57 protein-coding genes (1 of these 57 cut by a window edge) are annotated in these 57169 nt (G+C 47.9%); 29 read left to right on the top strand and 28 right to left on the bottom strand.

The genetic code is table 11. The annotated features are described in order from the left end of the window. Positions 1-132: 132 nt before the first annotated feature. The 6 genes from DCM90_RS04660 (at position 133) to DCM90_RS04635 (ending at position 6980) form a co-directional block, all read left to right on the top strand. The gene (locus tag DCM90_RS04660; protein WP_109250177.1) at positions 133-1770 is read left to right on the top strand and encodes a glycoside hydrolase family 13 protein; all 1638 of its coding nucleotides are present in this window, start codon (positions 133-135) and stop codon (positions 1768-1770) included. A 49-nt stretch (positions 1771-1819) separates the two neighbouring features. After that, positions 1820-2215, top strand: a complete 396-nt coding sequence (locus DCM90_RS04655) for a PH domain-containing protein (RefSeq protein ID WP_225365966.1) — start codon at positions 1820-1822, stop codon at positions 2213-2215. Positions 2216-2504: 289 nt separating this feature from the next. Beyond that, positions 2505-3422 carry a magnesium transporter CorA family protein gene (locus DCM90_RS04650; RefSeq protein ID WP_109250175.1) on the top strand — a complete coding sequence of 306 codons (918 nt, stop codon included), beginning with the start codon at positions 2505-2507 and terminating at the stop codon, positions 3420-3422. A gap of 72 nt (positions 3423-3494) precedes the next feature. Continuing rightward, positions 3495-3986 (top strand): C39 family peptidase, encoded by a 492-nt coding sequence (locus tag DCM90_RS04645; protein ID WP_109250174.1) that lies wholly within the window; start codon positions 3495-3497, stop codon positions 3984-3986. Between the two features lie 91 nt (positions 3987-4077). After that, the gene (locus tag DCM90_RS04640) at positions 4078-5547 is read left to right on the top strand and encodes a hypothetical protein (RefSeq protein WP_109250173.1); all 1470 of its coding nucleotides are present in this window, start codon (positions 4078-4080) and stop codon (positions 5545-5547) included. Between the two features lie 2 nt (positions 5548-5549). Next, positions 5550-6980: a PH domain-containing protein gene (locus DCM90_RS04635; RefSeq protein WP_109250172.1), complete on the top strand. Its 1431-nt coding sequence runs from the start codon at positions 5550-5552 to the stop codon at positions 6978-6980. A 347-nt stretch (positions 6981-7327) separates the two neighbouring features. Here DCM90_RS04635 and DCM90_RS04630 read toward each other — a convergent pair whose 3' ends face one another. Beyond that, complete coding sequence (locus tag DCM90_RS04630) at positions 7328-8119, bottom strand: HAD family hydrolase (RefSeq protein WP_109250171.1); 792 nt, start codon at positions 8117-8119, stop codon at positions 7328-7330. A gap of 59 nt (positions 8120-8178) precedes the next feature. Further along, positions 8179-8970: an ATP-binding cassette domain-containing protein gene (locus DCM90_RS04625; protein WP_109250170.1), complete on the bottom strand. Its 792-nt coding sequence runs from the start codon at positions 8968-8970 to the stop codon at positions 8179-8181. A gap of 214 nt (positions 8971-9184) precedes the next feature. On the opposite strand from DCM90_RS04625, the gene DCM90_RS04620 reads away from it, so the two are divergent. Continuing rightward, positions 9185-9505, top strand: a complete 321-nt coding sequence (locus tag DCM90_RS04620) for a thioredoxin family protein (protein WP_109250169.1) — start codon at positions 9185-9187, stop codon at positions 9503-9505. A 56-nt stretch (positions 9506-9561) separates the two neighbouring features. Here the strand turns inward: DCM90_RS04620 and DCM90_RS04615 are convergent, their stop codons facing one another. Continuing rightward, positions 9562-9804, bottom strand: a complete 243-nt coding sequence (locus DCM90_RS04615) for a hypothetical protein (protein ID WP_109250168.1) — start codon at positions 9802-9804, stop codon at positions 9562-9564. 74 nt (positions 9805-9878) lie between these two features. Further along, positions 9879-12578, bottom strand: coding sequence for an HAD-IC family P-type ATPase (locus DCM90_RS04610; protein ID WP_109250167.1), 2700 nt, complete (start codon positions 12576-12578; stop codon positions 9879-9881). 412 nt (positions 12579-12990) lie between these two features. Here DCM90_RS04610 and DCM90_RS04605 point away from each other — a divergent pair, with 412 nt between their 5' ends. Both DCM90_RS04605 and DCM90_RS04600 read left to right on the top strand, forming a co-directional pair. After that, complete coding sequence (locus DCM90_RS04605) at positions 12991-14583, top strand: Nramp family divalent metal transporter (RefSeq protein WP_109250166.1); 1593 nt, start codon at positions 12991-12993, stop codon at positions 14581-14583. 16 nt (positions 14584-14599) lie between these two features. Further along, a complete protein-coding gene (locus DCM90_RS04600; protein WP_109250165.1) occupies positions 14600-15034 on the top strand; it encodes a universal stress protein in 435 nt (144 codons plus the stop codon). Between the two features lie 75 nt (positions 15035-15109). Here the strand turns inward: DCM90_RS04600 and DCM90_RS04595 are convergent, their stop codons facing one another. Then, entirely contained in the window at positions 15110-15757 is a 648-nt protein-coding gene (locus tag DCM90_RS04595) for an NAD(P)H-binding protein (RefSeq protein ID WP_109250164.1), read from the bottom strand. A gap of 109 nt (positions 15758-15866) precedes the next feature. Between DCM90_RS04595 and DCM90_RS04590 the strand changes: the two genes are divergently transcribed. Then, complete coding sequence (locus tag DCM90_RS04590; RefSeq protein WP_165815209.1) at positions 15867-16415, top strand: GNAT family N-acetyltransferase; 549 nt, start codon at positions 15867-15869, stop codon at positions 16413-16415. Positions 16416-16472: 57 nt separating this feature from the next. Here the strand turns inward: DCM90_RS04590 and DCM90_RS04585 are convergent, their stop codons facing one another. Continuing rightward, positions 16473-17159: a GH25 family lysozyme gene (locus tag DCM90_RS04585; protein WP_109250162.1), complete on the bottom strand. Its 687-nt coding sequence runs from the start codon at positions 17157-17159 to the stop codon at positions 16473-16475. 149 nt (positions 17160-17308) lie between these two features. After that, a complete protein-coding gene (locus tag DCM90_RS04580) occupies positions 17309-17947 on the bottom strand; it encodes a TetR/AcrR family transcriptional regulator (RefSeq protein ID WP_109250161.1) in 639 nt (212 codons plus the stop codon). Positions 17948-18079: 132 nt separating this feature from the next. Between DCM90_RS04580 and DCM90_RS04575 the strand changes: the two genes are divergently transcribed. From DCM90_RS04575 to DCM90_RS04565, 4 genes are all read left to right on the top strand, one after another. After that, complete coding sequence (locus DCM90_RS04575; RefSeq protein ID WP_109250160.1) at positions 18080-18784, top strand: ABC transporter ATP-binding protein; 705 nt, start codon at positions 18080-18082, stop codon at positions 18782-18784. 9 nt (positions 18785-18793) lie between these two features. Then, the gene (locus tag DCM90_RS04570) at positions 18794-21385 is read left to right on the top strand and encodes an ABC transporter permease (protein WP_109250535.1); all 2592 of its coding nucleotides are present in this window, start codon (positions 18794-18796) and stop codon (positions 21383-21385) included. 95 nt (positions 21386-21480) lie between these two features. Next, complete coding sequence (locus DCM90_RS09980; protein WP_165815208.1) at positions 21481-21657, top strand: hypothetical protein; 177 nt, start codon at positions 21481-21483, stop codon at positions 21655-21657. A 119-nt stretch (positions 21658-21776) separates the two neighbouring features. Continuing rightward, the gene (locus DCM90_RS04565; protein ID WP_165815207.1) at positions 21777-22331 is read left to right on the top strand and encodes a hypothetical protein; all 555 of its coding nucleotides are present in this window, start codon (positions 21777-21779) and stop codon (positions 22329-22331) included. A gap of 56 nt (positions 22332-22387) precedes the next feature. Here DCM90_RS04565 and DCM90_RS04560 read toward each other — a convergent pair whose 3' ends face one another. Together DCM90_RS04560 and DCM90_RS04555 are read right to left on the bottom strand one after the other, a co-directional pair. After that, a complete protein-coding gene (locus tag DCM90_RS04560) occupies positions 22388-23383 on the bottom strand; it encodes an aldo/keto reductase (RefSeq protein WP_109250158.1) in 996 nt (331 codons plus the stop codon). A 73-nt stretch (positions 23384-23456) separates the two neighbouring features. Next, positions 23457-23960 (bottom strand): VOC family protein, encoded by a 504-nt coding sequence (locus DCM90_RS04555; RefSeq protein ID WP_109250157.1) that lies wholly within the window; start codon positions 23958-23960, stop codon positions 23457-23459. Between the two features lie 329 nt (positions 23961-24289). Between DCM90_RS04555 and DCM90_RS04550 the strand changes: the two genes are divergently transcribed. The 3 genes from DCM90_RS04550 to DCM90_RS04540 all read left to right on the top strand — a co-directional run bounded on the left by DCM90_RS04550 (position 24290) and on the right by DCM90_RS04540 (position 26025). After that, positions 24290-24670 carry a hypothetical protein gene (locus DCM90_RS04550; RefSeq protein ID WP_109250156.1) on the top strand — a complete coding sequence of 127 codons (381 nt, stop codon included), beginning with the start codon at positions 24290-24292 and terminating at the stop codon, positions 24668-24670. 69 nt (positions 24671-24739) lie between these two features. Continuing rightward, positions 24740-25489 (top strand): glucose 1-dehydrogenase, encoded by a 750-nt coding sequence (locus DCM90_RS04545; RefSeq protein WP_109250155.1) that lies wholly within the window; start codon positions 24740-24742, stop codon positions 25487-25489. Next, entirely contained in the window at positions 25489-26025 is a 537-nt protein-coding gene (locus DCM90_RS04540; protein WP_109250154.1) for a GNAT family N-acetyltransferase, read from the top strand. The genes DCM90_RS04545 and DCM90_RS04540 overlap by 1 nt, the downstream gene beginning before the upstream one ends. 145 nt (positions 26026-26170) lie before the next feature. Here DCM90_RS04540 and DCM90_RS04535 read toward each other — a convergent pair whose 3' ends face one another. The 3 genes from DCM90_RS04535 to DCM90_RS04525 all read right to left on the bottom strand — a co-directional run bounded on the left by DCM90_RS04535 (position 26171) and on the right by DCM90_RS04525 (position 29546). Then, on the bottom strand, positions 26171-26638 hold the full coding sequence (locus DCM90_RS04535) for a GNAT family N-acetyltransferase (protein ID WP_109250153.1): 468 nt from the start codon (positions 26636-26638) through the stop codon (positions 26171-26173). A gap of 414 nt (positions 26639-27052) precedes the next feature. After that, complete coding sequence (locus DCM90_RS04530; RefSeq protein WP_109250152.1) at positions 27053-28819, bottom strand: ABC1 kinase family protein; 1767 nt, start codon at positions 28817-28819, stop codon at positions 27053-27055. A 16-nt stretch (positions 28820-28835) separates the two neighbouring features. Beyond that, the gene (locus DCM90_RS04525) at positions 28836-29546 is read right to left on the bottom strand and encodes a glycosyltransferase family 2 protein (protein WP_109250151.1); all 711 of its coding nucleotides are present in this window, start codon (positions 29544-29546) and stop codon (positions 28836-28838) included. Positions 29547-29715: 169 nt separating this feature from the next. Here DCM90_RS04525 and lepB point away from each other — a divergent pair, with 169 nt between their 5' ends. From lepB to DCM90_RS04505, 4 genes are all read left to right on the top strand, one after another. Further along, a complete protein-coding gene (gene lepB, locus DCM90_RS04520; RefSeq protein WP_109250150.1) occupies positions 29716-30318 on the top strand; it encodes a signal peptidase I in 603 nt (200 codons plus the stop codon). Between the two features lie 333 nt (positions 30319-30651). After that, positions 30652-31191, top strand: coding sequence for a DUF1836 domain-containing protein (locus tag DCM90_RS04515; RefSeq protein ID WP_109250149.1), 540 nt, complete (start codon positions 30652-30654; stop codon positions 31189-31191). After that, on the top strand, positions 31175-32053 hold the full coding sequence (locus DCM90_RS04510; protein WP_109250148.1) for a DegV family protein: 879 nt from the start codon (positions 31175-31177) through the stop codon (positions 32051-32053). Before DCM90_RS04515 ends, DCM90_RS04510 begins: the two co-directional genes overlap by 17 nt. Positions 32054-32057: 4 nt before the next feature. Then, the gene (locus DCM90_RS04505; protein ID WP_109250147.1) at positions 32058-32993 is read left to right on the top strand and encodes an alpha/beta hydrolase; all 936 of its coding nucleotides are present in this window, start codon (positions 32058-32060) and stop codon (positions 32991-32993) included. Between the two features lie 19 nt (positions 32994-33012). On the opposite strand, the gene DCM90_RS04500 is transcribed toward DCM90_RS04505, so the two are convergent. Together DCM90_RS04500 and DCM90_RS04495 are read right to left on the bottom strand one after the other, a co-directional pair. Next, positions 33013-33843, bottom strand: a complete 831-nt coding sequence (locus DCM90_RS04500) for a methylenetetrahydrofolate reductase (RefSeq protein ID WP_109250146.1) — start codon at positions 33841-33843, stop codon at positions 33013-33015. Between the two features lie 16 nt (positions 33844-33859). Next, positions 33860-34048: a hypothetical protein gene (locus tag DCM90_RS04495; RefSeq protein ID WP_109250145.1), complete on the bottom strand. Its 189-nt coding sequence runs from the start codon at positions 34046-34048 to the stop codon at positions 33860-33862. A gap of 151 nt (positions 34049-34199) precedes the next feature. Here DCM90_RS04495 and DCM90_RS04490 point away from each other — a divergent pair, with 151 nt between their 5' ends. The 3 genes from DCM90_RS04490 to DCM90_RS04480 all read left to right on the top strand — a co-directional run bounded on the left by DCM90_RS04490 (position 34200) and on the right by DCM90_RS04480 (position 37189). After that, positions 34200-35537, top strand: coding sequence for a TrkH family potassium uptake protein (locus DCM90_RS04490; protein WP_109250144.1), 1338 nt, complete (start codon positions 34200-34202; stop codon positions 35535-35537). Further along, positions 35530-36216 (top strand): potassium channel family protein, encoded by a 687-nt coding sequence (locus tag DCM90_RS04485; RefSeq protein ID WP_109250143.1) that lies wholly within the window; start codon positions 35530-35532, stop codon positions 36214-36216. Before DCM90_RS04490 ends, DCM90_RS04485 begins: the two co-directional genes overlap by 8 nt. Before the next feature lie 64 nt (positions 36217-36280). Further along, positions 36281-37189 carry an alpha/beta hydrolase gene (locus DCM90_RS04480; RefSeq protein ID WP_165815206.1) on the top strand — a complete coding sequence of 303 codons (909 nt, stop codon included), beginning with the start codon at positions 36281-36283 and terminating at the stop codon, positions 37187-37189. Positions 37190-37451: 262 nt separating this feature from the next. On the opposite strand, the gene DCM90_RS04475 is transcribed toward DCM90_RS04480, so the two are convergent. Continuing rightward, positions 37452-38489, bottom strand: coding sequence for a YeiH family protein (locus DCM90_RS04475; protein ID WP_109250141.1), 1038 nt, complete (start codon positions 38487-38489; stop codon positions 37452-37454). Positions 38490-38602: 113 nt separating this feature from the next. Between DCM90_RS04475 and DCM90_RS04470 the strand changes: the two genes are divergently transcribed. Both DCM90_RS04470 and trxA read left to right on the top strand, forming a co-directional pair. Beyond that, positions 38603-39487, top strand: coding sequence for a LysR family transcriptional regulator (locus DCM90_RS04470; RefSeq protein WP_109250140.1), 885 nt, complete (start codon positions 38603-38605; stop codon positions 39485-39487). A gap of 63 nt (positions 39488-39550) precedes the next feature. Continuing rightward, positions 39551-39898 carry a thioredoxin gene (trxA, locus tag DCM90_RS04465; RefSeq protein ID WP_109250139.1) on the top strand — a complete coding sequence of 116 codons (348 nt, stop codon included), beginning with the start codon at positions 39551-39553 and terminating at the stop codon, positions 39896-39898. 98 nt (positions 39899-39996) lie between these two features. Here trxA and DCM90_RS04460 read toward each other — a convergent pair whose 3' ends face one another. The 7 genes from DCM90_RS04460 to DCM90_RS04430 form a co-directional block, all read right to left on the bottom strand. Continuing rightward, positions 39997-40887, bottom strand: coding sequence for a LysR family transcriptional regulator (locus tag DCM90_RS04460; RefSeq protein ID WP_109250138.1), 891 nt, complete (start codon positions 40885-40887; stop codon positions 39997-39999). 275 nt (positions 40888-41162) lie between these two features. Then, positions 41163-41225: a type I toxin-antitoxin system Fst family toxin gene (locus DCM90_RS10215; protein WP_109250534.1), complete on the bottom strand. Its 63-nt coding sequence runs from the start codon at positions 41223-41225 to the stop codon at positions 41163-41165. A gap of 242 nt (positions 41226-41467) precedes the next feature. Next, the gene (locus DCM90_RS04450) at positions 41468-42886 is read right to left on the bottom strand and encodes an anion permease (RefSeq protein ID WP_109250137.1); all 1419 of its coding nucleotides are present in this window, start codon (positions 42884-42886) and stop codon (positions 41468-41470) included. Between the two features lie 8 nt (positions 42887-42894). Continuing rightward, positions 42895-44286, bottom strand: coding sequence for a flavocytochrome c (locus tag DCM90_RS04445; RefSeq protein ID WP_109250136.1), 1392 nt, complete (start codon positions 44284-44286; stop codon positions 42895-42897). Then, complete coding sequence (locus DCM90_RS04440; protein ID WP_109250135.1) at positions 44279-44854, bottom strand: NADPH-dependent FMN reductase; 576 nt, start codon at positions 44852-44854, stop codon at positions 44279-44281. The genes DCM90_RS04445 and DCM90_RS04440 overlap by 8 nt, the downstream gene beginning before the upstream one ends. A gap of 15 nt (positions 44855-44869) precedes the next feature. Continuing rightward, the gene (locus tag DCM90_RS04435) at positions 44870-46267 is read right to left on the bottom strand and encodes a class II fumarate hydratase (RefSeq protein WP_109250134.1); all 1398 of its coding nucleotides are present in this window, start codon (positions 46265-46267) and stop codon (positions 44870-44872) included. A gap of 278 nt (positions 46268-46545) precedes the next feature. Continuing rightward, positions 46546-47565, bottom strand: coding sequence for an aldo/keto reductase (locus DCM90_RS04430; RefSeq protein WP_109250133.1), 1020 nt, complete (start codon positions 47563-47565; stop codon positions 46546-46548). 120 nt (positions 47566-47685) lie between these two features. On the opposite strand from DCM90_RS04430, the gene rfbB reads away from it, so the two are divergent. The 3 genes from rfbB (at position 47686) to DCM90_RS04415 (ending at position 51755) form a co-directional block, all read left to right on the top strand. Further along, a complete protein-coding gene (gene rfbB, locus DCM90_RS04425; protein WP_109250132.1) occupies positions 47686-48672 on the top strand; it encodes a dTDP-glucose 4,6-dehydratase in 987 nt (328 codons plus the stop codon). A gap of 235 nt (positions 48673-48907) precedes the next feature. Continuing rightward, positions 48908-49810, top strand: coding sequence for a phosphogluconate dehydrogenase (NAD(+)-dependent, decarboxylating) (gene gnd / locus DCM90_RS04420; protein WP_109250131.1), 903 nt, complete (start codon positions 48908-48910; stop codon positions 49808-49810). Positions 49811-50126: 316 nt separating this feature from the next. Continuing rightward, positions 50127-51755, top strand: coding sequence for a mannitol dehydrogenase family protein (locus DCM90_RS04415; protein ID WP_109250130.1), 1629 nt, complete (start codon positions 50127-50129; stop codon positions 51753-51755). A gap of 117 nt (positions 51756-51872) precedes the next feature. Here the strand turns inward: DCM90_RS04415 and DCM90_RS04410 are convergent, their stop codons facing one another. From DCM90_RS04410 to DCM90_RS04385, 6 genes are all read right to left on the bottom strand, one after another. After that, positions 51873-52538, bottom strand: a complete 666-nt coding sequence (locus tag DCM90_RS04410; RefSeq protein WP_109250129.1) for a histidine phosphatase family protein — start codon at positions 52536-52538, stop codon at positions 51873-51875. Between the two features lie 121 nt (positions 52539-52659). Then, entirely contained in the window at positions 52660-53229 is a 570-nt protein-coding gene (gene hxlB, locus DCM90_RS04405) for a 6-phospho-3-hexuloisomerase (RefSeq protein WP_109250128.1), read from the bottom strand. Next, positions 53229-53852 (bottom strand): orotidine 5'-phosphate decarboxylase / HUMPS family protein, encoded by a 624-nt coding sequence (locus tag DCM90_RS04400; protein WP_109250127.1) that lies wholly within the window; start codon positions 53850-53852, stop codon positions 53229-53231. Before DCM90_RS04400 ends, hxlB begins: the two co-directional genes overlap by 1 nt. A gap of 16 nt (positions 53853-53868) precedes the next feature. Next, positions 53869-54822 (bottom strand): sugar kinase, encoded by a 954-nt coding sequence (locus tag DCM90_RS04395; protein WP_109250126.1) that lies wholly within the window; start codon positions 54820-54822, stop codon positions 53869-53871. 39 nt (positions 54823-54861) lie between these two features. Continuing rightward, complete coding sequence (locus DCM90_RS04390; RefSeq protein WP_109250125.1) at positions 54862-56160, bottom strand: gluconate:proton symporter; 1299 nt, start codon at positions 56158-56160, stop codon at positions 54862-54864. Between the two features lie 157 nt (positions 56161-56317). Further along, positions 56318-57169 carry the 3' portion of a LacI family DNA-binding transcriptional regulator gene (locus DCM90_RS04385; protein ID WP_109250124.1) on the bottom strand. The gene runs 132 nt beyond the window's last position, so 852 of the gene's 984 nt are visible here — the last part of the coding sequence; its start codon lies beyond the right edge, outside the window — the gene reads right to left on this strand; the stop codon is at positions 56318-56320.

Below are 57169 nucleotides of genomic sequence, written 5' to 3'. Positions count from 1 at the left end.
GTGCGGTTGAAACCGGCTTTTTTAAAATTTTTTTAGTAAATTTCACAAGTTTTGCTTGTTATGAGTTGTAATCGCTGTCAGATTCTAAGATAATGAACTCAATTATGTGAAAATTAAGGAGGTGCGACCCGGATGCCAACGGAAAATTGGTGGAAAAATGCCATTGGCTACCAAATCTATCCCAAAAGTTTTTTAGATACGAACGGGGACGGCATTGGCGATTTACGGGGGATTCAAGCGAAGATTCCCTACTTGCAGAAGATGGGCATTGACTTTGTCTGGTTGTCATCCATTTTTCAGTCGCCTCAGATTGATAACGGTTATGATGTTGTGAATTTTACCGCCGTGGATCCAGCTTATGGAACGCTGGCGGATTTTGAAGCCCTGCTTACGGCCCTCCACGAGGCCGATATTCGGCTAGTATTAGACGTTTCCTTTAACGATACCTCAAGCCAACACCCGTGGTTTGAACAGGCGCGGACTTCTAAGTCGAGCCCCTTCCACGATTACTACATTTGGCGCGACCCGGTTAACAGTCACGAGCCTAATAACTGGGAGTCGGAGTTTGGCGGCTCAGCGTGGGCGTTTAATGAGTTAACGGGGGAGTATTACTACCACCTGTTTACGGACGCCCAACCCGATTTGAACTGGGAGAATCAGCGTGTTCGGAAGGAAATCTATGAGGTTATCCGATTTTGGGCGGCCAAGGGAATTGATGGCCTGCGACTAGATAATATTTTTAACATTAAAAAATTAACCACGTTTGAAAATGTGATGGAACCGAACCAGGCGTACCAAAACGTTTCAGGGATTGAACGGTACTTTGATGAACTAAAGGCCGTGTTTGATGAAACGGGACTAATGACTATTGCGGAGGCGAGTTCGGTCCCGATGGAGTCGGCCGCTAAGCAAATTGACGGCCAAAACGGAATTTTTGATATGCTGTACCAGTTTGACCACCTAGGTTCCTGGCACAGTTTTGACATGAGGGAATTAGGGCCGAAACGGTTGAAGTCAGCACTAAGCAACTGGCAAAATCACCTGGGTCAGGACAGTTGGAACGCTCTGTTTATTGAGGACCATGATTTACCCCGGGCGGTTTCTTCGTTTGGTAACGATGGGGTGTACCGGCGTCGGAGTGCGAAGGCGATTGGCCTCATGTACTTTATGATGAAGGGAACCCCATTTCTTTATCAGGGGCAGGAATTGGGAATGACGAACGCTAAGTTTCAGTCGATTACCGATTACCGGGACTTTGATTCGCTGCGCTACTATGACGTGGAGCGGGCCGCTGGCGTGGATGAGGAACAAATCCTGACCGTGCTTGCCAAACGCAGCCGGGACAACGCCCGAACCCCCATGCAGTGGAATAACGAAAAAAACGGGGGCTTTTCAAAAGCGCAGCCGTGGCTTCCGGTAAATACGAATTATCCGACCGTCAACGTCGAGGACGAACAAAACAACCCGTACTCGGTGCTCACTTTTTATGAAACGATGATTCGGTTGAAGAAACAGACGCCGGCCCTCTCCTGGGGGAAATATGACCTCATTCAAGCTGCTGACGATCATCTGTATGTGTACCGCCGCTCCTTAAACGGGGATCAGTGGTTGGTGGTGACGAACCTGAGTAGTCATGAAGTCGAGTACGATGACTTAAAGTTAGCGCCCAGTGAACTGATTTTTACGAACGCGACCCCGGATCCCATTTCGGATGACCCCATCCTATTACCGTGGGAGGCCCGGCTCTATCACTTACGGGCTAAGGGATAGTCGAAAACTTAGGGAAACGTTATGATTTTTACCGAATGACTTGCGTATAATGGGACCAAAAGGGGAGATCGCATTGGGATTGTTTAACAGTATTATTGGGAACGCCTCATCCGCTAACCCAGAAAAGGCGCAGCAAGACTTGGCTCCGCTTCTTATTCCGGGCGAAGAGGTTGAGTTTGCCATGAAAACCATTCGTGATTGGTTTGTGTTAACGAACAAACGTGTGTTGTTGACCAACCGGCAGGGAACGGGAAAAAAAGTGGAGTACCGGAGCATTCCGTACTATGCCGTCACAAAGTTCAGCCTTGAAACGGCGGGCCACTTTGAGTTTGAAGGTGTTCTCCGAATCTGGACATCGGGCCAGACCGAACCCGAAATGATTCAACTTGATAATGGCGGCCCACTAGCCGAATTAGAACGTCGTTTGGCGGGAAAAATTTTGTGAATGAGGGTGTGGAACCGTTCGGGTAGATCTGGAGGATTAACTGAGGCATCGGAAAATGCTGGTCTTGGGCATTATTCGATGACAGAGTTAACCGCTGGGAGTGGAAAGGTGGGACCTAGCTAAATCCACCCCAACATCTAATGAGACCGATGACCAAATCTGGTCATCGGTCTTATTTATCGTGCCCAAAACGGGTGATTCTCCAGTCGCTTCTCTAGGACATTCGTTGGTTTGCCGGTATACTAAAGAAAAGCACCAAGCTTTGAGACCGATAATAGGGGGAACTAGGATGTTACAGATACACCATTTAAGTCAAATTAGCGACCAGGCCGTTTGGGTAGAGGCTCAGACCCCCACGGACGATGAAGTGAAGGAATTGAAGTCCTTTTACGGCCTGTCACAGGAAATTCTTGGTTACGCCCTGGATAAAAATGAACGGACGAACTATGACTATGACTTCTTTAATAAGTCGGAGTTGTTTGTCTACCATGTGCCTTATCAGGTAGATAGCACCCACCTTCGTTATGTGACGCGCCCAATTAGCTTAATCTATCAATCCCCATACTTGTTTACCTTTAATATGCAGGATATTCCATTAGTTAACCGGGATTTAGAAACGCTCTTAAAAAATTCAATGGTCAAAAGCTACCAAAGCTTTATTTTGCTCGCCCTGTTAAAACTGAGTGACGAATTTTTACCCGCCATTGAACAAATTAATGCGACGCGAAACCGATTGGATAGAACACTAAACCAACGACCCACCAATGATAACTTCCAGAGTCTTTCCCATCTTGAACAAAGTTTGGCATACTTTACGAGTGCTACGGCAAATAATGAAACGTTGCTTAAGGCCGTACCTAAAAGCCACTTTGGTAAGGATTTAGACCAACAGGGTCAGGAACATCTGGATGATGTTTTGGTGGAAGCAGGGCAGGTGGCTCAAATGACGGCTACGGAAATGGACGTTATTGATCGGATTTCCAGCACGTTTAATAACGTGTTAAACAATAACCTGAACGGTACCATGAAGTTTATGACGGTTTGGTCGTTAGTTTTAGCGATCCCAACGATTGTTACCGGCTTTTTTGGGATGAACGTCAAACTACCATTTGAAAATTTCAATCTGGCTTGGATCTTGGTGTGTGCGTTATCCGTGTTCTTTATTGTCTGGATGATTTGGGTTTTCCGCCGGCGGAATATGATGTAGCCTCTTTTCACAAACCTCGTCATGAGATACAATAGAGCCATAAAGTCATGAACAAGGGGATTCGATTATCTAATGAAACCAACCACAAAGCTAACTGTCCCGTTAGTTACGCAACGACCTGAATTACCAACGGGAAGCGCTATTACTGCCGTCACGATGATGCTGCAGTATGCGGGAGCAAAGGTGGACAAGATGAATTTGGCAGATGAAATGAATCGGGCAGCTAACCCCAATGATGGGTTTGTCGGGGATCCGGCCAAACCGGACGGACAGGGGATTGATCCGAAGGGACTCTTACCCCTCGTTAGTCAGTATATCGGCGCGGCAGTTGATCTAACGGGTGCTGATTTAACTGAGCTGGAAGCGACCATTGCAACGGGCAAACCGGTGGTGGTCTGGATGGGCAACTTTGACGGGTTTGATTCTCACGCGTTGCTAGTCACGGGTTATGACGATGATTTCATTTACTTCAATGAACCTTGGACAGCACGGCAGGATTCATTGCCAAAGCATAAATTCGAAGCCAGTTGGCAACGGGCCGCACATAAGGCCATGAGCTACTGAGGCATTCGTGGATTGATAGACGATAAAGACGCAAATTTGGGGCTGTGACAAGCATCTGTTGTCACAGTCCTTTATTAACGGAGGAATTAACATGGCAATGATGACAATTGAATCGTTGAACCGGTTTGGGTGGGTCGTAAATCCAGCGGGGGTTACGAGCGAAGGGGGCCGTTACTATCCTGTCCGATCCCGATATCACGTGGCTTCCCGCTTAATTGATCCGGCGGGAAACGATTTTTTCCAGTTAGACAACGGCGACCAGCTGCCATCTAGTGCGATCTACCTTGAAGGTGAGCCCTTTTTTAACCGACCAACGCCGTTATCCTCTGAGTTAGCGGTGGTTCAAGATCCCCATGGCACCACGCTGCTTTCAGATGCGGGCGTGGTCTTAACGGTGGCCGAGTTTGGGGCGAGTTTTCCGGTAACGGATCAAGCCGTTGATATTTTCGGGGACGCCTGGTATAAAACGACGTCGGGATGGTTAAAGGCGAATACGGCCTTTCTGGCTGGGCACCACAAATTTCAGCATCCCGGTAAGTTTGCCATGCCAAAACGGGGGAAAGTTAAGCGGGCCAAGGGGATTACAGGCCAGACTCAAGATGGTCAGGACCACCATTTTTACCCGCTAGGAGCGACCGTAACCCTCGTTGGGACGGCAAAGGATGATGTGGGCCAGATTTATTTACATACTACGGATGACACCTACCTGCCCCTTGATAGTGTCTGGCAGGACGGCCAATCCTTGTTTGAACGGGTTACTGGATCGGGGGATTACATCGGGGTCATTACGGTTGAAGATACCACCCCTATCAATCGCCTGGGCCGCCCACTGCACGCCGTTCGAACGGGAACCGCATTTGATGTTCACCACTGTGCGGTGGATGCTTTTGGCCGCTACTTTATTGACGTTGGGGGCGACCGGTGGCTAGCAATGACCGCCTGTGTTGCCCTGCAAAGGGGCGAGGCCTGGCAGCCGAATAAAAAGGAGATTCTACACCTAGCCAGCCCGGATATTAATCAGCGGTTATGGCAACTCCCCCAAGGATCAGAAGCTGCCGCCCTCTTCTTAGGGTTAAAAACGGTTGGCAGCTTAGCCCACATAAGCTTTACGGAGTGGCTGACCCGCATGCCGATTTCGCCCAATGGGAATCCCAACCGCGGCTTTTCTGGCGATCCTGCCTTACGTCCCGAGATTGAATCCGTTACGATCACTCCTGCAGCGTTAATTGACTGGGGCGATCAGTTTGGCGACCTACGAAATCTCCACGGGGCTACTACTGCCTTCATTCGGCAGCGGGTTCAGCTGGGTCACCCGGTCATTGCGTACGTGACCGCTAACTTACGGTCACCAGAATATGTGACGACACCGTTTGGTACCCAGGTTAAGAACGGACAGGCGGTGTTAGTGGACGGCATTTCAGGATCCTTGCTCCATTTGAATGATCCGCTAAATGGCGCCCGTTGGGTCCCAGAATCCCGGTTTGAGCATGCCTACAATTGCCGGCAGTGGGCCATTGAGGTCCTTCCGCCCCGCATCATTAACGGAGAGGGGGAAAGATAACATTGCCAGAGGAACAAGTTCCACACCGACTAAGTCCGGTTGCCCTCCTGAGTTTTATTCAGGATCAGGTGACGAACTGGACCATTCCCATTATCTTTGGGTTAATTTCATTAATTCCCCTAACGGTTCAGCATTTAATTCCTGCGTGGTTAGCCTGGGTCATAGCTATTGCCGTGGGAATTGTTCTGTTGTTAGGGCCCCTCGAGAAGTACTTCTCGTTGTGGTACCTCTTTAAGCGGGATGCCTTAATGATTAATACGGGGTTGATTTTACAGGATGTGACGGATATTTCGTATGATCGGATCACGGGCTTTTCGACCCGGCAGCCGTGGTACATGCGACCGTTTCACACGGTCATTTTGACGCTGACCATTGAAAGTCAGACGGATGAGGACGATAACTTTACGCTACCAGGGATTCCCGAGGCCCAGCTAGGAGCAGTCGTCAAGCGACTAGCCATTAAATCTCCCGTTACAACTCGGTCAAAGTCCATTAATCAGCCTACCTACTTAATTCACCCCATGGAACTGTGGCGGTACGCCATGACGTCCCCGTCCTTTTTGTTCATTCTTGCAATTATTGCCTTAGTGACTAGTCGGCTCAGCCACCCCGTGCGAGCGTGGATGATGACCTTTTTAAGCCGGTACATGGGGACCATTGGCACAACGTTGGCTCTGCTGATGAGCTTAGGTATCTTCTTGGTGGTTTACGTGGTGGCGACGTTAACCATGGTCAGCCGTTACTACGGGTTTCGGCTCGAAAAGCGGGAGACCATGATGATTACCACCCGGGGGTTCTTTCGGCGTAAATCCGTTCAAATCCCCCTGGATCAGATTGTAGCGATTCGGGTTAAACGTCCACTGATCAGACGAATTCGCCACATGGCTTCCGTGCAGCTAATCGTTGCCGATCAAACGCGGCAAAGAACCCATACCGTTCTCATTATGCCGGTTATTAGCGGACTCGAATTGCCGTTGTTCCTAACAAATTTCTTCCCTGAGATTCCGTTTCAACGGGTCAAACAAATCCCCGTTGACCGGCAAACGTTGGGGTGTAACGTTCGTAACGTGGTCATTGCGGGTATGCTCGTCATGATTCCCTTGGTGATGTTAAATGGACTATGGGGGTTGCTGTCCGCCATTTTATTTGCCTTCTTAGTCCCCTCAGCGATCTTACGGGGGCGGCACACGAACGTTCAATTGTTAAATGACCGGTTGATTGTGACGCAGACTACCCGGTGGCTGACCACGGAACAGGAATTTTACCCCAAAGCCAACATCCACCAGCTAGAAACGATTCATACGGCGTTCTCGAACCGTCAGATGGCAGATTTAGTAATCTACCTTGAAACCAGCGGCCGGCCGGTACGGCGGATATTCCGCTACTTACCTAAGCCGACCGTTGATGACGTTCGACGGTGGTACGAAGAATGATGATAATAGAGCGCAATTAATAAGATGAAATGTGAGCCATTATGCCCATGCAAAATGAGGTCAATGATCAGGTCCGATTCTATTTTGATCGGATTGGTCATTGGCCTTATTTAGTCGGGTTCCGTCACTCAGCTCTCTGCGGATAACCCAAGAAACAAATTATGCTAAAACCCAGCATATTTTGTTTCTTACGTTATTCCTCAAGATCTCCCGAGTGATTCCACACCCTTTTAGTCGGGTTCCACTTCTCAACTTTCTGCGGTTAACCAAGCACCCCAATAATACTAAAACCCAGTATTTTTGGGGTGCCCCGTTAATCCTCGAAAGTAAGCGAGAAGTTCCACACCCTATAGATGAAAATAGTTAAGCAGAAACTTAGCTAGCCCGTTCTCAGTAACGGCGGGGGCAATGAACTTCGCGGCGGCTTTGACTTCTGGTTTGGCGTTGGCAACGGCGACACTGAGATCGGCGGCCTGAAACATCCCCAAATCATTTAACCCATCTCCGAAAGCAAACGTATGCGCAGCGTCAATGCGGGTGGCTTTTTGAATGGCCTTTACGGCGGTGCCTTTGTCGATTCCGTTTGGAATGAGTTCCAGGTTATGATCGCCGGAACTCGATAGGTGCAGGTTCGTTGTCAGTCTTATTTGAGTTGCGAGGGCCTTTAAATCCATGGGGTCGCCCGTAATAACACCGTTCGTAATCCCCGTTTGCATGGCGGGGATCATGTGGGTGACCGGAACCGTGTGCAGCGAAGAAAGGCGGATGATGTTGGCTTGATCAGCGTAGGGTGGTTCCTGACCCGTATAGTAGAGGGTCGTGACGGAGAAGAAAAAGAGTCGGCACCGAGAATTAGGTATGAGTGCCAACACCTGCCGAACGGTTTCGCTGGGAATTTCGTGGGTGATTAGCTGATTACCGAGCTGATAGACTGCTCCGTTGGAACAGAGAACTCGCACGGGGGACTGAAATTGGTCGGCGACATGTTGCGCAAGCGGATAGAAACGTCCGGTCGCCACATAAAACTGGACGTTGCGGCCGTTCAATCGGTCAACCGCGGCCTTCGTGAACGGGGTAACTTCGTGCTGCCGAACGAGTAACGTATCATCAATATCTGAAAAAACCAAGTATGGCGGCATTAACGATCCCTCCTTTGGTAGCTTCAGTGTAGCACGAAAACACCCTAACCAGTTAAGGATTAGGGTGTTTGAAAGGTCACCGTATCGCCGTTCAGAATCGTGGTCAGCCGGTTAGCCAGCTGGGTGACCTTAATCGGGTTTTCCCGGTCAGCCAGTGATAGTCCAGGTTCCTCAAAGAGGACCGTTTGATGAGCAAATAGAACAATTCGATCGGCCACGTGGATGGCCTCGTGTAAATCGTCCGTCATTAAAATTTGGGTGAGAGATTCCTGCCGGCCTAAAAAGCGCAGTCGAATCTGACGTTCGAACCGGTCCTCGCTAGTCAGGCCGGTAAAGGGATGGTCCCACACTAGCAGTTTGGGGGCGGTCACCAAGGCGTGGGCAATTTTAATTTGCAGTTGTTGAGGAACGGTCAACTGGTTAACCGACTGTTGAATAAGCGGTTCCGCGTTGATTTTTGAGAGGGCGGAGAAGGCATCTTCCCGTTTTCGGTGCCCCGTTTTGATTAAAATATTTTTGACGGTGGATGCCCAACCCGACAGTCGGCCGTGGCCGTCAATTAAACTGATTCGGGGATTAGTTTGGGTTAACTCCCGCCCGTCGAACAGAATTCTTCCGAAGTGGGGTTGACACTGACCTAAAAGAAGCTGGTCCAGTGCGTGGCTCATGGCGGGGGTACATCCAATAATTGCAACGGTTTCGCCGCGTCGAACGGATAAATTAACGTCCAAAAAGAGTGGTTCCCCGTGTAAGTTACGGGCAACCCGGTTTAGTTGCAGAATTTCATCAGGCAACGATAGCAAGCAGGCCACTCCCTTCATAACCAAAATGAGGCTAACAGAATCGATCAAGCGGTTTGTCTAGCGCTTTTACGAATTCATTGGTATCTTAATAAGTCTTATCATACGGGGTAAATGTGACCGAAGTTTGCCCAAATTCGTGAAGTTTTTGTGACGAATCATTTTACTGATAAAAAATAAGTAAAATGATTGCAATTCCATTCTGATTTGAGTATACTTACCTCATTAATTAATCGAAGTCAGTAAACCTTCTGGGGGGATATAAATGGAAAAATTACCACAAATGACGGCGGCCGAACTTAAGGACCGAATTAAGGACGGCCACTACATGCTCTTCTTTAGCGCAGATTGGTGCCCAGACTGTAACTTCATTAAACCGGTAATGCCTGAGATTGAAGCGGAGTACCCACAGTACCACTTCCTTTTAGTTGATCGGGATGAAAACATCGATCTAGCGGGTGAATTAGGGGTCATGGGAATTCCAAGCTTTATCGCTTACGATCATGGCAACGAAGTCGGTCGGTTTGTTAACGGTGACCGGAAGACACGGCAAGAAGTTGAAACCTTTATTGATACGGTAGCCTAAATGTAAAAAAGGTGCCCACCAACGAGTTATTCGTTGGTGGGCACCTTTTTTGCCCCTTACTTAGGGTCATCTTCCTCTGGTTTTTCAGTCGTGACCTGACTTTGCTGGGTCGAACTTAACCGGGATGTATCTGCGTTACCAATCCCGAGCGGCTGGTTAAGCATGATGGAGGCACTCAGTGTCATTTTGAGGTAGTCCTCTAGGGTCATACCGTATTCGGCCATTAATTTACTGGCCTGTTTCTTTGTTTTTGGGTCTAAGTGAAGTTTTACTGATTGCACCTTTTTGTGTTTTGTCATATTAATATCTCCCCCTGTGCTTTTCTTCATCATACTCGTTGCGGAAAAAAAGGGGGGTGATAACGCTCGTCAATTTATCGTAGGGCCCGGCGAATGTGGATTAATTTAACGCATTCGGTAACCACTAGAACGACAAATCCGGCTAGCGTAGGAATTCCCCAGCCGTACCAGAAGTTAATGGAGGCCGTGTGGAAGATTTCCTGCATGAACGGCAGGTAGATAATGCCGATTTGCAGGACAATTAGCAACCCAACGATTATGAAGGCCATGCGGTTTTCAAAGAAGTGCTTGGAAACCACGGGATAGGGACTCCGGAGGTTGAACAGGTAAAAAATCTTTCCGAAGATCACAATGTTAAGGGTCATCGTGGACGCCATAACGTTAGAGAGACCAGCGCCCGTGAGCAGGTCGTAGGCTAGAATTCCAAGGCCGGAAATGAGGAGGGAAACGTAAAAGATCTCAATAATGTCGGAGCGCTTTAAAATTCCCTCTTGGACGTTACGGGGTGGTCGCGACATAATTCCGGCTTCTGGCGGCTCAAAGATGAAGGCAAACTGGATAGTTAAAGCTGAAACCATGTTAATCCACAGCAGCTGCGTCGGATATAGTGGTAGTTCCTGTCCCAGAATCATACTAATCACGACAATTAATCCTTCGGCAAAACTGGTTGGGAGTAAGAATCGGATGGTTTTACGGATGTTATCGAACACGTGGCGCCCTTCACGGACGGCCGAAACGATATCGGCAAAGTTATCATCCGCTAGTACCATATTGGCAGATTCCTTAGCCACTTCCGTTCCCTTGATCCCCATGGAGACACCAATATCGGCTTGTTTCAGGGATGGGGCATCATTAACCCCGTCCCCGGTCATTGAAACAACGTGACCGTTAGCCTGTTGGGCTTGAATAATTTGTAGTTTATTAGCTGGAGTTGTCCGGGCAAACACGTTGTAATCATCAACGTGGGCCTTTAGTTCAGCATCTCCCATAGCGTCAATTTCAGGTCCCGTAACGACCTTAATTTCACTCGCTAAGTGGAGCTGTTTGGCAATTGCTCCAGCGGTATCAGGGTTATCCCCGGTAATCATTTTAACTTGAATACCGGCCCGGCGGAGATCATCAATGGCCCGGGATGCTTCTTCACGGGGAGGATCAATAATTCCAACCATTCCAAAGATCGTCAGATTATCCCCGATCATATCGGGTTCAATCGTGTCCGTACCCTCGGGAACGGGCTGGGCAGCCAAGGCAACGATTCGCAGGCCCTGCTTAGCCAGCTTTGAAGTACTTTCGATCCAGTAATCTGAATCAACGGTCATACCGTGTTTTTCCGCAAGGTCCATCAAGGCCATCGGAGCCCCCTTGACCAACAAGCGGGTTTGACCATGGTCGTCCACTAACCGAGCGGAGTACCGGAACGCTGAATCAAACGGCAGGGAGTCGATTTCATGAACCTCGGGGTCCTGGCCTGCCATCTTCCGAAAGAGAGTGGTTAAGGCGCCATCGGTTGGTTCACCCGTCAGAATCCACTTACCGTCTTCTTCGTGTAGTTCAGCGTCTGTGGTTTGACCCGCAATGTTAACAATTTCAGCAATGTCTGGTTCCTTCACCCAGTTAACGGGTTCGCCGTTTAACAACAAGGAACCGTTAAAATCGATTCCGCCGTGACTATCGTAACCAACCCCCGTGACGTCGTAGGTGCCACCGGTTGTTACGATCTTTGTTACGGTCATTTCATTCTTCGTCAAGGTCCCGGTTTTATCGGTATTAACGATGTCAACGGCCCCCAAAGTTTCGACCGCTGGCAGAGACTTGACGATGACGTTTTGTTGCGTCATTCGGCTGGTCCCCATGGCTAGAACGACTGAAGTGCTAGCTGGGAGGCCTTCAGGCATTGACCCCACTACCATGGTAATAATGGCAATGGTTAGAGTGGGCAGGCTGTAGACGTGGGTAAATAGCCCAATAATAAAGAGAAGGACGGCAATGGCCACGATGGCTAAGGAAAGGCCCAACCCTAAGGAATTCAGGTTCTTCATGAGCGGAGTGACGTTTTCCTTAACGTCCTGAACGGATTCTTGGATTTGCCCAATCTCAGTATCCTCCGCGGTGGCCGTGACAATTCCCATCGCCGAACCGCTTGTGGCGGCGGTAGAGGCATACACCATGTTTTGGCGATCGGCTAGCGGAAGGGTGCGCTGGTCAATGGGCTCCTCAATTTTTTCAACGGAGTTGGTTTCCCCGGTCAAGACAGATTCCTGAACGTTGAAGTTATCGGCCGAGATTAACCGCATATCAGCTGGAACGGCATCCCCGGCCTCAAGGTTGACGAGGTCACCCGTCACAATGTCACGGGCATCAAGCTCCAGCTTTTGGCCGCCCCGGATGACAAAGCTGGTCGTGACCAGCATTTCCTTGATGGCATCAAGGGCATTATCAGCCTGGCGTTCCTGAAAGTAGCCGATAAAGGCGTTCGCGATGATGACCAGGAAGATGACAATTGAATCGGAGTAGTGGTGCATAAAGAACGTCAAAATGGCTGCGGCAGCCAGAATGTAAATGATACTGTTGTTGAATTGTTTGAGGAACCGCAGCAGGTTGGATTGCTTCTTAGCCGTCAATTCATTACGGCCGTTTTGAACTAACCGGCGTTGGGCTTCAGCTGGGCTTAATCCAGTAGTTGGGTTAGTTTCGTATCGATTGGCCAGTTCGGATTCGGATAGCTCCCAGAGTGGAACTTTCTGATCAGTTGGGGCCGATGGTTTGTCTGACATTTAGGTGTCGCTCTCCTTTGGATAGTTAGATTAATGTACTTTTGGGTGGTTCCGACGGTGTCGGAGTCGATCGTCCAATTTAATCATAGCCTTTCTGCCGGCTCGTTCCTAATAAAGTTATCCGGAAATTGAGCGGTATAGTAGGAAGAATTCTACAGAAATGTTAATCTGAATTCAACCGATTTGTACATAGGCCACACTATTTAATCCCGCATTTTTGAGTCGGGAAACTAAAAGTTCAGGTGCACCAAAAATATTTTTGAATGAATTTAATTTAGATGAATCACTATTTAACGGTGTTGGCAACGATTCCATATTACAAAAAGGCCGTCTTTGTCCGGCGCCAAGGGGTTTTCAAAGGCCAATAATTGGGCTATAATTCGGTTGTTCAAAAGTAGAAGGAGGTCATTTCATGGCAGATAGAAATGATACGAACAAGCACCGTTCCCATAAGCTGATTTCATATGCGAACGGGCGCTCACTCGAAGAAATTAACGGAACGGTTAAGGTTCCGCAGGGGAAGGGGTTCTGGCGGACATTACTTGCTTACTCTGGCCCCGGGGCATTAGTCGCAGTGGGGTACATGGATCCAGGTAACTGGTCGACTTCCATTACGGGTGGTCAAGATTTTGGCTACCTCCTCATGTCAGTGATCTTAATGTCGAGTTTAATCGCGATGTTGTTACAATACATGGCAGCTAAACTGGGCATTGTGACACAAATGGATTTGGCTCAAGCGATTCGGGCCCGGACGAGTAAGACGTTAGGGATTATTCTCTGGTTGCTGACCGAGCTGGCCATTATGGCAACGGATATTGCTGAAGTTATCGGGGCGGCCATTGCCTTGTACCTGTTATTCGGAATCCCGCTCATGATTGCAGTCTTTATTACCGTGTTAGATGTTTTGGTCTTGCTATTATTAACGAAGATTGGGTTCCGGAAGATTGAAGCCATTGTGGTTTGTTTAATTATTGTGATCCTACTGGTTTTCGTTTACCAGGTTTCCCTATCTAACCCTAACATCTCAGAAATGATGAAGGGCTTTATTCCAACCGCTGGCACGTTTGCTTCTCACCCCGTGGTTGCCGGTGACACCCCATTATCCGGGGCCCTCGGGATCATTGGGGCCACGGTTATGCCGCATAACCTTTACCTGCACTCCGCAATTTCACAAACTCGTGATATTGACCACAACAACGAAGATGAAGTGGCTCAAAACGTTCGCTTTACAACGTGGGATTCAAATATTCAATTATCAGCAGCATTCGTTGTTAATGCGTTGCTTCTGGTTATGGGGGTTGCCGTATTTAAGACGGGATCCGTCGATGATCCGTCGTTCTTTGGGTTGTATAAGGCCCTATCTGACAGCAGTATGCTAAGCAACCCAGTGTTAATTTCGGTAGCTAAATCAGGAGCCCTTTCAACGCTATTTGCCGTTGCCCTATTGGCATCCGGACAAAACTCAACGATTACTGGAACCCTTACCGGGCAGGTAATCATGGAAGGTTTCGTCCACATGAAGATGCCGCTTTGGCTCCGCCGTTTAGTGACCCGGTTAATCTCCGTGGTCCCTGTTCTTATCTGTGTAGCAATGACGAGTGGCCAGAGTACCATTGATGAACACCGAGCTTTAAATGACTTAATGAATAACTCTCAGGTCTTCTTGGCCTTTGCCCTACCCTTTTCAATGCTACCATTACTAATGATGACGGATAGTTCAGTAGAAATGGGGGACCGGTTTAAAAACTCAACTTGGGTTAAGGCGCTTGGGTGGATTTCTGTCATCGGATTAACCTACCTTAATATGATTGGTCTACCAAGATCCATTGAAGGATTTTTTGGCGCTAATCCAACGACGAATGAACTGGCGACTGCGGATCACATTGCGTACGTTTTGATTGTACTTGTCTTGGCCTTGTTAGCTTGGACCATTATCGAACTGTACCGGGGCAATAAACGGCACGAGGCCGAGATTGCTGCTACGTTGGACGAAGACGCTAAGTAGATGAGGAGTGGAGAAGATGGAACCATACTTTAAGAGAGTTTTAGTCGGTGTCGATGATTCAGAAGATGCAATTCTAGCGTTTAAATATGCGATTCATCGGGCAATCCGCGATGATATCGAATTAGTCATTGTATCGGTACTAGAAAACGACGAGATGAATGTGTTTCAGGTTTTGGATGATGACTATATTCATGGTAAACGTGATGATTTAGTTGAACACGTCCAAAGCTACCAAAAACAAGCCGAGGAGGCTGGGGTTAAGAAGGTTAGCACCGTGGTTGCCGAAGGGAACGCAGGCGAAACCATCGTGAAGGAAGTCATTCCCCACATCCAACCCGATCTGCTTGTCATTGGCTCCGAATCAAAAACCGGCATTTCAAAACGGTTGGGAAGTCAAGCCGCTTATATGTCAAAATATGCTCCGATATCCGTCATGGTGATTCGGAAATAGTCGATTAATTAGAAAGGGCCTGCCCAAGATGGAAATTTCCATTTTGGGTAGGCCCCTTTAAGTTACTAATTTCAATTAGATGAGTTCGCTAATTGGAACGTTCCCGTTAGCAAACGTAATGATTTTACCAATTGTGTTAGGATCGTTGAGGGCTGCTGCAGCTACGGAGGCCACGTCGCTTCTCGTGACGTGTTTATCAGCGTCCGGAGCTGGATCCACTTCAATCTTATCCGTTGGGGCGTCGTTGGTTAAAATCCCGGGCCGCAGAATGGTGTATTCCAGGTCGGTACGGTGCATTAACCACTGGTCGGCGTAGTACTTGGCAACGTAGTAGGAACGGATGCCCGATTTTTCCCAGAACTCCCGGTCGTCGGTCCCCATGGCACTAACAATCAGGTAGCGCTTGATGCCGTCAAGTTCTGCTGCTTCCATGCTTCGTACGGCACCGTCTAAGTCAATGTTGAGGGTCGCGTCCCCGTCCGTGCTACCACCGGAACCCGCAGTAAAAATAATCGCCTGGGCGCCGGTCCCAGCAATGGTGGTTGCCATTTGCTGAATGGATCCCATGAGATCAAACTGAACGGGAATGCCGCCTAACTTTTCAATGGTTCCCGCTTCATCAGCCTTTCGAATGCCAGCATAGACGTCATTACCGAGGTGAGCCAGCTTTTGAGTCAGCAGCTGACCGACCTGACCATGTGCGCCAATCACAAATATTTTCATGAAAAAAACCTCCATTCGTCTTATTACCTTAGAATAGTCAATTTTTTTAGAAAACGCACGCAATTTGGTTTCAAACCGGGGTACAATGGAATCAAAGGGGGAGGAAAATATGAAATCACAACCATTAAGAACCACGTTGCTACACTTTACGGAATTAGAAACGGATCGGTTGATTTTACGGCCGGTGACCATTTCGGAACGGGACGTCGCTGATTTTTATCAGTTTGCAAGCGACCCGGAAACCGTGCAATACAGTTTTTTACCGTATCCGTCACAGGAACCAGTCTTACGGATGATCTCAAGCTATTTTGTGGATGATCCAGCGGGGAAGTGGGGAGTCGAGTTAAAGGCGACCCATCAATTGATTGGTTACGTGGAACTTCAAGTTGATGATTACAATGTTTCGGGGGAAATTGGTTATTTAATTAACCGTGATTTTTGGCACCAGGGATACGCGTCGGAGGCGGCCCAGTGTGTGTTAGACTTAGGAATGAATGAACTGAAGCTAGTTCGGGTGCAAGGCCGATACGATGTACGCAATGCTGCATCAGGACGCGTGCTTCAACACGTTGGGATGCAAGAAGAGGGCGTTTTGAGAAATCACCGGTACTTCCAAGGCGATTTCGTCGATGACGTCATTTGGAGTAAGGTCCAATAAAAAAAGGGTCACAATGCTTCCCATGAGGGAACTATTGTGACCTTTTTTATTTTTTGATTACTTGAACCAGCTGTTAACCGTCTTAGTGTTTAGCGTGGTATCCATATCGACGTTACCGTCAATTCCATCAACGGTTCCCTCGCTACTATACTGCCACAGATCAGTCTTGCTGCTGGGCTTTTCGGAGTAGTTTGCGATCCAGTTACCGTTAAAGGCACTCGTATCAATGTTGTTATCCTTGGCAAAGCTTTCGCTGGAGTAGTAGACCAGCGGTTTGTCAGTTAATTTCTTCATTTGAGCGGCCCAGGCCTTAACGAAGTCACGTTCACTTCCGTTATCGGTCGACCGACTTTCGTTATCTAAAACGTAGAATTTTGCATTTTTATCGGCGTGCTGATAGAAACTTTTGGCTTCCTGCTTAGCGTCTTTAACGCTCGTAAATTGTGAGTATTCATATTGACCTAATGGTAGCCCGTTATCGCGGGCACCCTTGGCGTTTTCCTTGGACTTCGTATCATAGTGGTAGTTGGTATCCCCTGGGTTACCAGCTTGAACCCGAGTAATGACAAAATCAAGCTGCTTGGCAGCCTTTTTCCAGTTAATATCCCCCTGGAACTCTGAAACGTCCGCAGACTTTTTATAGGATGCAGCTTCGGCGTTTTCCGTTGTGGTGTTGAAACCAACGGCAGTTAAAGTCAAGGCGGTAGCAAAACCTACGAAGGTGTTACGGATTGATAATTTCATTAAGATAAAAATCCCCCTATTTGATTAATTCATAATATAAATAAGCAACGAGGGATAGTATGCCATGTTTGTGTGGCAAACCGGTAACGACCAATTTACAACATTGTTTCAAAATCCAGTGAAAGATTATGAAAACATGACGGACCCGTTTAACCCTGATTTTTGTGGGGCTTTTGGTTAGCTTGCAAACGGGCCAGAATGCTGGAAGTTGATTGGAACCGGGTGATCAGCAGCATATTAGTGACGGTCGTGACGGGTAAACGGGGGACCGATTGCAACCAGGTTAAAACGATACTCAGGATGCCATCGAGGATGTAGTCCTGAATAAAACTAGCCGGAACACCCTCCGGAGTTTGGGTTTCCATGGGCAGGGCTAAGTGCCGTTGGATCATCGTCTTAATCTCGACCACAAATGCGGGATCGCCCTTAGGCCCGGTGAGAACCCGCGCTAAATCAAAATTTTGCCCCTGATCAATATAGGTGGTCATTTGAAGGATCAGGTGGGTTAGCCGGTCGCTGTTCATTGAATCAAGGACTAAGAGGTTGAGGGGTTCAGTGAGGTAACGATCAAGTGAGTCATTCAGTAGGGTAAGGTAGCCCTGCTCCGTTTTTTCAACGAGATCATATTTATCAATGTAGTGATGATAAAACGTACTTCGGTTGATGTGCGCTAGATGGGTAATTCCTGCCACGGTGAGTTTGTTTAACCCCTGGGTATCGATGATCTGGATGAGGGCGGCTTGAATTGCCGCTTGAGTTTTTTCGACTTTCCGATTATTGGGGGCCATTGTCACCACTCCTTTACTTCATTTTGCCAAATTTATTTTTTAATGCAACACTTTGTTGCTTTTTGATGATTGTTTTTACCCCGCTCCCGGTTTTATCCTAGTGGGTAAAGACTGAGTTAATGAGGTGAAAGAATGAGTGATTTTATTGTAGTTAAGGATTTGACGAAGACTTACGGAAGCGGCGAAAACGCGGTCACGGCTAACAAGGACATCAGTTTCACGATTCCCAAGGGCGAATTGACCATTATTGTGGGGGAATCGGGGGCCGGGAAATCGACGCTCCTGGATATTTTAGGCGGCATGGACACCGCTACAAGCGGTCAGGTAGTCGTAGCTGGCCAAGATTTATCCCACGCTACTAACCGGCAGCTCACGACGTACCGGCGGCATGAAATTGGTTTTGTGTTTCAATTTTATAACTTGGTGCCTAATTTGACTGCCGTTGAAAACGTTCAGTTGGCGTCTGAAATTGCCCCTGATGCTTTGGATCCCGTCACAACATTGCAAAACGTCGGGCTGGGAGAGCGGTTAAATAACTTTCCGGCCCAGCTTTCCGGGGGCGAACAGCAGCGGGTTGCCATTGCGCGGGCAATTGCGAAGAATCCACTCCTGCTGTTATGTGACGAGCCGACTGGGGCTTTGGACTACCAAACGGGGAAGCACGTCTTAAAGTTGATTCAGGACTTTGCCCATCAGTCGGGAAAGAATGCGATCATCGTGACGCACAACGGGTTGATTAAACCGATGGCGGATCACGTCTTAGAAATTGTGGACGGAAAGATCAAGGAAGAGTCCTTCAATGCCCATCCCGTATCCGTTGAAACATTGGAATGGTAGGCGATGAAAATGACGAAAAGATTGCTTTTACTCAATACGTGGCGTGAACTTAAGGGTTCACTGGCCAGGTTTTTTTCCATTGCAATTCTACTTGGGCTGGGGGTTTTCGTGATTGTCGGCCTTAAATCAACTGGGCCCGACATGCGGGAAACGGCCATTTCTGAATACCAAAAGGAGAATCTGGCGGACGCTCAAATAACCTCACCAGTCGGCTTTACAGGGGCCGATCAGAAGGCAATCCGGCAAAGAAGCAGCGTGAAGACGGTGCGATTTGGTCAAATGACGGATGTCCAACTTAAGGGCCGGGCGGTTCGGGTCCTCTCAACCCCTAAAACATTGTCCACGGTAACGGTGGTCTCGGGTCACCTCCCCAAAAAGCAAAATGAAATTGCGCTTGGAACCCAGCTGGAAAAGACTTATCGGGTGGGCCAAACGATTACGCTAGACGGTAAAACGAAGAACAGCAAGCCGGCACGACTAGCACAACGCCGGTTTAAGGTAACGGGATTCGTCAAGTCAAGTGAGTTTACCCGGAAGGAGAACCTGGGGACAACCAGTCTTTCGACGGGGCAGCTCACAACGTTTGCTGTCGTTCCTAAGGGTAGTTTTACGTCCCAAACCCCGAACTTAGCTCGCGTGAACTTTAAGCCCGTCACGGGGCAGGCATACTCTAAGACCTATGAAGACGGTGTTAATCACCAAATTACAGAAATTCAGCCCTTTTTGAACCATCGGGCTAAGCTGCGCCGAAATCAGTTACTGTCTGACGTGAATCAACAGGTTAAACAGGGGCAAACGCAGTTAACTCTGCTGACGCAGCAGCTAACGTTAGCGGGGCAACAACCAGCCAAAAATCAACAGATCAAGCAGCTTCAGAAGGGTCTGAAATCAGCGACATCACAACGCCAAAGCATTCGGGCGATTACCTACCCCATTAAGAGTCGGAATGACTATAATGCGGGATACAGTGCGATGGGGGCCAACGCCCAACGGGTTGACGTTTTATCAGACAGTTTTCCCATCTTCTTCTTTGCGGTAGCCATTCTGGTCTGCTTCACGACCATGCAGCACATGGTTGCCGAGAAACGCACGGAAATGGGCACGTTCCGGGCCCTGGGGTACTCTAAATCAGAATCAGTCTTTTCCTTTTTGACCTACGGAATTTTGAGCGCCGTCCTGGGAACCGTTGTCGGGGCCTACCTAGGGAGCACCTTCTTACCGCGGGCGATTTACCGGGCCTACACGGCGGACTTTAACTACGGTTCGCTCCAATTGCAGACTCACTGGGGCGTCATCGGAGTTGCCGGTCTGTTGGCTCTGGGCTGCATTTTGGCTGCCATTTGGTCGAGTGCTTATCCGGCACTGAAGGAGCAGGCCGCCCAACTCATGCTGCCGAAACCGCCGAAGGGTGGCTCACGAATTTTATTGGAACGGTGGACTTGGTTTTGGCGGCGCCTCTCCTTTTCCCACAAGGTAACCGCTCGGAACCTCTTCCGGTATAAGGGTCGGATGCTGATGACGCTATCCGGGGTGGCGGCCTGCGTTGCTCTATTGATTACGGCCTTTGGGATTCGGGATTCACTCAATAACATTGTGACGGTTCAATACCGTGATATCGTCCATTATGATTTGATTGGGGTCTATAATCCCGATAGCTCGGCTAAGGATCAGTACCTTAAGACGGCTCAAAAATCGAGTCAGGTTAAACGATCGACCGGTCTATATACGGAAACGGTGACCGCTAAAAATTCGACCCTGCTTGATAATCAAAGCATTTCACTTTTAGTTCCCCAAAATGAGCAGCAGTTTAGTCAACAGCTGTCGCTTCGTTCGGCCACCACTCACCGTCAGTTAACCATTCCGCAAAATGGGGTGATTGTGACGCAGAAGCTGGCGAAACTGTTTAACCTCAAACAAGGCGATACCTTCACGTTCAAATCAGCTACGGGGCATGCCTACCACGTTAAGGTCGCTGGGATTGCGGAAATGTACATGGGCCATGATCTCGTGATGGGGCCGCATGAATATCGCCGGATTTTTGACCAGAAATTCGTCCCTAACGCCCAGATGATTCAGCTGAAGAACCGCCGGTCGGCCACAATTAACCAGATGGCCCGACGATTAACCCGCCAGTCGGCTTCCGAAACCGTAGTGGAATCCAACGACGCCAAACAAATGATTGAAACCGTGTTAACGGGCTTAAATCAGGTGGTTTTGATCCTGATTGTGGCGTCATCCGTCTTGGCGTTTGTGGTTCTGTTTACCTTGACCTACGTCAACGTATCGGAACGGATTCGCGAGTTAGCGACGTTAAAGGTCTTAGGCTTTTATCCAAATGAAGTTGACCTGTACATCTTCAGGGAAACGATTATCTTAACCCTAGTCGGGATTTTGATTGGTTACGGTCTAGGGGATTGGTTGCACGCCTACATTATGACGGTGTTACCACCCGAAATGGCCATGGCGCAATTATCCCTCCACCCCGCTAATTTCATGGTGTCAACGGTCATTACCCTGCTGTTTTTAGTTCTGGTGATGGTTGTGATGGCAAAACAAATTCGCCGGATTGATATGCTCGGGGCCTTAAAGTCGGTGGACTAAAACCAAAGTTCTTCTTAAATTCGGTGCATGATTCCAACACCCCATCCCGTTTTCTCGTATACTAAGACTATTGAGAAAATAGGGAGGCCGTAGTTATGAATCGATTTCGGTGGCCGTTAGGAATTGGGGCGGTAGGAATTTTGCTCGGCCTATTAAGCGAACAACTCATGTCGATGGAGGCGCTAAAGGTATCGTCTATCGTCCTTGGTGGCGCCATTGCCTGCATTGTCGTGGGGGCAATTATTGCAGTGGTAGAATTAGTCAGACGGTAAAAATCGAGCCGCTAAACGATGGTGAACAACCAAAGTTTAGCGGCCCGATTTTGTTGTCTAGCGTCAGAAACACAGGAAGTTTGGTAGAATAGGGATGACTACTTTAGGGGGATGAAAGTTTGATGAAGAAGGGAATTCTTTTTGGAATCGCACTGGTGCTTATTATTGGTGGTGCATTTGGGATTCATAATTTTTGGCAACGAACGACACCAACCCGTCAAGAAACGCAGATGACCCCCAAAAGGAACCGGTTTAGAACCGCACAAATGCAATTTAAAAAGTATGGCATCCGATACTTAGACTACTCGAACCAACTCGGGACAAGTACAATTAAGATGAGAAAGCAGCTGAAAAACCACCAACTCATTACCGTTAGCGGGAAGGAGTATCGGACTCTCACAGCCGCTTACCGGGCGGAGAAAATGGCGTTAAAAGCCAACGGTACAACAGATAAGGAGGCCAGGAACCGGGCTCGGTGCGAGGAAGCCATGAAGACAATGAAGGTCAATCTCACCCCCGTTGACCAAAAAACTTACCGGAACGCCCAGAAATTTATGAAGGCAATGAAGACCTATCGGTATCAAGTAGGTGATCCCACGGGAAGTTACGGGCAGTTCATGAAACAGACCGGAAAGAGTTACCATGCAGCAGATGATGCCATTAATCGGATTTAAGGCATCGAAAAAACCGGGTTAGCCGATCGATGATGATGGCAACTCGGTTTCTTTAGTTAGTCGTTAATAATGTGGTTAATTTCCGTTAGTTCGTCTTGGCTCAGGTCGAGGTTATTTACGGCCTTTAAGTCGTCTAACAGGTGGTTGGTGTGTGAAGTTCCTAGGATGATACTGGTAACGGTGTGGCTCTTTAACAACCAGGCCTCAGCAAGTTGCGAAAGGCTTTGGCCCCGGTTCTTAGCTAAGTCGTTTAACTGGTTCAGCTTTTTAACGAGGGCGTCTGACCCGTTTTCAAAGAGCCGTTTATTGGTCCGGTGAACCGGGAAGTCAGATGGGATGCCATCCAAGTAACGGTCGGAAAGCAACCCTTCAGCAAGTGGTCCGTAGGCGATTAAGCCGGCGTCTTCTTGAGCTAGGGTATCTAACAGCCCGGTGGTTTCAGCTTCCTGATTTAGCATGTTGTAAGAGAACTGGTTGAGGACAAAGGGAACCCGACGTTCCTTGAGCAGGTTGACCATGGCCTTCGTTTGATCGGTATCGTAGTTGGAAATTCCGATATAGAGGGCCTTGCCGCTTCGAACGATGTCCGCCAAGGCTTCCGCCGTTTCTTCAAACGCCGTGTCCGGGTCTGGCCGGTGGCTGTAAAAAATATCAACGTAGTCCATATGGAGCCGGGTCAAACTTTGGTCCAGACTGTTCATCAGATATTTCCGGGTGCCACCCCCACTACCGTAAGGACCGGGCCACATAGGGAAACCAGCCTTGGTGGAAACGACGAGTTCATCGCGGTAGGGCCGAAGATCATGGCTCATGATCTGACCGAACGTTTCTTCAGCGGACCCGGGTTTGGGTCCGTAATTATTAGCGAGATCAAAGCTGAAAATCCCGTGGTCAAACGCGGTTAAAACGGTTTGGCGGGAGTTATCGTAATCTGCCTCGCTGCCAAAATTGCGCCAGAGTCCCAGTGAAAAGAGGGGGAGCTGCATGCCAGTGTGGCCAGCCCGCCTTATTGGGAGTTGTTCATAACGATTGTCTGCTGCAACGTATACCATAATAAAAAACCTCCTTCACATACCCTCAGTATACTGAGGGTATGTGAAAAAGGCAAAGCACAATTCGAAAAAATTAGGGTTTATTTTTGGGCCGGCGGTTACTCCCAGCAAACCAATTAAAGGGTGATACCCGGTCGTTACTCATAATCCGCCAGGTAATTCCAAAGGGATCCATCAGGCGGACGATACTACTGGAGTAAGCGGTTGGATAGAGGTCATCAATAATTTGGGTGCGGTCATCCGCCAGAAACTTATTTTCGATATGTAAGACTTCCCGCCGGTTATTGACCTGTAAGTTCAGTTCAACGGCTCCGCTACCATCTTCAAGCCCCTCATCAATAGTTCGGTCAGCAACGATGATGCCATCGCCATTGCCACTGTTGCCATCCGCGGTTAAGACGGCGTAGGCAATTTTATTTCGATCCGCGGGGTTGAGAGGGAAGCTAGGATCGTGAAAGTGGTAGTTCGAGAAGGTTTCAATGAAGACCATCTGAAAGTCGAGGGCACTCATGTAAAAAGAGATGGCGTCACGGGCGTCTCCATCAAAATATATCATGGGCGTTGTGATCCGATTCATACTGTTTCTCCTCTCATTCATTTTATAGAATGGTCTAAATTGTTTATACCTATTCTACATATAATAACCAATAATGCTTTAGACGTAAACAGGAAAAGTAAAATTTAAAAATTAGGGCTAAAAAAGAGACTGGCCCTTAAGATAGCACAGTCTCGTGGATATGGACGTCGATGATGGCGTCCTTAGGAGAGGTTGATGAAGAGTGTAAGTGAAGTGGGGATCACTTATACTCACCCCTTATTCTAATCGGTGTAATTCCAAGACGCAATCATTTATACTCAGTACGAAGAGAAAATTTTAAATGAGAACCTGAAGGGGAGGGGTTAACGATGACTCATTTGGAGTGGCTTACCGGGTTTAAACACCGGCAGGCCCTTGCAATGGACGGTTGGCGGCGGTTGGGTCCTTACGTATCGGGAATGGATTTTAAATCCCACGAGGATCAACCGTATCTGGCCCCCTTAGAAGCCGGGTTTATTGTGGTTTATTTTGATACGCTTTTGGTGGGCGAAACGGTCACGTTATCCGAACTGGCGACCTGGATTGCCGACCAAAAAACCGAACGGCCGGAACTAGCGGATGCGGTGAGCGACCGAATTTTGCCGGTATTGCCACTGGTGTTTGACCGGTTGGAAGCTAATGGGTTGGTGAAGCAAGGAGAAAACGGAAGTGAGGAATACCTGAAACTGGCCGACCTGACTTCACCCTAATTCAATCAATTGAATTGGTGGGGGTTTCATGCTACGCTTGACCCATCAATGGATGAAGGAGTGGATCACATGACAAATCGATTAAAGGATAAAGTTGCGGTAATTACTGGCGGGGTTGCCGGGATTGGACTTGGAATCGCTGAATGTTACGTTGCTGAAGGCGCTAAAGTTGTTTTGACGGCCAACCATAACGTGGAAGGCGGCCAGGATGCCGTTAATAAGTTTGGCGAAGATAACGCCCTATTCGTTCAACAGGACGTCTCAAAGGAAGACGACTGGAAAAAGGTCATGGATGCCACAATCGCTAAATTCGGCAAGTTAGATATTATGGTTAACAATGCCGGAATTGGTGGCCAATCAGGGCCCATTGAAGACCTTTCATTGGAAGACTGGCAAAAGGTTATTGACATTAACTTAACCGGGAACTTCTTAGGCGAAAAATTTGCGATTAAGACCATGAAGGCCCACAACGATAGTAAGGGATCAATCATTAACATCTCTTCGGTTGCGGGATTAATCGGGTTGCCATCCGTACCAGAATACTCGGCTAGCAAGGGGGGGACCCGTTTGTTAACCCATGCGACGGCCTTGAACTTGGCCCAACGTCACATTGACATTCGGGTTAACTCCGTCCACCCCGGCTGGATTGATACCGCAATTATTCCGGACAACATGCGTGAAGCAGTGGTGAAGACCATTCCAGTTGGTCACATGGGCGAACCCAAGGACATTGGTGAAGTCTGTGTCTTCTTGGGCAGCGATGAATCTAAGTTTGCCGATGGCGCAGAATTCACGATTGATGGGGCTCAGCGGGCTTAATGGCATCAATTTACTGTCGGTTAGCCACGTCAGATGATTTACCAACCCAAATGGCTATTATTAATGAAGCGAAGGCACTATTAAAACGTGATGGCAGCCCGCAGTGGCAGGATGGTCATCCAGACCGCCAACAGTTGGAACGGGATCAACAGGCCGGTATCAGCTATGTTTTAGTCGTTGACGGACACGTTGCAGGTACCGCTGCATTAATGCAGCAACCAGACCCCAACTATGAGAATATTGAGGGCCGGTGGCATTCTGACGGACCCTACGCTGTTATCCACCGAATTGCGATTTCGGGGGAGTTCCACGGCCTGCATTTAGCTGATTTCTTCTTTGCGCTACTGGTCTCGGAGGCCGTTCGCCTTGGATTTAAGACGGTGCGGATTGATACACATGAGATGAATCGACGGATGCAGCATATTATTTTAAAAGCGGGATTTACCTACTGTGGGATCGTTCAAATGAATCACCATCCGGATGATCTGCGGCTGGCCTATGATTTAATAGGGCTAGGGTGTGGAAAGCCTCGTTAACTCTCGAGGATTAACGTAAGCAGCAAAAAATACTGGGCTTTAGTATTATTTGCTGCTTGGGTTAACCGGAAAGAGTTGAGGCTTGGAACCTAACTAATAAAAAAGGTGCCCAATCAAGCATATGCTTGATTGGGCACCTTTTTGGCTACCGAGCGTTGACAATTTCTGGGTTGTCAGCCGCGGCAAGGCGCATCGTAACGTGTGGTGTCCCAATGTGTTCGTGAACTCCGCTAATGGCTTCAAAGCCGAAGCTAGCGTAGAGTCGCTGAATGTATTCCTGGGCATCAATCACAATGTCTTTGTCGGGGTAGTCACGGGCAATGACTTGAAGGATGTGTGCAACAAGTTGTTTGCTGAGACCTTTTCCACGAAAATCAGGTGAAACGAGAACCCGGCCGAATGAGACGCCGTGTTCGGTTTCGTAAATACGAGCATAGGTGGCAATTTTACCATCACCATCAATGCCTAAAAGATGTTTGGCTTCTAGATCTACACCATCGAGTTCCGGATATATCCGTTCCTGTTCTACGATGTAGACAGATTCGCGAACTTGCGTTACCGCATACCATTCGCGGGCAGTGAAATCGTCAAAATCCTTTACTTTCCATTCCATACCTGATCACCTCTTCAATAAATTCGTTCGCTGTCTATTGCAGTCGGATTTTCAGTTAAGGGGTCTAATCTTGGCTGGCGGTGTTACAATATCGTCCATCTGCCATGAACTTTGGTTGGTAGTAACGGTGCGGGTTAGATTAGACATCCGCCAGCAATGGCGAACCTAATTCAAAGGTCAACATGAGAGACTATGAAGCATTAACCGGTATGTATTAATAGCGTCAATCACGATCTTCATTTGACCAACAGTAAGTAATATACTCCGTTTTAAACTGATGTCAACCTATTTAACAAGCCAAAATTACTTGTGAAATTTTCCGCTTGAAACCTAAAAAAGCGCGGAACCGCGCTCCATTAAGATTTGCAATCGCTTCACAAAAATTAGAAATTTATTATCCTTTTTATAAACAAATTAACGATCGTGTCGGGTTTTAATCCACCGAATAATTCCGGAAATCAGCATTCCGGCGATGATTAAAAAGGAGATCAAGTAGCCCGCCATACCAATGTCAGTAATAAAGGCGTTTTCGGGGTGACTTTGGACGAGTAGGGAGGACCCAATAATGAGGGCGGCTAAGATAAGCGCTGTCACTAACCGGTTAACCATGGATTCCGCGGATCGCAGCAGCTCCACCCGGTGGGGAAAGTTAACGTTCAGCCGGGTCCCGCCGTTTTCCAAGAGTGACAGGACATTCGACAGCTTTGTGACTACCTTTGGGGCGTTTTCAGCGCTTTTATACCAGGCTAGGGCCGTTTGGCTTAGAACTTGTTTGGGATTGAACTGCTCGTTCATGTAACGCTTAGCGAAGGGTTGGGCAACTTCAATCATCGACAAATCAGGGTCGAGAACCTGAACAATTCCTTCAATTACCCCAAAGGCCCGAATCAGCATGGTGATATCGGAATTAAGTTGAATATTATTGTCCCGGCAAACACGGACGATACTGAAAATGAGATTTTGAAAGTCAATTTCACCTAGTCCAGAGTTATAGTAGGGCTCTAAAAATGGTCCCAGTTCACTGTAAAACTCCTCTTCGTTAACGGGACCCGTCCGCGTGGAGATTGCGAGCAGGTTGCGACCAATTGCCCGGGTATCTTGTGAAGCAACCGCAACAATGACGTTAGCCAGGTTGTTGCGCAGACCCTGACTAATGGTGCCCATCATTCCAAAGTCCAAGTAGACTAACCGGTAATCAGGCAGTTGGTTGTCGGTTTGGAGTGGAACATCATCCCCGACTTGGTAGGTACCGTGGCCCGTCTGGGCTGTTAAATAGCCGTCTTCTCCGGGATCTAACTCATGAACCAGAATGTTTCCGGGGTGCAGATCAGCGTGGAAGAATCCGTCAACGAAGACCTGTTTCATAAAGTTCGTGACAATGGTTTTAGCAATTTTGTGCCGGGCGGGATCAAGTTCGTGATCCGCGACTTGGTTAGCGTGTTCGACCCGGTCTAAGAGATGCTTAATACTTTTGCCGGGCATGAATTCGTTGACTAACACCTTTTCAGCGCAGAGGCCCGGGTACACACGGGGAACGGTAATCAGGTCGTCACCGTTATTCAGGTTATAAAACCGTTCACCGTTAGTCATCTCGTTTTTCGTATTCATTTCGGTAAACATGGAATTTTTTAGTTCGGTGACGAGGTTTTGCAGGTTGACGACGCGCGCCTCCGGGATGAGTTTGAGGAGGGGCAGGGCCTCTTCAAAGAGCGAAATATCGAGGGCGACCTCCTTTTCAATCCCGGGATGCTGGACCTTAACCACGACGTCCTGACCGCTTTTAAGCCGAGCGTGATGGGTCTGACCCATGGAGGCCGAGGCGAACGGGGTTTCATCGAAACTGGCGTACATGGCTGCGATTGGTTTGCCAGTGGCCGTTTCAATGGTTTGCCGAACGGTTAAAAAATTATCCGTTTGAACGTGATCCTGCAGCTTTTTTAGTTCATTAATATAGGCGGGGGAAACGATATCCGGTCGTGACGATAAAATCTGGCCAGCTTTAATGAAGGTCGGTCCGAGCTCTTCGAACGCTTGCCGAACCTGTTCCGGATGCTTTTGTCTGGCGAGGTTGGTTAACACGTTATACCGGCGGAAAATACTGATGATTTGCTTGAACCGGGCCCGCTTCTCACGTCCGGTAATTTCCACCGGGGGCAGCCCGTTAAAATTTAACTCTGTCATAACCGATTACCCCCTCCTAGTATTTTATGCCCTCACTCTTTAACTTTTGGTTAAGTCGTTTGCGGGCCGAAAAGAACTCAAACCCCATGCGCTTCCACTCGGTGTTCGACTGCCACCGGTAGTGATAGGTTTTGTGGTGGTTGTAGTGAGCATTTTTAATGTGGACCGCATACTCGAAGGAGAAAAGCTGATCCTCTAAGAACGTAAATTTCTCGTTAAACCGTAAGTGGTGATCATCAATAATGCGTTTTAAAAAGCACTTATTCCACACGAACCCGCCCACGATTCCGAAGTTAATGGAAGAAAGCAGAGCGTGCTGGTTGTAGTCCCGGTTGCGGCCGGGTACCGATAAATAACCGTAGTGGCCCGAAATGGCCAGTTCCGTTGGTTCGGCCTGGTGAAAGGCGGCTAAGAACTGGCTTAAAAAATCGGGTTCAAGCCAGTCATCACCATCGACAAAGCAGATGTATGTTCCGCGGGCGTTGTCTAGGCCAATGTTTCGGGCAGCGGAGACACCGTGGTTAGTAGACCGCTTTTTCAACGAGAACCGGGGATCCTGGTTAATGCAAGATTCAATGACTGCACAACTTTGATCGGTGGAACAATCGTCGATGATTAAGACCTCGAAGTTTGAAACTGTTTGATGCTGCAAACTGCGCAGGCACTGGGCCAAATGGTCCTCTAGGTTATAGACCGGAATGATCACAGAGAAGATTGGGTTTTCCATGACAAGACCTCCTGTATCCATAGTTACACTTCCTTTAGTATACCCGAAGTCAGCCCAGGATGCTGTCTTGTCGATTAAAACTTAAGGTTGTAGCGCATTGAGCGACATTAGCAAGGGAAAATGCTATACTTTTAGCAGGTGAACAAAATAAACTAACAGGTGATTAATTGTGAATAAACTTAAGTCAATACTTTCCTGGGTCATTCCCATTGTAGTGGGGATACTGTTGGCACTTGCCATTAAAACCTTCTGGGTGACCCCCGTGAACGTGGACGGAACATCCATGCAGCCAAACTTGCAGTCGTCTGAGCATATGTACGTCTTTAAGCAGTCCAAGGTTAAGCGGGGTTCCGTGATTATTTTTAATGCCCACGATGTGGCGCCAAACCAAGGAACCAACACGCAATTCGTTAAGCGGGTCATTGCCTTACCTGGCGATACCGTTCGTTACACGACGGATGGCAAGTTATACGTCAACGATAAGCTGCAGTCGCAGTCTTACATCAGCCAAACGGAACGTAAGGCGGGAACCACGTCAGTAACCGGGGCCTTTGATCTGGCTTCACTTAGCAAGGAACAACACTGGAAACGGGACGTTGGGGTGACTAAGGTTCCGAAGAACAAGGTCTTTGTCATGGGGGACCACCGGAGTGTTTCTTACGATAGTCGATACTGGGGGTACGTTCCCGAAGATAAAATTATCGGGGTTGCCAAAGTCGGTTTCTGGGAAAGCGACGCTGCTAAGGTCAACCATTTCGATCCAAGTAAATAATAGGTTTTAACCAGGCGAGGCTGTAACATTAGTCGTCTAAATCTGGCAAAATAGGGATCATCCCGTAAGACGAACGTTCTGTGTTCGTGTTTTGGGATGATTCCTATTTTGATTTGGCTTGACTAATGTCACGTAACTACTGGCACGAAGGCATCCGCATTTGGGATGTGGGACTTCGTGGCAAGTTGCAGATTTGTGTCTGCTGAGCGAAGCGGACTTATGTCCCGGCATCGCCTTTTTGCCCGAATAAATTATAATAATTCATTTATCTGGTTTTCAAAACTAGATTGATGAGTTATAATAATTTGAAATTGAAAGAAGGAAGGGTTACGTTTGCCACAAGATTTGCTCCAACAGACGGCATTGCTTGAGCCGTTACGGCGACTTCATTTACCGTTATGGGCGGAACTGCCGACTATTCCACTTCATCAAGAACAGGTCATCGGCTTGATCAACGAGACACTTGCTCCGCTGCCGGTGGAACCACTGACCGCCGCAATGGTGGCGAATTACATTAAAAAAGGCTTTATTACAAAACCAGTTCGAAAACGCTACGAGAAACTGCAGATTGGGGAATTGTTTGTCATTGGGTTGATGAAGAATACCTTTACGCTGGCTGCGATCGGTCGCGCGTTCGAAGCTGAAATGGATGACGTTCGAGTAAGCGAGGCCTACGACCGGTTTATTGAGCTGTTCAACAGTCAATTTGAGCGGTTAACGGTTCCCGTTAATCTGTCAATCACAATTGAACCCACTGATTCAGCGGCCTACCAGGTTCAAAAGATGTCCGTCCAAAGTAGTCTCTTTCGGATTACGACGCACGTTCTCTTAATGAACATTAAGGAGGAGCAACAGGATGGTGAACAAGTCTAATCGAATTGCTGTGATTGTAGATTCGTGTTCTGATGTTCCAGATGATTTAATGGCTAAGTACGATATGGTCTTAATTCCAATGACCATTAGTTTTCGGGATCGGGTCTACCAAGATCGGATAACGATTTCGCCCGAGCAATTTTATCAGCGGTTAGAAACCGAGATTCCGATGACGGCCAGTCCCACCGGTAAGGTGATCGATAACGCGTTTGACCGGGTGGCTGCCAGTGGGTATGACCACGTGATTGTGGTTACCATTTCTTCGGCGCTATCGGGAACGAACCAGGAAATTCGGTTGATTGCCCAGATGCATGACGAGTTAGACGTTACCGTTGTGGATACGAAGAACATTGGCATTGGAAGCGGACTAGTTGCGATCTACGCTGCCCAACTAATTGAAGCGGGGTGGGAGTACTCAGCTATTTTGGAAGAACTCGATCGGATTATTCCCCAGACGCACGTGTTTGTTTACGTTCCAACGCTGAGTTACCTGGCTAAGGGCGGACGAATTGGCAAAATGGCCGGGCTTGCGGGTTCTGTCTTAGATATTCGGCCCGTGATTTCAACCGATGCCGATGGCGGTTTTTACTCAGCAGCCAAGGGTCGGGGAGAAAAACGAACCCTGAAACAAATGAGGCAACTGGTGGAAGATCAAATCGGGTCGGCTAACCGCTTTAACTTAGCCGTGGCAGATGGGGCTAATCGGCCGCTAGCGACCAAGATTGCCGATCAGTTGGTGGACCAGTATCCCACTGCTGAACACCTCTATACGGGTGATATTTCACCAGCGTTAGGGGTGCATACAGGGCCAGGTCTCGTGGGGATCGTCGTTCAAGTGTTAGACGAAATTGGAGAAGAGTGATGGTGTGACACGAAGAAAAAAAGGGTTAATTGGAATTCTAATTAGCCTCGTTCTGCTCGTTTGCGTGGGGCTCACGGGCGGAGCGTATTACATGTTTCATTTTGCTTTTGAGCCGGTGCCAAAGCAACTGTCTAAAAAATCGACCAAGAGCGATGAACTAACGGCCAAAAATAAGAGGTGGCTGGCTTCCGTTAAGAAGCAGACGTGGACGGAAACGTCCGCTACCGACCACCTTAAGTTAGATGCCGTGTACGTGCCGGCCAAGCGGACCACCGATAAAACCATTGTGGTGGCCCACGGGTATATGAACCAAAAAGAAGACATGGCACAGTACATTCATATGTTTCATAATTTGGGGTATAACGTACTCGCACCCGATGATCGGGCTTCGGGTAAAAGTCAGGGAAAATATATTACGTTTGGCTGGTCGGATCGGTTAGATTACGTGAAGTGGACCAAACAGGTAATTGCAAGAAACGGGTCAAAGAGTAAAATCGCGTTATTTGGTGTGTCAATGGGAGGCGCAACCGTTATGATGACGGCGGGAGAAAAGCTGCCATCGCAAGTTAAGGCCGTGGTTGAGGACTGCGGTTACAGTGGGGTTGGCGATGAACTGGGGTATGAGTTGAATCACTACTTCCACTTGCCTAAGTTCCCCCTGCTTAACGCCGCAGAGTTAGTGGCGGCCATGCACATCCACTATAATTTCATGGATGCAAAATCAACGACCGCGCTGTCAAAAAACCAGTTGCCGGTATTTTTCATTCACGGGGGAAATGATCAGTTTGTTCCCACCAAGATGGTCTACCAAAACTACAAAGCCACTCAGGGCTATAAACAGATTTGGGTCGTTAAGAAAGCGGGCCACGCTCAATCCTACATGTATCAACCGAAGACCTATACCCATAAGGTTGATCGTTTCCTGGGGAAATTTTTGTAAAAATAAAGTCAGCGACCTTCTATCCGAAAGTCGCTGACTTTATTTGTTTTGTCGCATCTGCATCGTTCATGGTAAAGAGGTGGATTCCCTCGACACCCATTGCCAGCAATTCGTTGATCTGATCGATGGCATACTGAATTCCAGCTTGCCGAAACGCCTGGGGATCATTACCATACTTCGTTATTAGCTGATTGACCCGGTGGGATAACGGAATGCCCATATTATGGGTGAGGTTATCCACAAGGTGCTGGCTTAATAGCGGCATAACCCCAACGGTAACGGGAATGTTAATGCCGGCCTGACGAATCCGGTGAATGAAGTTATCGTAAATCTGGTTGTCAAAGAAAACCTGCGTGATTAACTGACTCATTCCGGCATCAACCTTGTGCTGCAGCCCCAGCAGTTCGGCCACCCAACTGGAAGATTCGGGATGCCGAGCGGGATAACTAGCCCCAACGATATCAAAGGACCCAAACCGATTGATAAAGTTTGCCAAATCACTCGCGTGGGGAAAATCGCCAATGGCCTTTTCGGGCTGAACTTCGCCCCGTAGTGCCATCACTTTAGTTACCCGGCGACTTGCGAGCTCATCCAGGAACTGGCTAATGGACGCCTTGGTTTCGTATAGCCCCGGCAGGTGAGCCACCGCCGGCAGCATCAGCTGATTTTGAATAATCCCGAGGGCTGTTAAGCTTGCCTCCTTAGTTGTTTCAGCTTGACCGGCTCCTAAGGTAACCGCCACTGATTCAGGTGCTAAGGCAGGTAGTTCCACTAACATTTCTTGGTAGGCGGAAATGGCTTCGGGACGACTGGGGGGAACGATTTCAAGTGAAAATGATGTTGTTGGCATGTTCAAATTAACTCCCTTAATCGTTATTCTTCATTTTTTCGAGTGCAGCAATAATTTCCGTTGCGTCACCGTCTAGTAGATCCGTGGCTTGCGCATAGAAGTCGCCTAGATCGTCGTGGTGCGTTTTTAAGAATTCGCGGGCATCCTTGTACTTGCCTTGACCGACTAAGTCCTGGAGGTGTTTTAATCCATCGTGGGCATCCATCATTTTCTCCTCCTTTGTTATTCAGCATTTAATGGTTTAAGCTTATCTTAACTGAAATTGGGAAATATGCTAGCCGAAGGGCTTGAAAGCTTGTCGTTGAGATTCATAAGCGGGTTTTGTAAAATAGGAAGGTAGAAGGAAGGGTCGTCAGATGTTTAAAATATTAACCCCGCATCGGTTCACCCTGGCTCAGGGGCTGACGTTAGGCTTTATTGGCATTATTTTAATTGGAACGGGATTGCTGTTGCTTCCGTTTGCTGCGGGAACGCAGACGACGTTTATGCAGGCACTTTTTACGGCAACGTCTGCGACCTGTGTGACAGGGCTGACCGTTGTTAATACCGCGGCCCACTGGTCTTTGTTTGGGCAGATCGTTATTTTAGCACTCATTGAGGTTGGGGGACTGGGGTTTATGACCTTTGTGGTTCTCTTATTCATGTCAACCCGGCACCACGTTAATCTTTCGGCGCAGTTGATGGCCCAGCAGGCTCTTAGCCTTGAAAGTCTATCCCAGATTGGGTTGATTCGATGGATTGTGAGTATGTCGGTGGGGGTCCAACTGGTCGGGGCAGCGTTATTAGCCATTGATTTTGTTCCCCGTTACGGCTGGCTAACCGGAATATGGTATAGTTTCTTTCACGCCATTTCCGCGTTTTGTAACGCTGGATTCGATCTTTTTGGCAATAGTTTGGAAGGATTTGCCAGTGACCCCTACGTCTTAATTGTGATTATGCTGTTAATTTTAGCCGGTTCGTTTGGGTTCCTCGTGCTGGAGGATCTTCTCCTCTACCGGGAACGTCATCACTTGACCCTACATACTAAATTGGCGTTATCAACGTCAGGATTTTTATTAGTCTTTAGTTTCGTGGTTTACTTATTAACGGAGCAAAACGTTCATCAAATGAGCGGATTGACGCCGTTTCAGCGGATCGTCAATACCCTGTTTTTGGCGGTTACTCCCCGGACGGCTGGATTTGATACGATGCCTTACGGTCACCTTTCGATGGCGGGGATCGCCTTTACGATGCTCCTGATGTTCATCGGGGGAACCCCCGGATCGACTGCGGGCGGAATTAAGACCACGACGCTGGGAGTATTGGTTTTGCAAGGTTTTGCCACCCTAAGTGGCAGACAGGACGCTACCTTTGCTCACCGGCGGTTTACCAGAGAAAACGTCGCTCGGGCCATGACCCTGTTCTTTGTCGCGTTGGCCCTCGTTGTAACAGCGGTAATTGTCATGGCAGCGACTGAAACCATTCCGAAAAATGAGGGATTGGAGTACATTATGTTCGAGGTCTTAACGGCGTTTGGAACAACCGGGGCCACCTTAGGATTGACGTCCCACTTAACCCTTTTAGGTCAGGGGATTATTATGGTCATGATGTTTATTGGTCGGGTTGGCTTGTACACTGTTATGTACGCCATCCTAAATTCTAACCATCCAAACGACGGTTATCGATACCCAGAGGAGAGTGTGTTAATTGGCTAAAAAACCATCAAATAATTATGCGGTGATCGGGCTGGGACTATTCGGCGGAAGTGTTTGTAAAACGCTAACGGATCGCGGCCAAGATGTTTTGGCAATTGATATTAATGAAACCCAGGTTAATACCTATGCGCCGATGGTAACGCAAGCGGTGATTGCGGATGCCACGGATGAAACCGCAATGAATAATTTGGCCCTTGGTAGTTTTGACCACGTTTTTATTTGTATCGGTCAAAATATGCAGGCCAGTATCATGGCCACCCTTATCGTTAAAGAACTGGGGGCTAAAGATGTGATCTGTAAGGCTGAATCACCGTTACACGCCCGGGTGTTAAACCGGGTGGGGGCAGACCACGTGGTTCAGCCCGAAGTTGATATGGGCCAGCGGGTTGCTGATCGGGTTCTCGAACCTAATATTTTACATTACCTCATGCTAAACAAGGATGTTTCGCTGTCTGATGTGCGGGTTGAAAATCCCGATTTATTGGGCCAGTCGTTATCCCAGCTTAACCTATTAGAACGCTATCACGTGACGGTGATTGCCATTAGTCATCATGATCAGGTGACGGTCTCGCCGTCGAAACAAACGCAGATTGCGCTCGATGATACCATTACGGTCGTGGGTAAAACGATTGATGTCGATAATTTCAACGAGGTTGCTGGAACGGCCGTTAAAGCTTAGAATGAGACTTTGAGTCGTTTTTCGGTATAATAATGAGTGAATTATGTAAGGGAGGGGAATGACCGTGGATTTAAGTTTAGTGGAGCTTGTACTCGCTTCTGGAGCCGCCAGCTTAATTGGCCATGCCCGAGCTCGGCGGCAGGTCACCCGGTGGCGTAAGAATCGGTCACAGGTTTCCGATCAGGTTCCCATCCTTTTTCTACACGGATTACGGGGCGGGGCCCAGACTATGACGCAAATGGTTCAAGCCGTTAAAAAAAGCTGGCACGAGCACGTATTGGTAATTCACGTTAATCATGCCGGCAAATTAAAAATTACGGGCGAGTGGAACCCAGCGGACGCCCACCCGTTAGTCCAAATTAACTTTGGCAATAACCAGGCCCGAACCACCCTACAAATGGTATGGCTCAAAAAAGTCCTCATTTATCTGCGGACCCAACACGGAGTTCAAAATTACGATGCCGTTGGTCATTCCGCGGGGTGTGTTACCTTAGTGGACTTTGCGGAAACCTACAATGACGATCGTAAACTTCCAAGTCTACGCCGGTTAGTGACCATTGCCGGCCCCTTTAACGGGGTACTCGGCATGAACGAAAGTTATAATACTAATCAGCTAGACGAGATGGGATGTCCGGTGGTGATTTACCCCGCCAACTTTTGGTTCCCCTCTTACGCCAGCCTCTTAGAAAATCAGGCGGCCTTTCCAACCAACGTCGATGTATTAAACATTTACGGGGATATCGGGGATGGCAGCCATTCTGATAAGTATATTTCGACTGCTTCCGCTAGGTCGCTCCGCTATTTATTAGGGGATCAACCGCAAAGCTACCATGAAATTCGGTTCCGGGGTGACGATGCTGAGCACTCAGAGCTTCATGATAACCATGAAGTGATGCGACTGGTAAGGCAGTTTTTAGCCACGCCAATTGCTGAAGCCCCTCAACCAGAAGTGGAACAAGCAGTGGAAAATTAGCGCACAAAAAAAGCCGCAGTGATCGGGATGGTCATTGCGGCTTTTCCAGTAAAAGTATAAAACAATTGCTGAAATGATTGAAGTTAACAATGACTCACACAGGATTGGGGGGAGTGTGGAAAACGATCATTGTTAAGCCAACCATTTGGGATGTTCGGCTAGTTGCGCATAGGGGTTCAACTAACTATTTAATAGTTTAGAACTTGCGTGGAATGACTTCAAGTGAATTTGTGACGAATCTAAAAATGTGGACAAGAATGAATTAGAAGAATAATTTACTTGCCGTCGCCACACACACGAGAAGAATAACGGAAGCAATCGCTGAGGCTAAGAATGGTTTCCGGCCCCGAGTTAAGATGACCTTGAAGTTAACGCTCATTCCTAAGGCGGCCATCGCCATTCCTAAGAAGATGTAAGCCAACTTCACTAACCAAGCTAATACAGTGGCACCAAGGGGAACGAACGTCCCAATGACACTGGCTAACAGAAATCCGGCCATAAACCAAGGAATGGGCAGCTTGCCGTTACCTTCCGTATAGGTGCCGTCTTTCCGAGTGGCCCGTTGGTACCAGGCACCAATGATAAAGGCTGCGGGGGCTAAAAGTAAAACCCGAGACAACTTGGTAATGATGGCCGTATCCAAACTGACGGGACCGTCTGCGCCACCAGCTGCAACTGCGTGGGCAATTTCATGAAGTGAACCACCGGTCATGACCCCAAACTGAATGGGCGTCATGTGAAGCAGGGGTTTGATCCCGATTTCAATCAGGGTAAAGATCGTTCCCATGATGGCGACGATGGCAACCGCAAGAACTTCATCCTCCCGCTTCTTTTCTTCTTCGTTGGCTGGAACCGTAATTTGGGGTGAAATTCCCATTACGGCGGCGGCCCCACAAATTCCAGTTCCGCTAGCAGTTAAAATAGAGAGTTGGCGGTCAACCCCTAATTTACGGCCGATCCAGTAGGTTAAGATGATGGTACCCGTTACCACAAAGATGGCAAGGGTAATGGTTTTAACACCAGCCCGAGCCAAATCAATTAAGTTGAGTTTAAAGCCTAAAAGAATAATACCAAGACGCAAAAATTTATTGGAAATAAACCCAATTCCGCTCATCGCTTCGTTAACACCGGGCCGCCATAGCTGCATGACCATCCCTAATAGAAGTGAAATAACTAAGGAACCAATAATTGAAAAACCGGGAAATCCGGCTAGAACTGATCCGACGATGGCACACGCCAGGGTCATGAGAACGGCTAGCCAAAATGACCGGGTCTTCATTAATTCAAGTGCTGCTTTCATGAAAACAAATTCCTCCCAAAAAGTGATAAGATAAGCGTATCAAATTTTTATGATAAAATAAAATTATGGTTCATTATGTTTTCATCAATATTGCTAATCAAAGGGGGATTTCCATGCTTGATCACCGGTACCATACGTTTTTAACCCTGGCACGGACGGGGTCATATACGCAAACCGCGGATGAACTTTTTATTACCCAACCCGCTGTCACCCAGCAGATTAAGAGTTTGGAGAAGGAAGTGGGGTTTAAGCTGGTGACTTACCGCCGACCGATTCTAGAGATCACACCGGAAGGACAGAAACTAGCCGAATTTATTTCTAAGGCTGAAGTTCAGTCGCAACAACTATTGGATAGTCTGCGGGTACCCGTTACAAATCAAACCCTCGTATTTTCAGCAACCATGTCAACCAGCGAAATTTTAGTTCCGGAGTTAATGATGGTACTAAAAAAGCAAGGGTATCAACAGATTGACTGCCACGTTGTGAACACCCAAACGGCGTTAGAGGAAATTAGTTCTGGCACCAGTCAGTTTGCGCTGATTGAAGGTAACTTTGATAAGCAGCGTTTCGGTTACCGGCTTTTGCGGCGGGAACCGTTCGTTGGGGTAGCGTCTTCGGCTAATCCAGTGGTCCGAAACCCCGACCTAGGCTTAACGGATCTTACGGCCATGACGCTGCTGCTCCGTGAAGAGGGCTCCGGAACCCGTGATATCTTTAGAAGTATTGCCACCGCCCAGAACCTTAGCCTGCCTGATTTCAAACAGGTGATTACCATTGCCGATCCAACGGCAATTCGCGAACTTCTGTTGCGGGACGCTGGGATTAGTTTTCTCTACGAATCCGTGGTTAAGGCCGATCTAGCATCCGGCCAGCTGGCGCGGCTCCCGATGCCCAACTTTAAGTTGGCTCACGATATGGATTTAGTATGGCTCAAAGGTAGTCCCTTCGAATCAACGCTGATCCAACTCATCCAAGACCATATGGCGGTTAAAGAATAGATGTACAAAAAGTAAGAAGTAGCGTATTCTATCCCCATAACGATGTAACAGGAGACGAAGAAGATGTTAGAACAATTAACGACTGAAACTTTTCATGAATTTGGTCACGATCAGCCGGTAGCCGTCATCGACTTTTGGGCGGATTGGTGCGGCCCCTGTAAGATGCAAACCCCAGTCATTGAACACTTAGCGGCTAATTACGGAAACCGGGTAGCGTTTGCCGCTTTAGATGTTGATCAGCATCAAGACATTGCTAAGGAATTTGGGATCATGAGTATCCCAGCTCTGCTCATTTTAAAAAACGGGCACCCCGTTGAACGGGTGGTTGGATTTCACCCCGAAGGCGCACTAAAAAAGTATTTAGATAAGAAGCTTGATGAGGTCGATGCATCAAGCGAGCCTGAGGATTAAAACGATAAAAAAATAGAGGCCCTTTCCCGATTCGGTACCTTTTAATCGAATGGGGGAACGGCCTCTATTTGGTTGTCAGCGGGCTTGTATTTTTGGGCTTACTGATACAGTTCCTTGATGTGGCTAAGGGTGTCAATCAGTTCCTGTTCCATCGGGGTGGTGACATAGCCCTTCCGCGTTGCGAGTGCAATGTTGAATTTCACGGCCACCTCATCCGTTAGCGTTAGCTTAACTAAGTGATCATCGGGTGTCACCGCATCGCCCACTAGTAAACCAACCCCGAGATTTTGGGCGATCAAAGCCTTTAAAATCGCGTAATCTGGGGTGCTATAAATAATGTGGGGGGTAATACCCGAAAAGTCACTGTAGGCCTTTAGGGCTTGGGGATGAATATAGCGACCTGTGAGACTAATAAAGTTTTCGGCTTGCAGTTCCTTGAATGAGACGGTTTGCCGGTTCGCCAGGGGATTTTCGGGGCTGACAATCAGGTTGAAGGGGCGGCTAGCCAGCTGTAAACTTTTCACCTGGTCGTCGTGCAGGGGATGCAAGGAGGCTAAGAGCGCCACGTCAATTTCACCCCGTTTGAGGGCTGGTAAAAGGAGGTTGGAGCCCGTTTCGGTTGTTTTAAGGTGCGGTAAGAGCCCTTCCTCTAAAAGCTGGCCGGAAACCTGGGAAAAGTAGAGGTTACCAATGATGGGGGGCAACCCGAAGCGAATGTTGGCGTGTTGGAGGTGTTCCAGTTCAGTTTCCGTCACCCGAAGCGTCTGTAAAACTTCCTTAGCCCGGTTGCTAAGAATTTCACCTGCGCGGGTGACTTCCATCTCCTTTTGGTTGGTGGTCCGGTTAATTAACTTGGTTTGGTAATGTTCTTCCAAACGTTTAACGGCCGTCGTGATCGTTGGCTGACTGACGCCAAACCGTTTAGAAACGGCAGTGAAATTTTTGAGTTCGGTTAAACTTAAGAAATACTCTAAATCACGTGTATTCATGGTGTCCCTTCTTTATCAACTTAATTATTATCACAATTATAACTGAAAAAGTGAATTAATGAACATTATTATTATGATAAGGGTAATAAGTGAGAGTAATAAAGAATTCAGTGAGTAGTCGCAGGATCTTAATGTTCTTGCTTAGTACAAGTTACTTTTTGAAAAAAGAATGTTATAATGTTGTCAGAAAATATTTGAGCATATTTGCTGCACAGAAAAAGGGAACCCTGGCGGGGGTTCCCTTTTTTGTTGCCTGTGGCTGCTTGTTGTCCTGATTAGTGTTTGTTGAGCCAATGAGTGAATAAGGCAACGCAACAACCACTAAGAACACTGAGCACTTCTGACTCACCTCTACAGGTCCAGCCCTAAATAAGAGTCCCAATCTCCAACTGGAAATTCACCAGTTAAAGATTGGGACTCTTATTTAGTCGGACCTAAACGTAGAGGTTCACGACCTATAACTACGTTCACCTTTGCAGACCCCTCCAAAATAAGGAACGATATCCAAAATCGGAAAAACCGCCGATTTAAGATATCGTTCCTTATTTTAGTGGGTCTAGACACAAAGGTTCACGACCTATTACCACATTCCCAACACCTTCATCCATAGTGTGCCGACCGTTAGCCAGAGGACTAAGTAGAAGACACCTAGGATAGCGTTTAGACGCCACCAATCTTTTTGGGCGACGTAGCCGGAGCCAAAGAGAATTGGGGCGGGACCTGAACTGTAGTGGGTGGTTGAAGCAAATAAATTCCCAAAGTAGCCTAACATGAGGGCCCCCAGGAGAGGAGGGACACCGGCTGAAAGGGCTACGGCTAGCAATGCACTATACATGGCACTAATATGAGCTGTCGCACTCGCAAAGAGGTAGTGACTGTAGAAGTAAACGAGGATTAAGATCACAAGAACGATCATCCAGTTTAATCCGTGCAGTGAGCTGGCAATGGATTTACTCAACCAAGGGATAAAGCCTAAAGTGTTTAATTGGTTGGCCATCATCACAAGAACCGAGAACCAAACCAAGGTGTTCCAAGCGCCCGTTTCATGCAGAATGTCTGACCAATTCAAAACCCCGAAGAGTAAGAGCAGTGCAATCGCAATAAAGGCCGTTAAGGTGGCATCAATGTGCAGCAGGCTCCCCGAAATCCAAAGTAGGAGGGCCACTACGAACACGACGGCCATTAGCTTTTCGGGAAGGGAAAAGGCGCCCATTTGGTCTAACTCATCGTCAGCCCATTGTTTAGCGTTAGGGGTTTCCTTAATTTCAGGTGGATAAAGTTTGTAAATAATCCAGGGAACTAAGATTAAGGATAAAATGCCTGGTACCAAGCCACCTAAAAACCAATTCATCCACGTGATGTTAACGTGATAACCCTTAGCCAACGATTGAGCCAAGGGATTGCCCGCCATGGCGGTTAAAAACATTGCGGCGGTAATCATATTCCCGTGAAACTCCGAAAAGATCAAGTATGATCCGATTTTTCGCTGGGTCCCATCAGCAGGTGAGGATCCAAACGCCCGGGCAAGTGACTCGATGATGGGATACATAATGCCCCCGGCTCGGGCCGTGTTACTCGGCGTCGCAGGTGCAATGATCAGGTCCACCCCAATGAGGGAATAGGTTAGCCCCAGTGTTTTCTTACCGAAGAGGCGCACGAAAATCAGCGCAATGCGGCGGCCTAATCCCGTTTTGATGAAGCCGCGTGAGATGAAGAAGGCCATGACGATTAACCAGATACTGTCATTCCCAAATCCGGCAATGGCCGCATCCATCTTGACCTCACCGGTGAGAACGGTGACGACAAACCCAATGATGGCAACCCCACCAATGGGAAGGGGTTGGGTAATACACCCAACGATCGTTGCGACGAAGATGGCAAACATGTGCCACGCCGCTAATGAAACGGAAGCGGGTTTAAATGGCGAGCAGGCCCAGATGAGAATTCCAAAGACCAGCGGCCAGATAAACTTTTTGTAATCAATTTTTTCTAATGTCATTTAGTTCCCTACTTTTGTGAGTATTTGTAGGCTTGTTGGCCAGCCTGACGACCAAAGATAACCGTTTCAGCAATGGAGTTACCGCCAATTCGGTTATCACCGTGGAGGCCACCCGCAATTTCCCCGGCAGCAAACAGGCCGTTAATCACAGTTCCATCGTCCTTTTGGACCTGGGTTTGAGCGTTGATTTTGAGTCCCCCCATCGTGTAGTGAACGGCTGGGGCAATGTGAATGGCAAAGTAGGGGGCTTTGTCAAACTGATGCATACCCATATCCCGGCTAAAGTCGGAGTCGCTGTCCTCTTCGACCAGTTTATTCCAACGGTTAATGGTGGCGGTCAGTGTTTCAGGGGCCATGTTCAGCTTATCGGCTAAGTCGTCAATGGTTTCACCGGTCGTTACTAACCCAACGTGATCGTAAAATTCGATTGCTTGGGCCCGATCCCGGACGTTTTGGTCAAAAATTAAGTAGGCCGATTTTTCTGGTAGGTTATTGATCGCAGCCGTCACGTTTTTCCGGGTATCCAATTCATTAACGAACCGGGAACCATCAGCGTTCACTAAGATGGCACCTTCACCCCGCACGGCTTCACCAATTAAGAAGGTGTGGTCAAAGTCCTGCTGAACGGTTGGGTGAACCTGAACTTGATCCATATCGACAACGCCGGCCCCAATTTGAGTCGCCAGTGAAATTCCGTCTCCAGTAGCCCCTGGTTGATTGGTAGTCTTGTAGTGCTCTAAGTCCGGCCGGTATTGACCGATTAACTTAGGGTTGGCGCCAAAACCACCGGTAGCGAGTACCACGATTGGGCTGTTCAGGGTCTTCTTAGTCCCGTCCAACTCAACTTCAACCCCCGTAATATCACCTGATGCATCGGTCATTAACTTAGTGGCGGTAACGTCGGTGAAAATTTCAAGGTTGTCTTTGTCAGCCACCTTAAGCAAGTTGGTTTCTAAGTAACCGCCGATTGGTGCCGTGCTGGCTGGTCGGTGGGCCCGTGGTGTCTTCATTCCACCCGTAATGGTGATGTCTTCAAGGGGAATGTCGTGATCCTTGAGCCATTCAATTGCTAACGCACTGTGATCAGTGAAGTAGCGTAAGAGTTCAGGGTTGTTTTTCTTTCCCCCGCCAACGAAAGTTTCGTTGTAGAAGGCATCCATGCTGTCCACGATCTGGTGACTGAGCTGGGTTGAGGTTTCAGCGGCGTTCATTCCGGAAGAGGCCCGGGTAGTGTTGCCACCAATCTTGTCCATTTTTTCTAAAATAACAGGGTGTAAGCCAAGTTCAAAGGCTTGGATGGCACTGGTTAAACCAGCTGCTCCAGAACCAATGATCACCATGTCGTAGTCAGTTTTTAAGTCTGCGTGAGCAGTGGGTTCAAAGCGGAATTTATCAGCCAACGAAAGGATCCTCCTTCATTTGATCAGCGAATTTAATAAAGTTGTTGAAGCATTGATCAAGAAACTTGATTGTTTTTGCATCGGTCAGTTGTTGGTTATCGTCAAACTGATCTTGGGCCCGGGGCAGCATGAACTCGTTATTTGGCATGGTAATTGCATTGACGCCGGGGGAGTCAATGATGTCGCGGAGGTTCATTTGGGCCCGAACAGTCCCCTGAATTCCGTACGACGCACCCACGATCATTGTCGGGGTACTTTGCAGGGGATGGGAGTAGGATGACAACCATTCCAAGACACTCTTTAAGCTAGAGGGAATTGCGTGGTCGTATTCGGGGGTGGCAAAGATAACTCCGTCAGCAGCTTCGATTTGTTGCGTTAAATCTTGAACGGAAGCGGGGATGTCCTTGGCCTTTAAAAGGTCTTCGTTGAAGAGGGGGACGTCCTTAATCTCTGCAATTTCCAGGTTAGCGTAGTCCGCAAAGTGGGACTGCATGTATTGTAATAAAATGCGGTTGTAAGAAAAACTTGCGTTCGTTCCTACAATCCCAACAAAGGTTGGTTTGGTCATAGTTAAGGTTCCTTTCTAATCATCAAGAGAATCGCGGCCAAGGTTGGTCATCTTTAAGGGATCAACCCATTCATCAAACTGGGCTTCGGTTACCTTACCAGACTTTAAGGCCGCCACTTTTAGGGTCGTTCCCTCTTTTTCAGCCTGTTGGGCGATAACGGCACTATCGTGGTAACCAATGTGTGGTGAAAGGGCAGTTACCGTCATGAGGGAGTTATCAACGAGTTCGGTCATCCGTTCCTGGTTGACCGTTAAACCTGCGATTAACCGGTCGGTAAAGCCCGTAATCGTATCCGTTAAAAGGTTAGCGGACTCTAAGAAGGCCAGAATCAAAACGGGTTTGTAAACGTTCATTTCGAAGTTCCCCTGACTAGCAGCAATACTAATGGTGACGTCATTGCCCAATACCCGAGCGGCCGCCATCGTAATGGCTTCGGCCTGGGTGGGGTTGACCTTGCCGGGCATGATTGACGAACCCGGTTCGTTAGCCGGAATGTTTAGCTCGTTGTAGCCGGCTCGGGGGCCACTAGCTAAGAAACGAATGTCATTTGCAATTTTCATCACATCACTCGCTAATGATTTAATGGCACCGTGGACGGTGTTCAAGCCAGAGTGGGCGCTTAAACCATAGAATTTGTTTTCTTTATCACTAAAGGGAACACCATAAACGGTACTCAACGTTTCCGTGATCTTTTCTGAAACGTGAGGGGCGGCGTTTAATCCCGTTCCAACGGCGGTCCCACCAATGGCTAGACCGTAGAGGGTGGGTTCCAAACTCGTTAAGTAGTCTAAGTCGTGCTGTAACATGCTAACCCAACCGCTGATTTCCTGACCAAAGGTTAATGGCGTTGCATCCTGCAGGTGAGTTCGGCCGATTTTGACCACCTTCCAGTAGGCCTTTTCCTTCTCCTCTAAGGCCGTAATCATGTGGGCAATGGCAGCCTTTAATTGATTGACGGCTAAGGTAGCCGTGATGTTCATGGCCGTTGGGAAGATATCGTTGGAACTCTGACCGTGGTTGACGTCATCGTTCGGCAAGATTTCAATGGCTGGATTGATCTTAGCGGCAACGTGGGCCACAACTTCGTTCGTATTCATGTTGGTTTGAGTTCCGGAACCCGTTTGGAAAACGACCAGCGGGAAGTCCTTGCGAAGGTCCTCGTCGCTTAAAGCTAATAACTGATCAATAGCTTGGATGATTAAGTTGACTTTGTCTTCGGGCATTTCACCGAGCGCTAAGTTAGCTTGGGCAGCGGCCTTCTTAATTTGAAGTAGAGCACGGATCATTTCGATTGGCATTTTTGATCCAGCCGTAAAGTTTTGCCGGCTCCGTTCGGTTTGTGGTCCCCACATTGCATCCACTGGGATTTTTACGGGACCTAATGTGTCTGATTCTTCACGATATTCAGTCATAACGTGACCTCCAAAAAAAGTTATTTGAATAGATTGCTCAATGTTTTTCAATGGTTAGTAAACCACCAATGCAATTTATAGTCAAACTTCGGTGAATCAATAAAATTAATTTATATGAATGTGATAATCCGTTGCTAAAGGTGGAATTTAACCGATTCGAATTAGTAAATAAACAATAAAAAAATATTATTAAAACGGCATAACGGCCCGGATAATCGGGTCAAAAGAGGCCCCAATCCAGCAATGTTCCTGGATAGCGGCCCCAATTCGTTCAGTATTTATTTTGTGCCAGCCCAACTGATTTGAGGTTGGGCGGCTAAAATCTGGTTAATTTCCTTAAGTTCGGCGTCACTAAAGGTTAGGTGATCAAGCGCATGAACGTTGTCTAGAACCTGGCTTGGCCGGCTTGCGCCAATGAGAACGCAGGCCATTTCAGGATCACGTAAATCCCAAGAAAGGGCCATTTCGGCTAAGGTCTGCCCCCGAAGTTTAGCGATATCGTTTAGTTTTTTGACGGTTGATAAGGTTTGATCCACTTGGCTGTCAATGAGGAAGGGACTATCTGACCGGTTAGCCCGTGAGTCCTGTGGGATGCCGTTAAGGTACCGGTCCGTTAGGAGACCTTGGGAGAGGGGACTAAATGCAACGCCAGCCTTACGTTCCTTTTTCAAGACGGGGAGTAAGTCCGTTTCGATACCACGGTTAAACATGTTATACCGAACCTGATTGACGATGAACGGAGTTTTCAGGTCGGTGAAAATCTTTGTAATGGCTGCCATTTGTTCGCCTGTGTAATTAGAAATTCCAATGTAGAGGGCCTTCCCCTCACGAACTAATTGATCAAGGGCTTCCGCCGTTTCGTGAAGATCGGTGTTGGGATCAAAGCGGTGGGAATAGAAAATATCAACGTAGTCTAGGCCCAAACGGCGTAAGCTATCATTGGCACTGTTAATGATGCTTTTCCGGGAGCCGTACGTTCCGTAGGGCCCCTCCCACATATCGTACCCAGCCTTGCTAGAAACTAAAATTTCGTCCCGGTAAGGTTTTAGATCAGTCGCTAAAATTTGACCAAAGTTTTCTTCTGCCGTTCCCGGTTCGGGACCGTAATTATTGGCTAAGTCAAAGTAGGTAATTCCAAGGTCAAAGGCTTGACGGACAATTGCCCGTTGATTATCTAAGCGATCGACGCTCCCAAAGTTGTGCCATAAACCTAATCCAATGGCGGGTAGTTGAAGTCCGCTAGCTCCCGCATAGTTATAAACCATTTTTTCGTAACGATTTGGATCTGCGACGTACATTTTTATCGGCCTCCTAATTTTTACCTTATAGGATGATAGTAGCATAGCTGTTTAAAGATTGTTAGCGCTTTTTTATTCCGAATGGTACACTAATTTTGGAATAGTTAGGAGGTTTTAGTGATGCGATATCTAGTGACTGGAGGGTCAGGGTTTATTGGATCAAACTTTTTGAATCAGTTTGTTCCAATAAACCCGCAGGACCAGTTTCTAAACGTTGATTTGTTAACGTATGCGGGGAACAATCAGTTTGTCCAAGTGGGCGATCGGGCCAACTACCAGTTTATTCAGGCTGATATTGCCGATGCCACCGTTATTTCCGCGGTATTTACCGACTTTCAGCCGGATGTGGTCGTTAACTTTGCGGCCGAATCACACGTTGATCAAAGTATTACGAACCCCGATAAGTTTGTTCATTCTAACGTCAGGGGGACTGTCACCCTGTTAGATGCAGCCCGCACCGTTTGGGATGGTCAGTTTGAAGGCAAAAGATTCCACCAGGTGAGTACGGACGAAGTCTTTGGCACCCTTGGCGAAACGGGTACGTTTACCGAGACTTCGCCTTACCGGCCCCGGAGTCCGTACAGTGCTTCAAAGGCGGCGGCAGATCACTTTGTTCAGGCCTACCACGCAACGTATGGGTTGCCGATTTCGATTACTCACTGTACCAATAACTATGGCCCGAACCAAAACGACGAAAAGTTAATTCCGACCGTGATCAAGCGAGCTCTGAATCATGATCCCATCCCAATATATGGTTCCGGTCAAAACGTCCGGGATTGGTTGTACGTCGGTGACCACAATCAAGCCATCTGGCGGGTTATTCACCGGGGCCAAGTCGGAGGAGTGTATAACATTGGGGCAACGTGCGAGAAATCAAATCTCAACCTTGTCCGTTCAGTGTTAGCGGAACTGGCTCGACAAACGAATACGAATCTGACCGACCTTGAAAATCTGATGACCTTTGTTCCAGATCGTCCGGGCCATGACTTTCGGTACTCATTGAATTGGGCTAAAATCCGCCGTGAACTCCATTGGATGCCTCAGGTTTCATACACCGAAGGAATGAGGAAAACGGTAGCGGCTTATCTTTCTCAGAAAAGTAATTAAATTTGGCTGTCCTTTTTGAAACCAAGATCTTTAAAACTCAATCTTTCACCACGGAAACCGCTTATTTATCACTTTCTTTGTTTGCGATTGTGAAATAAATTAATAATTTTACTTAATTTTCACAAGGAGGCCCATAGTTACAATGAAAAGTTGTGGTTGAAAGTTTTCACAAAAGAACGTATAATTCGTTTTGTGATTTTGTTTCGACAAAAACTGAAAGAGGGATTAATCGATAATGCAAATCGGAATGGTTGGACTCGGTAAGATGGGCCTAAACTTGGTCAAGAACATGATTCGTAACGGCAATGAGGTTGTAGCATATGACTTAAACGCCGATGCAATTGCTGAAGCAGAGGCAGCTGGAGCACAAGCAGCAACGACTCTACAGGAACTTGTTGCAAAGTTGGATGCACCACGGACTGTCTGGGTGATGGTTCCAGCAGGCGCACCTACTGACTCAACAATTGAGGAATTAACTAACCTGTTATCTTCAGGTGATTACCTCATTGATGGTGGTAACTCATACTACAAAGACTCACTACGTCACGCGGAAATGTGCGAAGCCAAAGGCATTAACTTTTTCGATTGTGGAACCTCTGGTGGTCAAAGCGGTGCTTTAGAAGATGGGAACTTCATGATTGGTGGAACGAGTGCAGAAGCATTCGAACACTTGAAGCCATTATTTGAAGGCATTGCTGAAAAAGATGGATACCTTTACACAGGGAAACCTGGTTCAGGACATTACATGAAGATGGTTCATAACGGTATTGAATACGGAATGATGGAAGCCATCGGTGAAGGATTTGAAGTACTTGAAAAGAGTCCATTCGACTACGATAACGAAGCCGTTGCCAAGGTTTGGTCACACGGTTCAGTTATTCGTGGTTGGCTTATGGAATTAGCTGAAGAAGCCTTTGCTCAAGATGATAATTTAGACAATATTTCTGGTAAGATGTTCTCCTCAGGTGAAGGTAAGTGGACACTTGAAGAAGCACTTGACCAACAAACTTCAACTCCAGTTATTGCAGCTGCACTGTTGAACCGTTACCGGTCAATGGAAGAAGACACCTTTACAGGTAAGGTTGTCTCTGCCTTACGTCACGGTTTTGGTGGCCACGCAATGGACATGAAGAAGTAAGTTAATTTTAATTTAAATACGGCTGGGACATAAGACGTTTAGGCCATGTCAAATAAGGGCAGAGGGCCAGATTCGATTGTAGTATGATCGGATTTGGTCCTCTGCCTTTATTTGGTTGTGGCCTGTCTTATGTTCCGTAACTACAGGTCCGAGAGTATCCTGTTAAGGATGGTGGGCTTTCGGGCCATGCTGCAAGAGTCAACCTCTTTAGCGCAACGGGTCTGATGTACCAAACACGTTTTTTGTCCTTTTTAGGGGTTATTTCAGGTATAATGGAGATAAATAACTCAGAATTAATAAGGATTTGATTAAGAGAATGGTTAAATTAACCGATGATTATCTTAGGCAACCAGCTGATTTTGAGGACGTGGGAATCTTTATCCCAACTTTTTCTCAGGCGCAGCTGTCAGAAAAAACTAAACAGACACCCCAGTGGATTCACGTTGGTCCCGGAAATGTTTTTCGCGGCTACCATGCGGCCCTGGCACAATCGCTCATTGAGCAAGGGAATTTAGAGACGGGGATTATTGTGATGGATACGCACGATGACTCGTTAATTGAAAAAATATATCATCCCTACTCAGACCGAATTTTACAGGTGTTACCTACCATTGAGGGGACGTTGACTAAAACACTGCTGGCCTCTGTGGCGGGTGCTTACTATGTGGCGCCCGACCGGCTGGAGGCCTGGCGGACGATGCAGCATTATTTCCAACAGCCATCACTGCAAGTCGTTACCTTTACCGTGACGAAGGACGGGTATAACTTGGTGGATGAGCAGGGGGAACCCTATCAGACGATTCAGGAGGACATGGTCAATGGACCTGATGAACCCTTATCCGATATGGGCCGAATTACAGCGCTGCTATACGCTCGGTATCAAGCGGGCCGTCTGCCAATTGCCCTTTTAAGCACCGATAATTTTTCCCAGAATGGTGACCGGTTAAAGGGATCGGTGTTAACCATTGCGGACAGTTGGGAAACCAACCGGGTTATTGAACCGGGATTTTCGGAGTACTTAACGGATTCGGCCTGCGTCAGTTTTCCCATATCTACAATCGACCGGACAACGTTGGCTCCGAGTCATGAAGTTGCTGCTAAACTGCAGGAACAGGGGTTCAGCGATACAACGATGTTAGAACGTCCCGGACACTCCGCGGTTGCTCCCTTTGTCAATACAGAAGTGGCGCATTATCTAGTGGTGGAAGATAATTTTCCAAACGGCCGGCCGCCGTTCGAACAGGTGGGCGTCATCATGACGGACCGGACGACGGTAAATCAGGTGGATGAATCCAAAGTGACCACAACCCTTTGGCCCATCTTAGATACGCTAGCCATTTATGGCAAACTGCTGGGGTTTGAAACGCTGGCGGAGGCCATTCAGCATCCCGAACTCAGCCAGTTAGTTAAAAATGTGGGTCAGGAATCCGTCGCGGTTGCGGAACCGATCGAGGCGGTAGACGAAGAGGCCTATCTTGCCGAATTAATTAGTAGCCGGCTACCTAATCCATACTTATCCGCAACCACTCAATACATGGCCAAACGACTCTCAACCCATTTAGCCACCAATTTTGGGGTAACGGTTTCGCGTTACGATGCCCGAGATAACGTGGCACCGCAGCAACTCACGCATATTTCATTGGTCATTGCGACTTGGATTCGGTATCTAATGGGAATCAACGATGAGGGCCGGCCGTTTAATCCCAGTCCCGATGACCGTTGGAATGAGTGTCATGCCTATGTGGCGGACATTCAGTTAGGGGAAGAAACGGATGTCCACGCCCACTTAGAACCGTTGTTATCAGATCGAACCCTATTTGGACAAAACCTCTACGGGGTTGGAATTGGTGAACAAATTGAAGCTGATTTTAAGGCTGAAATTGCCGGGGTTGGCGCAATTAAGGCGACCTTAAGCGCTATTTTAACTGAAGCACATCATGATTGATCGGGGTTCGCTCGATTAAACGATATCCAAAAATAGCGGTATGATTCAGATTCGAGTAAGGGTTACTCGGATTTGGATTATACCGCTATTTAGTTTGGCCAATTGGCATGGCCGTTATTAATAAGTTTGATTATAGAAGTTGACCGAGAGAGTTAACTTTTCTTGCACCTGGGTCAGTTCAACTTGGGTCACCGAGCCGTTTTCTGGGTAGTGGTTTAGCGGGGAAAGTTCGGGAGCATGCTTTAAAATGAGGGCTTTGAGGAAGGTCCCGTGGGTAACCACTAAGAGGCGGCCCCCCTGCGGATTTTGGTCCCACATGGTTTGAAGGGCTTGTTCTTGACGGGCATAGAACTCCTGACCATCCTCGGCTAAGTGACGGGGATCGTGCTTTTTAAAGTAGTCGCGGGCGTTAGAAAAGGATTCTGCTTGAATAATCTCGTTTTGATTTTGGTAGCCGTGTGACCGGGCCACTTCCGCCCAGGCCTTGTCGTTATCCGTTCCTTCAAAGGAACCAAAGAAAATTTCGCGGAGGGAAACGAGTTGGTGCGCGACTGGGACCGAATGATGGTTTTCGCTGGCAATTAGGCTGGCCGTATCCATACTACGTTTCATATCCGAAGTATAGATCGCAGTGTAGGCCGTGTCCGCTAGGTGCTGGCCCGTACTCCGGGCGGTTTCCCTTCCAAATTCGGTTAGGGGAGAATCACACCAGCCCTGGAGTTTGTGGAGGGTATTAAATAATGTTTGACCGTGGCGAACAAAATCAATGGTTAATGTTGTCATTGGAATAAATCCTTTCCGGTAATTTACTCTTATTATACGCTGACCCGTTTGAAATGGGACTGATATTAAAAAAGCTCAGACAGGATGATCTGCCTAGGCTTTTTAGTGGTATGGACTGAAATTATTCGACGTTAACGTGTTCGCCAAGGGCGTCCTGGTTACTCGTTCCGTCACGCCGACTGAGCATTAGGCAGAGAACGTCTAACGTGATGTGCACCGTTTGATCAAAGAGGGTGCTGAGCAGTTGGATTGACTGAACGCCGGCACCGGTTTTGGTAGCTCCCGGAACAATAACGAGCCGATCGGCTAACTTGGCCAGCTTGGAATCGGGGTCGCTCGTAAAGGCAACGATGGCAAGCCCCAACTTCTTTGCTTTTTCAGCGGTCTCAACAACGGATGAGGTATTCCCTGACCCTGAGATGGCGACCAAGGTGTCCCCCTCATGAATGGATGGGGTGATGGTTTCACCGAAAACGTAATCGGTGTAGCCGATATGCATCAACCGCATGGCAAAGCCTTTCGCTTGGAAACCGCTCCGACCGGCACCCACCACGAAGATTCGCCGGCTTTTGGTGATGAAATCCATGGCACCAACTAATTGGTCGGCGTTAATGTCGTCCATCACCGTGGTGATTTCGTTTAAAACGGTGGGAATAATTTGATTTGGATTAGTTGTATTGTTGTCGCTCATTATTGTTTAGCCTCCTGAAATTCAATTGCACTTTGAACGGGATCTGGGGTCTTAACCAGTTTAGATCCTACGATGACAATTTCTGCTAAACCCTGATCTGCAAGGGCCCGCGTACTCTCTAGGTCGACCCCACCAGCAATGGCAATGTGGGGCAGGTGAGGGTACTTTTCGTGAAACGCCGCTACCGTTCCCGCTGGATTAGTATCACGACCGGCATCCTGCGAGTGGTGGAGGCAGTAAATGGCTTCCGGAAAATCAGCAATTTCGGCGAGTTTTTCGTCATCGACTTCCATGAGGTCGATCATTGCTTGTTTATGGCAGTCCTTAGCTACTTTCAAACACTTCTCAATGGTGGCCTTAGAACTCGCCCCCATAACCGTTAAAATGTCGGCACCTGACCGGTAACCCTGGGTAAATTCATAGTCGCCTTCGTCAATGGTTTTAAGGTCGTATAGCATTTCTGCGTGGGTTAGTTGTTCCTGAATGTCTTGGAGAGCAAAGACACCGTAATCCTTTGGCAGGGATGTGCCAAGTTCAATGATGTCCACGTAGGGATCCAACTTTTTGGATAAGGCTTGGGCTTCGTCTAGGGTGACTCGATCGATCGCTGCTTGAATTTTCATGTCACTCATCCCTTCGTTAATTGTTGGTCTGGAAATTTTTAAGTTGTTGTGGGGTTGGGTAACCATCGTTGTCACCAGGTGCTTGAACCCCAAGGGCCCCGACTGCATTCCCGCGTTTAGCCGCTTCAGTAATACTTAGGCCCTCCATGAGTCCGGTAAGCACACCAACGGCAAACCCATCACCGGCACCAACGGTATCCACAACTTTATCAACGTGGTAGCCCGGGACCATTTCGGAGTGCCCGTCCGCAGTCTTCACGTAGGCGCCCTTTTCACCAACCTTGACGATGACCGTATCCGTCACTTTACCATTCTTGAGGTAGAAATTAGCAATTTCTTCTGGGTCACGGGAACCCATTAAGATTTCGGCTTCGTTAATTCCGGGTAAAATAATGTTGGCTTGAGCAGCTAAGGCGTTAATGGCGGTTACCATTTTTTCTTCTGATTCCCACAGCTGAGGCCGCAAGTTCGGGTCAAACGTGGTCCGAATGTTGGGGTACTGATGAATGAGATCGATCAGGTGCTGGAAGGCGTCGGCGGCTTGGTCAGAAATCGCCGGGAAGATTCCAGATAGGTGAACGTATTTAACCCCGTTAAAGTCAATGTTATCTAAGGTGTTTTGGTCAAAGTGAGCGGCCGCTGAACCCTTCCGGAAGTAGAAGATGCCTGGATCACCGTGGGTAACCCGCTGCTTTAACTGAAAGGCCGTCCAGTAGTCCGGGGTACTAGCGATGTAATCAGTACCAATTTTATTGTCGGCGAGCTGGTTACTGATGAATTTACCAAAGGGATCTTCGCCTAGCCGGGTAATGTATTCGGTAGAGTGACCTAACCGAGATACCCCGACGGCAACGTTAACTTCGGCACCCGCTAAGAACTTATGAAAGTTTTCGGCATCCGCTAAGTTCATATCCGGATCCTGTGACGCAAATAATGCGATTGGTTCACCAATGGTTAAAAATTCACTCATGAGTAATTCCTCCTAGAAAATAAATCAATGATTGACGGTTTAGTGGCCGAAGAACGACCAAGCGATCACTTCGTTAATAATGGCAACAACCCAGGCAACGGGAACGGCCGTGGTAATGAACTTTTTGCCGTCCAGCTTGGTGTAGCTTAACGCCCAAACGTTCCAAGATTGGGTAACGTCAGCCGACACGGCCAAGATACTTGGGATGTAAAGTAGTGGCAGCATGAACCACGGGCTGAAGAGGTGGGTAGCTGATAAGACTGAAGCTGTCGCAGCACCGGCCCCCCAAACGTGAAGTGGGCCCCGGAACAGGGCGAGTGGCGCCAAAATCCCAATGGCAACGGCTAAGACAAGGGTACTGTGCGGTAAAATTGCCTTAAAGATGGGTTCAAACCGAACCGTGTTCTTTTGGGCGGCGGCACTAAACATAACTAGGGCCATTAAAAAGAAGATTAAGCCCGCAATGTCGGAAACGGCCGTTTGAATGGTGTCGTTCATAAAGGCAATGGCTTTCTTCATATGGGTAAAGTAGCCGGTGAGCAGCATTGCGATCAACGTAGAAAGCAGCAATGCCGGAACGGCATCCCAGTGAAAGACCATGTTCAGCAACACGGGTAATACGGGAATGAAATAGGTTAAGTACTGCCAACCGTGTTGAATTTCAAGAATCTTAGTTTTGTGGCCTTCATCATCCAGTGGAACAACTTCCGTGGCTCCAGCGTGGATTTTGCGACTGTTAATTAACAAGAAAATAATGACAGCAACGATCTGGACGCCCATTGCGATCCAACCAAATTGAAGGTACCGACCGGTAAAAGTTACGGCTGGAAAAAAGGCCTTGATTTGGTTGAATAACACAACGTTAACGTACATCGAAGCTCCAATTGACAGCGTGAAGGCTGAGACAGCAATGTTTTTTGGGACCCCCAAGGAATGGAGGATGGGGAGTAAGATAACCCCGATTGCAATAACTGATCCAACCCCGTACGCACTGACGAAGATCAGTGCGGTAATCAAACAGACGAGAATCGATGCCAACACCGGCCGCTTTTTTCCAACCCGCTGTGCTTGCATGCTGATGCTCCCCGCAATTCCAGTATCGACGAGTACCCGCCCAAACCAGGAACCAAACGCAATGTAAATAATGGTTGGTCCATAGTTTAGTGCTGGCTTTGCAAACACGTCATTGACGGCTTCGTTGAACGGAACTAGGCCAATGACACACCATAGAACCGCCATAACGAAGAAGCCAACCATTAAGTTACCACCACGAATAACGTAGGCGATAAATAAGAAAAATGAAAGCAATAGCAAAATCCCGATAATTGTATTCGCCATAGAAGTGCTCCCCCTCAGATAAATAAAATAGTTGATAAAAACATTTGTAAACCGGTTTCCATCTACAGAGTATTGTATCCGCTTTCTTATACTTCGTCAATCTTTTATTTAAAAAAATTCCCCGATCGAAAGATCGGGGAACGGAAAAACCTTGTGGTCACAATGAATGACGATTCTTTAATTCTGCTGGAAGAACGACGTTTTGAATCGCCTGTTTACCATTTCGAATTTCTTGAAGGAGCAACTCGGCTGCGGTAACGCCGATTTGGGTTGGGTCCTGTTCAATACTTGTGATTCCAGGCCCAACCAACTCGGTCCAATTCCAATCGTCATACCCACAGACACCAACAGTATCAGGAATGAGCACGTGGTTACGGATGAGCATCTTTAAGACCAAGCTGAGCGTCCGGCCATTGAGTGCCACAATGGCAGTCTTTTGGGTGGTGTAAGCTAAGAGATCACTGTGGAGAACCTCGGGATTACTATCGTGGACCTCAACTAAGTCAAGGGATAACCCGAATTCGTTGGTTACCGCCTGAATTCCGTTAAACCGCTGTTCCCGGGTGGTGACCTCATGAATGGGTTCGCTAACGACCACGATGTGCTGATACTCAGCCTGCTTGATCAAAGTTGCTAGTTGCTTAGTGGAAAAATAGTTATCGGAACTGACTGTTGGCCACGTGAGCGGTTCCGTTTGCCGATCCACCAACACGAGGGGCACCTGACTCATCAAGAAGTCGTAGGACGCGCTATCTCGCTGGGTCGGCTGCATAATAATGCCGTCAACGGATTGATCAAGCAGGCGGTTCAAATTATCGTGCTCAATGGCTTCCGAATTATCCGAGGACATCATCATCAGCTGGTAGCCCTCTTGTCGTGCAAGGCGACTGATTCCGGTGATTAACTGGGTGGAATACATGTTAGACATATCGGCCACCACGATTCCAAGTAGGTGACTGTGCTTGGATTTGAGGGCCTGGGCCTGTCGATTTGGACGATAATTCAGGTC

The sequence above is a fragment of the Levilactobacillus bambusae genome, assembly GCF_003124125.1.
In the GTDB taxonomy this organism is placed as follows: domain Bacteria; phylum Bacillota; class Bacilli; order Lactobacillales; family Lactobacillaceae; genus Levilactobacillus; species Levilactobacillus bambusae.
This window is presented reverse-complemented; position numbering and strand designations above follow the sequence as displayed.

What these genes read in the sequence shown, in the direction of transcription:
- DCM90_RS04605 (WP_109250166.1), top strand. Translation starts at nt 12,991, where the DNA reads ATGGCAGATAGAAATGATACGAACAAGCACCGTTCCCATAAGCTGATT.
- DCM90_RS04550 (WP_109250156.1), top strand. Translation starts at nt 24,290, where the DNA reads ATGACTCATTTGGAGTGGCTTACCGGGTTTAAACACCGGCAGGCCCTT.
- DCM90_RS04630 (WP_109250171.1), bottom strand. Translation starts at nt 8,119, where the DNA reads ATGCCGCCATACTTGGTTTTTTCAGATATTGATGATACGTTACTCGTT.
- DCM90_RS04575 (WP_109250160.1), top strand. Translation starts at nt 18,080, where the DNA reads ATGAGTGATTTTATTGTAGTTAAGGATTTGACGAAGACTTACGGAAGC.
- DCM90_RS04500 (WP_109250146.1), bottom strand. Translation starts at nt 33,843, where the DNA reads ATGCCAACAACATCATTTTCACTTGAAATCGTTCCCCCCAGTCGTCCC.
- DCM90_RS04395 (WP_109250126.1), bottom strand. Translation starts at nt 54,822, where the DNA reads ATGAGTGAATTTTTAACCATTGGTGAACCAATCGCATTATTTGCGTCA.
- DCM90_RS04410 (WP_109250129.1), bottom strand. Translation starts at nt 52,538, where the DNA reads ATGACAACATTAACCATTGATTTTGTTCGCCACGGTCAAACATTATTT.
- gnd (WP_109250131.1), top strand. Translation starts at nt 48,908, where the DNA reads ATGCAAATCGGAATGGTTGGACTCGGTAAGATGGGCCTAAACTTGGTC.
- DCM90_RS04545 (WP_109250155.1), top strand. Translation starts at nt 24,740, where the DNA reads ATGACAAATCGATTAAAGGATAAAGTTGCGGTAATTACTGGCGGGGTT.
- DCM90_RS04460 (WP_109250138.1), bottom strand. Translation starts at nt 40,887, where the DNA reads ATGAATACACGTGATTTAGAGTATTTCTTAAGTTTAACCGAACTCAAA.
- DCM90_RS04610 (WP_109250167.1), bottom strand. Translation starts at nt 12,578, where the DNA reads ATGTCAGACAAACCATCGGCCCCAACTGATCAGAAAGTTCCACTCTGG.
- DCM90_RS04490 (WP_109250144.1), top strand. Translation starts at nt 34,200, where the DNA reads ATGTTTAAAATATTAACCCCGCATCGGTTCACCCTGGCTCAGGGGCTG.
- DCM90_RS04540 (WP_109250154.1), top strand. Translation starts at nt 25,489, where the DNA reads ATGGCATCAATTTACTGTCGGTTAGCCACGTCAGATGATTTACCAACC.
- hxlB (WP_109250128.1), bottom strand. Translation starts at nt 53,229, where the DNA reads ATGAGCGACAACAATACAACTAATCCAAATCAAATTATTCCCACCGTT.
- DCM90_RS04590 (WP_165815209.1), top strand. Translation starts at nt 15,867, where the DNA reads ATGAAATCACAACCATTAAGAACCACGTTGCTACACTTTACGGAATTA.
- rfbB (WP_109250132.1), top strand. Translation starts at nt 47,686, where the DNA reads ATGCGATATCTAGTGACTGGAGGGTCAGGGTTTATTGGATCAAACTTT.
- DCM90_RS04440 (WP_109250135.1), bottom strand. Translation starts at nt 44,854, where the DNA reads ATGACCAAACCAACCTTTGTTGGGATTGTAGGAACGAACGCAAGTTTT.
- DCM90_RS04570 (WP_109250535.1), top strand. Translation starts at nt 18,794, where the DNA reads ATGACGAAAAGATTGCTTTTACTCAATACGTGGCGTGAACTTAAGGGT.
- DCM90_RS04600 (WP_109250165.1), top strand. Translation starts at nt 14,600, where the DNA reads ATGGAACCATACTTTAAGAGAGTTTTAGTCGGTGTCGATGATTCAGAA.
- DCM90_RS04660 (WP_109250177.1), top strand. Translation starts at nt 133, where the DNA reads ATGCCAACGGAAAATTGGTGGAAAAATGCCATTGGCTACCAAATCTAT.
- DCM90_RS04620 (WP_109250169.1), top strand. Translation starts at nt 9,185, where the DNA reads ATGGAAAAATTACCACAAATGACGGCGGCCGAACTTAAGGACCGAATT.
- DCM90_RS04430 (WP_109250133.1), bottom strand. Translation starts at nt 47,565, where the DNA reads ATGTACGTCGCAGATCCAAATCGTTACGAAAAAATGGTTTATAACTAT.
- DCM90_RS04595 (WP_109250164.1), bottom strand. Translation starts at nt 15,757, where the DNA reads ATGAAAATATTTGTGATTGGCGCACATGGTCAGGTCGGTCAGCTGCTG.
- DCM90_RS04400 (WP_109250127.1), bottom strand. Translation starts at nt 53,852, where the DNA reads ATGAAAATTCAAGCAGCGATCGATCGAGTCACCCTAGACGAAGCCCAA.
- trxA (WP_109250139.1), top strand. Translation starts at nt 39,551, where the DNA reads ATGTTAGAACAATTAACGACTGAAACTTTTCATGAATTTGGTCACGAT.
- DCM90_RS04470 (WP_109250140.1), top strand. Translation starts at nt 38,603, where the DNA reads ATGCTTGATCACCGGTACCATACGTTTTTAACCCTGGCACGGACGGGG.
- DCM90_RS04530 (WP_109250152.1), bottom strand. Translation starts at nt 28,819, where the DNA reads ATGACAGAGTTAAATTTTAACGGGCTGCCCCCGGTGGAAATTACCGGA.
- DCM90_RS04580 (WP_109250161.1), bottom strand. Translation starts at nt 17,947, where the DNA reads ATGGCCCCCAATAATCGGAAAGTCGAAAAAACTCAAGCGGCAATTCAA.
- DCM90_RS09980 (WP_165815208.1), top strand. Translation starts at nt 21,481, where the DNA reads ATGAATCGATTTCGGTGGCCGTTAGGAATTGGGGCGGTAGGAATTTTG.
- DCM90_RS04585 (WP_109250162.1), bottom strand. Translation starts at nt 17,159, where the DNA reads ATGAAATTATCAATCCGTAACACCTTCGTAGGTTTTGCTACCGCCTTG.
- DCM90_RS04535 (WP_109250153.1), bottom strand. Translation starts at nt 26,638, where the DNA reads ATGGAATGGAAAGTAAAGGATTTTGACGATTTCACTGCCCGCGAATGG.
- DCM90_RS04655 (WP_225365966.1), top strand. Translation starts at nt 1,820, where the DNA reads ATGGGACCAAAAGGGGAGATCGCATTGGGATTGTTTAACAGTATTATT.
- DCM90_RS04615 (WP_109250168.1), bottom strand. Translation starts at nt 9,804, where the DNA reads ATGACAAAACACAAAAAGGTGCAATCAGTAAAACTTCACTTAGACCCA.
- DCM90_RS04435 (WP_109250134.1), bottom strand. Translation starts at nt 46,267, where the DNA reads ATGACTGAATATCGTGAAGAATCAGACACATTAGGTCCCGTAAAAATC.
- DCM90_RS04475 (WP_109250141.1), bottom strand. Translation starts at nt 38,489, where the DNA reads ATGAAAGCAGCACTTGAATTAATGAAGACCCGGTCATTTTGGCTAGCC.
- DCM90_RS04415 (WP_109250130.1), top strand. Translation starts at nt 50,127, where the DNA reads ATGGTTAAATTAACCGATGATTATCTTAGGCAACCAGCTGATTTTGAG.
- DCM90_RS04390 (WP_109250125.1), bottom strand. Translation starts at nt 56,160, where the DNA reads ATGGCGAATACAATTATCGGGATTTTGCTATTGCTTTCATTTTTCTTA.
- DCM90_RS04510 (WP_109250148.1), top strand. Translation starts at nt 31,175, where the DNA reads ATGGTGAACAAGTCTAATCGAATTGCTGTGATTGTAGATTCGTGTTCT.
- DCM90_RS04645 (WP_109250174.1), top strand. Translation starts at nt 3,495, where the DNA reads ATGAAACCAACCACAAAGCTAACTGTCCCGTTAGTTACGCAACGACCT.
- DCM90_RS04525 (WP_109250151.1), bottom strand. Translation starts at nt 29,546, where the DNA reads ATGGAAAACCCAATCTTCTCTGTGATCATTCCGGTCTATAACCTAGAG.
- DCM90_RS04560 (WP_109250158.1), bottom strand. Translation starts at nt 23,383, where the DNA reads ATGGTATACGTTGCAGCAGACAATCGTTATGAACAACTCCCAATAAGG.
- DCM90_RS04555 (WP_109250157.1), bottom strand. Translation starts at nt 23,960, where the DNA reads ATGAATCGGATCACAACGCCCATGATATATTTTGATGGAGACGCCCGT.
- DCM90_RS04495 (WP_109250145.1), bottom strand. Translation starts at nt 34,048, where the DNA reads ATGGATGCCCACGATGGATTAAAACACCTCCAGGACTTAGTCGGTCAA.
- DCM90_RS04450 (WP_109250137.1), bottom strand. Translation starts at nt 42,886, where the DNA reads ATGACATTAGAAAAAATTGATTACAAAAAGTTTATCTGGCCGCTGGTC.
- DCM90_RS04650 (WP_109250175.1), top strand. Translation starts at nt 2,505, where the DNA reads ATGTTACAGATACACCATTTAAGTCAAATTAGCGACCAGGCCGTTTGG.
- DCM90_RS04640 (WP_109250173.1), top strand. Translation starts at nt 4,078, where the DNA reads ATGGCAATGATGACAATTGAATCGTTGAACCGGTTTGGGTGGGTCGTA.